The following is a 42,642-nucleotide window of genomic DNA, read 5'->3' as shown; positions in this document are numbered from 1 at the left end:
TGGAAATCACCTGCATCGTGGCGACCGAACCGTCGCCGAACCGCAGGGTCACTTCGGTGCCGCCGGGCAGCGCGCCGGTTCCGTTCGACGGCGCCGGCCCGGTGCGCAGCAGCCTGTCGAGTTCGACGATCCGCTCGTCGAGGCCGGCCAGTTCGTCGGCGCGCTGGATGGCATCGGCGGCATCCGCATGGTCACTGACGCTGCCGCGGTCGTTTCTGACTTCGATCTCCAGCCGATCGCGGCGTTCGCGCAACCGGTCCAACTCCGCGGTGATGCGCTCGCGCGCCCCCTCTGACAACCCCGTGGTTTCGACTTCCTCGCTCACCTTCGCACCTGTCTTTAGGGCGCAGCGGCGATTGCCACCCCGGAGCGCCTCGATTGTTTTTGGTTGTTCCGTCAATATATTCCCGCGCAGGCGTTCTGAGTGGTGCCATTGCGCGACCGGTTGGTGCGCTTCGATTGCGGGTATTGCCGACACCGTGCAGATGACTTCGCGCGTACTGGTCGTGGTGTCGGCGGCCGATCGGATTCCGCTGCGGGAAGGGCGCAGCGAGCCGACCGGCACGTATCTGGGCGAGTTGGTCGAGCCGACCGACGCGATGCTGGATGCGGGCTTTGAGTTGTCGTTCGCGACGCCCGGCGGACGCATCCCCACGATCGATGGAACGTCGTGCAGTCTGCTGTATTTCGGCCTGTCGCGAGCCAAGCGAGACGCGGCCCTGTCCAGCTATCGACGGCTGCTGGAACTCGGTCTGGCACAACCGACCAAACTCGAGGAGATCGCCCACGACCCGGATCGGTTGGCCAGTTTCGACGCCGTCTTTGTGCCGGGCGGGCATGCGCCGCTGGTCGATTTGCTGCACCGCGACGTGTTCGTCGATGAGTCTCTCAACGACGACTTCGGAGCTCTCGTGCGGTATTTCCATGACGCGCACCGGACCACCGGATTGATCTGTCATGCTCCCGCTGCCCTGGCTGCTGCACCCAGCATCGACGGCCGCTGGATCTACGACGGCTACCGGATGACATGCTTCAAGACCGGCGTCGACACGATGCTGTCGACCATCCCGCTGGCCCGCCGATTCCGTGGACATCTCATCGACGATCCGACTCAGCTGCTAACCTCTCGCGGCGCCAAGGTGGAGCAGACGGTGCTGCCGATGGGCAGCAAGGTTGTCGAGGACCGCGAGCTGATCACCGGTCAAGATCCTTACTCCGCGAAGGCGTTCGGCATGGCATTCGTCAACAAGGTCCGACGCGGCCGCTGACCTTCGGGATCACACGCGACGTCGGCCGCGTCCGCCACCGCGGCCACGGAACGCGTCTTTGACCTTTTCGCCGGCATCCTTCAAATCTGATCCGATCCGATCGCCGACACCGCGGTTTTCCAGGTTGCGGTCTCCAGTGGCGCGACCGAGAGTTTCCTTGGCTGCGCCCTTGACCTTCTGCAGTTTGTTTCTGGCCTTGTCGGTCAAACTCATAGCGACTCCTTTGTCCGCTTCCCGCATACCCGCGGTGAGCGGTCGCCAACCGGCGGCTACACCCAATACGGCACGCGTGCGCGATATTGGCGCATCGCAAACGCTGCCAGCACCCACCCGACCACCGTCAACACCAGCACCACTACCCAGTGCCGTAGTTCCTGGTGGGCGCCCAGCAGCGGGGCACGCACGATGTCCAAGTAGTGCAACAGCGGGTTGAGTTCGACGATTTTGCCCCACCGGCCGGCGCCCTGCTGTCGCAGCGTGTCGTCGTTCCAGATGATCGGTGTCATGAAGAACAGCAGCTGCACGACGGAGAACAGCAGCGGGCCGATGTCGCGGTAGCGGGTGGCCAGGATGCCGAAGCACAGCGACACCCACACGGCATTGAGCACGATGAGCAGCAGTGCCGGGATCACGGTCAGGTCGGCCCACGACCACGGTTTGGGGTAGATGATCGCGATGACGACGTAGATGACGATGTTGTGGGCGAACAGGATCACCTGCCGCCAGACCAACCGATAGACGTGCAAACTCAACGGCGCCGGCAACTGTTTGATCAGCCCCTCGTTGGCGACGAATACGTCGGCGCCTTCCATGATCGCGGCGTTGATCAGGTTCCAGATGATCAGCCCGAGCGTGACGTAGGGCAGGTGCACCGCCAGCTCGAGGTGAAACAGCTTGGAGTACAAGCCACCCATCGCGACGGCGGTCGTGCCGGTTGCGATCGTGATCCAGAACGGGCCGAGCACACTGCGGCGGTACCGCTGCTTGATGTCCTGCCACCCCAGATGCAGCCACAGCTCACGGCGCCGGAAACCGTCGGCCAGATCGCGCCAGGCGCGGGTGAAGGTCTTGGACTGCGCCGCAGCGTCGATGATGGTCACGCTGGCCCCCCGGGTCGACCGAATTGTTCGCGACGGCCCAAGCGCCGCAACCTAAACCACTCCGCCAGGCCAGCCGGGTCGCGGCGAGAAACCAGGAAGTACCAGCCGAACCGCAGCCACTCCTGGGGAAGCAGCCGACGCAGCCCGGGCTGCGAGAGCAGGTAACCGCGGTTGCGATACGTGAAATACCGCTTCGCGGCGTCGTCGGGGTACTGGGTGTGCATCCGGCCGCCCAGGATCGGCTTGAACTCGGCGGATCCGCCGGGATGCAGATAGGACGTCGTCAGGCAGGTCCCGAACGGCAGCCCGGAACGCACCAGCCGACGGTGCATTTCGACCTCGTCGCCGCGGATGAACAACCGCAGGTCCGGTACACCGATCGCATCGAAGGTCGAGGCGGCAAACAGCGCACCATTGAACAGCGACGCGATCCCCGGCAGCAGATCTTGCTGGGAGTCGGTGCGCAGTTCGCTGACCCGCCTGCGCCACACCAAGCCGCGCCGCAGCGGAAACGCCAGCCGCTGCGGATCGTCGGCGTTGCACACCATCGGCGACACCTCGGCCAGGCCGTGCTGCTGAGCGCAGGCCAGCAGGGTGGCCAGAACCTCGCTGTCGGCCGGGTGGCCGTCGTCGTCGGCCAACCAGACCCAGTCGGCACCCAAAGCGAGCGCCTGCAGAATGCCCAGCGCGAAACCGCCTGCGCCACCGAGGTTTCGGCGCGCCCCGAGATACGTCGTGGGGATCGGCTGGCCGGTGACCAGCTCCCGGACCCGGTCCTCGTTTCCGTTGTCGACCACAATCAGGTGTTCGGGCAGCCGACTCTGGGTGGTCAACACGTCCAGCGACTTGGTCAGCTCATCGGGCCGCCGATGCGTGACGACGACGGCACATACTGTGCTGCTCACCCCGACACCTCGCCGGCCGCGGTCTCCGCCAACACCTCGCGCACATGCCGGGCGGCATCCTCACCCTCATACGCCCGCACGACGTCCTCGATGCCGCCTGTGAGCCGCACACTGCCGTGGTCAATCCACATCGCGGTCTTACACAGCCGGGCCAGAAACTCGTTGGAATGGCTGGCGAAAACCAGGATCCCGGACCGCTCCACCAGCCGCTGCAGCCGGGTCTGGGCCTTCTTCAAGAACTCGGCGTCCACCGCGCCGATGCCCTCGTCGAGCAGCAGGATCTCCGGGTCGATGCTGGTGACCACCCCCATCGCCAGCCGCACCCGCATCCCGGTGGAATAGGTGCGCAACGGCATCGACAGGTAATCGCCGAGTTCACCGAACTCGGCGATCTCGTCGACCTTGGCCAGCATCTGACGCCGGGTCTGGCCGAGGAAGAGGCCGCGGATGATGATGTTCTCATAGCCCGAGATCTCCGGATCCATGCCGACGCCGAGATCGAAGACCGGTGCCACCCGGCCGGTCACCGAAGCCGAACCCCGTGTCGGCTCGTAGATCCCGGAAAGCAGGCGCAGCAGAGTCGATTTCCCGGCTCCGTTGTGGCCGACCAGACCGACCCGATCCCCCAGGTTCAGCGACATCGTGATGTCGCGCAGCGCCTCCACAACGACCACGTTGGACGCGTTACGTCCGATCGTTCCGCCGGCCTTACCGAGGAATGCCTTTTTCAGCGAGCGCGACTTGGCGTCGAAGATGGGAAACTCCACCCACGCATCGCGGGTCTCGATCTGCGGTGTGCTCACCAGCGTCTGCTTACAGGTATTGCCCGGTGCCCGGGCCGTGCCCGCTGCGCCCCATCCCGGGCGGCAGGGCGCCCTGGCGCATCTGTTCGAGCTGGGCGCGGGCAGCCATCTGCTGGGCGAATAGCGCGGTCTGGATTCCGTGGAAGAGGCCTTCCAGCCACCCGACCAATTGGGCCTGGGCGATGCGCAACTCGGCGTCCGAGGGGGTTTCGTTGCTGAACGGCAACGTCAACCGGTCGAGTTCGTCGCGCAGCTCGGGCGCCAGCCCCTCTTCGAGCTCGCGGATGCTGGTGGCGTGGATCTCACGGAGCCGGTTGCGGCTGGCCTCGTCGAGCGGGGCGGCGCGGACCTCCTCGAGCAGCTGCTTGATCATGGTGCCGATCCGCATGACCTTGGCGGGCTGCTCGACGAGGTCGGTCAGCGACCGGTCATCGGAGTCGTCGTCGTCCCCGCCGGCGATCAGCCGCGGGTCGATGCCGCCGATGATCTCGACGTTGTCGTCGTCGTTTTGGGTACTCAATCCCGTCACCATCCTCACGTTTTTGGAGTCGTAGGGGCGCCGCGCCACTCGAAAATCCGGGCTTCGCCGTTGTCATAGATCTTCACCCACGACTTGGACTTCTCGAGTGACACTAGCCCGTCGGGCATCGCAAACCCCCTGACGACCGGCTTGCTGGTCAGCACGTAGCGGATATCGAGTACCCGAACTGCCTCGGCTACTCGCGGATCGGTGTCAGCGTCGTCGGCATAGGCCCAGAAGATGAAGCGGTTATAGCCGGGACCCTGTTGCACCGGATAGTCGTAATGCGTCCACAGCGGATGCAGGCTGGCCACCGCATACATCCACGCCGTGCCGTCGGTGTTGCCGTTTCCGATCAGCGTGTTGCGGGCGCCGGGCAGCCGCGCCAGGTAGGCCATCGCCTCGAGGTCTCGCCGGTCGACCATCACCGAGTCGTACTTGTCGCCGAACAAGAACCGGTGCCGGGGAAAGTAGTGCCACGCGCTGATCAGTGTGACGGCCAACAGCGCTACTGCCCCGACGGTGCCCAGAGCCGGGGCCGACAGCCGCCGCCCACCCAGCCGTCTGACCACTCCCATCAATAACGCAACTAATGCCAGCAGCCCGATCCCGGCCATCGGGGTCAGCAGCAGCGTCGTCGCCGCCGCGATCCGGCGCGGATCTTTGTAGAAGAACTCGCCGAACAAACCGGCGACCGCTCCCACCGGGCCGCCTAATGGGGTGCCCGCGTCGACGTTCACCACGATCAGCAGGAGCCACACCGCCAGCGGCCACCAGATCAGCTTGACCAGCAGCACCAGCCCGCCGATGGCCGCCAAGGCGGTCAGCCCGTACTGCACCGGGAAATCGTTGAGGTGCCGCGAGTGCTGGAAGACCGCGTCGAACAACCCTCGCTTTTTGCTCAGGTAGGTGAGGAAAGAGTGCCCGGCGATGATGTCTTCCTGCTTTTTCACCACGAGGAACTGCGGCAACATCACCAGCCCGGTGGGCACCGCGACGGCGACCAGCGTCCAGACGTCCGCGAGGCGGCCGCGCACCGGGTGACGCAGCGCCTCCAGCAGCCACCACCCCGCCAGCAACAGGACGGCGATGATGCCGCCGGTGATGTGCACCGAAAACACCCCGACCAGCGCCAACGCCGCCACCGGGATCCGGTCGCGATGCCGCAACGTGGAAGTGACCAGCGCAAAAGCGGGTACCGCCAGTCCGTAGGCCGTCAGGTTGGGCATCGCGGCCGTGTCGAATTCGATGTAGGGGACCGCGGTGAACGACGCCGAGAGCGCCGCGGCGGCGGCCGCCGCCCAGGCGGTGCGTCCCACGGTGGTGTGCGCCCGCACCACCCGCCAGGTCAGCAGCGCCGCGCTGACCGGGAACAGCCAAATGGCTGCCGCCAGTGAGCTCAGCGTGTAGCCGGTGGTGGGCGCGGCGCCGGTCAACTGGCAGTCCACCGCGACCAGCGCATGAAACGCCGACGGGTAGTACAGCACGTCGCGGGTGTCGACATTGCGCAGCTCACCCATGTGAGTGGAGGACGCCTGGCCGGTGTCGAGGATCAAGCGGACAGTGTTGGCGTGCCAGACCGCGTCCCAGGTGCTGGGGATCGATTGCCAGTGCGGGATGCCGCGCAGCGCCGCGTACCAAATCAGCAGCGCTCCCAGCAGCACCCCGGCAGCCACCGTCAGCGCCGGCCGGCTGGTGACCGCCCGCGATTCGCCCGCAACGTCGCGGTAGCGGGCCAACCCCACCCGCAAACCCGCCGTCAGTACCGTCACGATGACCAGCGCGGCTAAAGCTGTCCATGCGTTCCAAGGGATTCCAACCGCGCCGAACGGAATGATGGCCAGTGCAACGACGCCGTAGGTCAGCGCCGGGCCAACCGCCACGGCAATGGGCCAAGTTAGCTGAGCGCTGCGGGCGACGATTGCCCCCGGCACGATCAGCAAAAACAGTGCGATCAGCGTTCCGAACGTCAGCGCCACTGGACTAGTATGGCTGGCCGGGCGACCTGGCTCGGGACGGCGGGGACGCATCCGGGTGCCCCGCTACCGTCATGGTTTGCGGAATTTGCGGGATTCTTAAGGTGGCTGGCATGGCATACGACGTCGCCCGGGTGCGCGGACTACACCCGTCGCTGGGAGACGGGTGGGTGCACTTCGACGCGCCGGCGGGGATGCTGATCCCCGACTCGGTGGCCACCACGGTGTCGACCGCGTTCCGCGGGTCGTTCCCCAGCGCTGCCGGCCCGCATCCGTCGGCGCAGCGCAGCGCCGCCGTGCTGGAGGCCGCGCGGGTGGCGGTGGCCGACCTGGTGGGCGCCGACCCGCGCGCGGTGGTGCTGGGTGCCGACCGCGCGGTATTGCTGGCCTCCCTGGCCGATGCGTCATCCTCCCGGGCCGGCCTGGGCTACGAGGTGATCGTCAGCCGCCTGGACGACGAAGCGAATATCGCCCCGTGGCTGCGCGCAGCAAACCGATTCGGCGCCAAGGTGAAGTGGGCCGAGGTCGACATCGAGACCGGTGAGCTGCCGACGTGGCAATGGGAGAGCCTGATCGGCAAATCGACGCGCTTGGTCGCCGTGACGTCGGCGTCGGGAACCTTGGGGACCGTCACCGACCTTCGCGCGGCAACCAAATTGATCCACGACGTCGGCGGACTGGTGGTAGTCGACCACTCCGCGGCAGCCCCCTACCGGCTGATCGACATCGACGAGATTGACGCCGACGTGGTGGCAGTGAACGCGGTCGGCTGGGGCGGTCCGCCGATCGGCGCGTTGGTGTTTCGCGATCCCACGCTGATCAATTCGTTCGGTTCGGTGTCGACGAACCCGCACGCGACCGGCCCGGCTCGGCTGGAAGTCGGCGTGCACCAGTTCGGGCTGTTGGCCGGATTCGTCGCCAGCATCGAGTATCTCGCGTCGCTCGACGAGTCGGCCCGAGGAAGCAGACGTGAAAGACTCGCTGTGTCAATGGAATCCGCTGCTTCATACATGAGTCGGATGTTCGATTACCTGATGGCGTCGCTGCGGTCGCTGCCCTTGGTGATGGTGATCGGCCGACCCGAGGCGCGGATACCTGTCGTCAGTTTCGCCGTCCAGGAGGTCCCAGCCGAACGTGTGGTGCAACGGTTGGCGGACAACGGGATTCTGGCGATCTCCAATGCCAGCTCGCGGGTACTCGACGTGATCGGAGTCAACGACGTCGGCGGCGCGGTCACGGTGGGCCTGGCGCATTACTCGACGATGGCGGAGGTCGACCAGCTGGTCCGCGCGCTGGCCTCCCTTGGGTAATTCGGTCAATTCACCGCGACCGTAACGTCAGCGCGAAAAAAACCTGCTCAGATTCGCAGTAGCGTTACGCTCGCGGCCGGCTAGTCGAGCGTCAGCACGATTTTTCCGGTCACCCCGCCTGAGGTAAGCATCCGATGGGCCTCGGCGGCCTGCTGAATCGGCATGCGAGCACCGATGACCGGGCGGACGCGGCCGTCGGCAAACATCGGCCAGACCGACTTCGCCACCGCGTCGACGACGGCGCTCTTGCCGCTGGGCCCAGCCACCGGCCTGCCCCGCAACGCCGTTCCGATGACCCGGGCCCGTTTGACGATCAACTTGCCGATGTTGAGCTCGCCCTTGACGCCGCCCTGCATACCTATGATGACCAGCTGCCCGTCGGCGGCCAGCGCGTCGATGTTGCGGTCCAGATAAGCCGCCCCCATGATGTCGAGGATCACGTCGGCGCCCGCGCCGTCACTGGCCTCTTTCACGCGCGCGACGAAGTCCTCGTCGTGGTAGGCGATGGTGATTTCGGCGCCCAGTTCGCGGCAAAGTTTCAGCTTGGCCGGCGACCCCGCCGTGACCGCTACCCGGGCGCCCAGCGCGCGGGCGATTTGGATGGCGTGGCTGCCCACACCACTGGCGCCGCCGTGGATCAGGATTAGCTGGCCGTCGGACAACCCGGCCGTCAGCACCAGGTTCGACCACACCGTGCATGCGACTTCGGGCAACCCGGCGGCGTCATGCAGGTCGATACCCGCAGGGATCGGCAGAACCTGGCCAGCGGGAACAGCGACATACTCGGCGTACCCGCCGCCGGCCAGCAAAGCGCACACTTCTTGCCCAGCCGACCATGCGGTGACCTCGTCGCCGACCTCGACGACCACACCGGACACCTCCATGCCCAGCAGTTCGCTGGCGCCCGGCGGCGGCGGGTAGCGGCCGGCGGCCTGCAGCACATCGGCGCGGTTGACCCCGGCCGCGCTGACCTTGATCAGCACCTCCCCGCGGCCCGGCTTTGCGTCGGGCACGTGCTGCCAGGAGAGTTGATCAGCCGATTCAGCGACGATGGCGTGCATTCCCGACACGCTACTACCTGCGAATTCCGGCTGTTCCAAAGACGATGCGTCGCATAGCATGACGTAATGGGCGGCCTCATCGCCGGCCGGACTGCCAGTGAGATGCCCGGGCTGGATATCGCCGAACAGAAGTCGTGGCAGAACTTCTTGGATTCTGCGCTGCGGTTGTATGCGACGCTCAATCGGCGACTAGTCGACGTCCATCAGCTATCCCTGATCGACGTCCGGGTGTTGGACATGCTCTGTAACGCACCCGGCGGCTCAATGCGGATGGGTGATCTGGCCGAGGCGCTACCGGCGTTGCCGAGCCGCCTGACCCGGCAGATCGGTCGCCTCGAGCTGCAAGGGCTGGTGCGGCGCGAGGCCAGCCGCGACGACCGGCGCGGCGTGGTGGCCACCATCACCGACAACGGCCGGGCGGTGGCGGCGCAGGCCATGGTGACCTATGCCCAAGATGTGCGCACCTATTTCCTCGGCCCGTTGACGCGCTCGCAGATCGCCGCGACGGGAGAGAACTGCCGCCGGATCGCTGCTGCGCTGAAGCTGTCGGGCGATCGGACCTGACCTCCCGCTACCCTTATCGGCGGTGGCGTGGCAGAGCGGCCTAATGCACTCGCCTTGAAAGCGAGAGACGGCTAAAACCGTCCGGGGGTTCAAATCCCTCCGCCACCGCATTTTGCGATGTCTCAAGACGCTCGCTCACTCGTCGGTCTCCTTCGGCCGGCCGCCACCGACCAAGTAGCCCGATTTCGGTGTCGCACTGAAGGGATCAAACCAACTTCGGAGGCGCGCCAGCTCACCGGCAAACGCTATCGCGGCGATCGAACCGCTCCTGGTATTGGCGAACGCGCGGTCGCCGACCGCTCGGGCGGCCGCGTCGATGGGGTCGCCCTCGACATCGATATCGGCCTTCATCCTCGCGTGTAGGGCGGCCGTTCTCACGGAGTCGCCTCCATCACCACTCATGAACCCGCTGTGCGCGAGCACTGCAACCGAACTGGCGGGGCCGCTGGCGCTGAGACGCAGGTCGCTCGGCTCGTTCAGCTCCGCGACACTGCGCAGCACGCCGACCGTTTGAGCGGCGACGCGGTTCGGGTCCTCGCGCGAGACTTGGACGGCGGCGCCATCCTCGTCGCTCCACCCCAGGGCGCCGACACTGAACCAGAGCCGACCGGCAGCATCGCACCGGAACTCCACCAGCGGAGGCATCACGGCAGACTTTCGTGAAATGGTGAAGACGTCGCGGCGATGCAACATCCCGGCGATGTACGCCGCAACAAAGGTCTGGAACGAACGCCACTGATCGTCTGAGGTGAACTCACTCATGACAAAACTTCCCGTCTCGTCGGCCCCCGGCCACGGGAGCGCTCTTGCCGGCACCGGTCGATGCTGGCCGCTTCTTCATCCGAGCCACCCACGAGCGTGGGGTTGGCGCGCCATCCAGTCGGAGCTTGTCGACGGCGTCTCGTGAAGCTGACTTCATCCTATGCGGCGGTACTGACAACTCTTCGGTAATCAACCGAAAGGTCGACACTCCCGCATACGGCGACGGGTAATGCGGGTACTGCAGGCCCGCCTATGCCGCAGTGCCCGTCACCCGTGGGATCTCAGCGGCGATGCGGTCCATCAGCGCGGTATAGCGCTTGGGCGCGGAATCCCTGCCGGGTTTGCCGCTGCTGACCAGCCCGGCGGCCAGCCCGCGCTCGGGGTCGGCCCAGATCGCGACGTTGACCAAACCCAAGTGACCGAAAGCCCGCGGTGCGTGGAGCCCGAAGGGACCGAACCTGTTGGAACCCAACATGAATCCGGTGCCCCAGCGCAGTGGCTTCAACCCGGTGGCGAAATCGGGGCGTAGCCGCCGACATTCACGCACCGCACCACGCATCGTCTCGGGCTGCAGTACCCGCACCCCGTCGAGTTCACCGTCGCGGCGCCAGATCTCGGCGAACCGCGACAGCTCGAACGCATTGGACACGGTATTCGACGACGGGACGACCGTCGTCAAGAACAGCGGGGTGTTAGTGAGCGGGATGATCTGGTGAACCGTACCGCCGATCGCCTTGCGGAAAGCCACCGCGATCGGAGCGGGTAATTGCCTGCCGGTCGCGTGGCTGGGCGCAACCAGCGGGAGATCGCGTTGTGCTACACCGAAATTGGTCCACCGGAAGCCCAATGGGTCAAGAATTTCGGCGGCCAGAATCTCACGGATGTCCTTACCGGTAGCGGCATAGACGATTTCGCGCATCAGCGGACCCCACGTCAGCGCGTGGTAGATGTGTACCCGGCCCGGCCGGTAGAGCGGCCGCAGCTTGCCGAGTTGTTCCTGCGCGTACTCGTGATCGTCTGCCCGGTTGAGATCCGGCCGCGGTCCGGTCGGAAAGGGAACTCCCGCACTGTGCGTCAACACGTGCCGGATCGTCGTGCGGTCCTTGCCGTGGCTGGTGTAGCTGGGAATGTATTCACACACCCGGTCGTCGAGCGAGAACTGCCCGCGCTCGGCCAGCATGTGCACCACAGTCGCGGTGATCGCCTTGGCCGACGAGTACACGCAGAACGGGGTGTCGGTGCGGACCGGGACCTTGTCGGCGTCGGGCGGGTCGCTCGGCGCATTGCCCCAGCCGTGCCCGATCGCCCGGTTGAGCACGACGCGGCCGTTGTGCCGCAAGCACAACTGGATGGCCGGGTGCATGCCCGCCTCATACCAGTACCGGGCCGCCGCCCATATGCGCTCGACGGCTTTTGGGTCGATTCCGGAATGGTCTTCCTCACCCACGGCGGTGACGGCGTCGAGGTCGGCCGGCACCCGGATGCTGCCGTCAGAATTGCCCATCCAAGCGAGGGTACGTGGCGTAGCTCAGTGCAGCGTCGGGGCGTATCGCAGCACCGCACCCACGCCGTCGGCGGGGGCGATGCGTTCGTCGGTGCGCACCAGCGACGCCCCGATCGACACCGCGAGCAGCGGCAGCGCTTCGTCGGCCCGCACCGTCCGGGCCGGCGCAGCGCCCTGCTCGGAGAGCACGTCGGCGTTCGGCGCCACGGCGGTGAGCTCCTCGTCGGCGACCACGGTCGCGTCGCCGATGTCGCCGATGATCAACGTTTCCACCGCACCCTGGCGCAGGGCCGAACACACCGGCCCGAGCCCCTCGGCAGCCAACCCGGATTGCCGGCCGATCTCGGCGGTGAATCGCTGCGCGGCGTCGTCGAGGACGGTCAACCGGCGCTTGAGCAGCTCCTGCTCGATGGCCTGCTGCACCTCGTCGAAGTCATGCCCGCTGTGCCGGGCACCGACCTGCAGCGGCACGGCCAGCGCGCTCACCCGCGCAGCCAGCGCCGCCAGCAGATCCGAGCGAGACCGAACCTCGCCGACCACGAAGACGGCGTCGGCCGACGCGTCGTCGACCAGTTCGGTGATCCGGTCGGCGACGGCCCGGACGTTCTTGCGGCCGGCTTCGTCGGTGCGCAGTTGCGGATCGCCGTAGCCGGCGGTTTCAGCCCCAGACGCCTTGTGCACCGGATGGCCGCCGCCGTCGACGGTCTCCGAGCTCAGCGTGCCGTCGACGTGCACGGTGATGTCGGCGCCGGTGTGGTCCACCGCGACGAGTAGGTAATTGGCGTCCTCGAAGCCCTGCTCGACGATCGGCACGAGGTAGGGCAGCTCGGAAACCCGGACGACCTCGGCAGCGGTCGGGCGCAGGAGATGTTCGTTGAGCACGACGCCGTCGGCGCCGGCGATCACCGCGCGGCCGCTACGCCCGACCGGCGCACGCAGGTCCATCACGGCGCGTTCGATCTCTGCGGTCAGCGATTCGTCGATGCCCTGTTCGACGAGCTGGTCGCGCAGTCCTCGCCACTTGAGCTCAAGCTGGGTGGCGGCGTCCTCGGTGTCGTGCGAGTCCTCGAAATACACCGACGCGAACGGGCCGCGGGTGGTCAGCAGCTGGCGGAAGCGTTCGGAATCCATGCCCGAGTGGGTTGCCCGCCGACTGGGCGGACAAACGCCACCTCAGGCGCGGTCGCCTTCGGTGTCGTCGAAAAACCGCCAGTCGCCGTCGATGTTGACCTCCATCCGCCAGCCGAGTTCGGTGTTATCGGCCTTAGCGTCGACGAACCACGCGTGCGCGTCGTCGGCGCTGGCGATGTCCTTGGTCGCAACGACGTCGCCCTGCGGGTTGAGCACTCGATAGGTAGACATAGCGGGAGGGTTCCCACCCCTGGCTGCGCCGAACCGTCCTACTCTCCGGTGAACTGCGGCGCGCGCTTGGCGAACGTCGCCGAGATTCCCTCGGTCAGGTCCTTAGACGGCAAGAACGCCGCGTTCCATGCGGCCACATAGCGCAGGTTCGCCGATACCGTCGAAATGCGTTGCTGGTCAAGGACATCCTTGATGCCGTGCACGGTCAGCGGCGGATTGCCGGCGATCTCGGCGGCGGTGGCGTGCGCGGCGGACAGCGTGGCGTCGGCATCGGCAAATACGTCGTTGACCAACCCGATCTTCTCGGCACGCGCGGCGTCGATGTCCTTGCCCGTCAGCGCCAGTTCCCGCAAGTACCCGTCGTTCAAGATCAGCGGCAGCCGGGCGAGACTGCCGACGTCGGCGACCATCGCCAGTTTCACTTCGCGGACGGAGAACTTGGCGTCTGCGCTGGCATAGCGGATATCCACCGCCGAGATCAGGTCGACGCCGCCACCGATGCACCAGCCGTGCACGGATGCGATCGTGGGGGTTCGGCAGTCGGCGACGGCGCTGATCGTGTGCTGCATGCGCAGCACCTCGGCGTGAAAGTCGGCCCGCGGGCGCGCCGATGCGCCTTCGGACAGCACCGAGGCCAACGTCCCGCCCATTGCCTTGACGTCCAGGCCGTAGCTGAAGTTGGCGCCCGACCCGGTCAGCACGATGGCGCGTACCTCACGGTCGGCGTCCAGCGCGGCGAACACCTCAGGTAGCTCCGACCAGAACGCCGGCCCCATCGCGTTGCCTTTGCCCGGGCCGATCAGCGTGACCTGCGCGACGTGGTCTTTGGTCTCGACAGTGACGGATTCGTACGGCTCACCCATGGCCAGACCGTACCGTGGTGTCCATGTCTTCCGACCTGCGGCCCGGGCCCGACTCACCGCCCACCGACGAACTGGCCAGCGCAGAAGCCACGCTGGGTGTCCTTCAACAGGTGCTGCATCCGATCGCCGACGACGACCTGTCCAAGCCGACGCCGTGCTCGGAGTACGACGTGGCGCAGTTGACCGACCATCTGCTGAACTCCATCACCGTGATCGGCGGTGCGGTGGGCGGAGAATTTCCCGACCGCGACGCCGGTGACTCGGTGGAGCGGCAGATCGTCGGCGCGGCGCGGCCAGCGCTGGATGCCTGGCACCGCCGAGGCTTGGACGGCACGGTGACAATCGGCCCGAACGAGCTACCGGCCGCGGTCGCCGCCGGCATCCTGTCGCTGGAATTCCTGGTCCACGCTTGGGATTACGCGACGGCGACCGGACGCGACGTGGACGTCGCGGAATCGGTGGCCGAATACGTCCTGGAGATGGCGCGCCGGAACATCACGCCGGAGGCCCGCTCGGCGGTGGGGTTCGACGATCCCGTCGACGTCGCTGACAACGCATCGGCATTGGACCGTCTAATCGCCTTCACCGGCCGCGATCCCCGCCGAGAGTGAAGCCAGGTTCACGCTCGTCGCCGAGCGTGAACCTGGCTTCACGTTCGAGCAGTGCGTTTACACCCGCTCGAGGTAGAAGTAGAAGTAGCGGCCGTTATCGACGACGCCCTTGCCGTTCATGATGCCCATCACCGCGTCGTCGTCGATCCTCTTGAAGTGATCGTGCACGGGTTGGCCGTCGTAGACCATGGTGGCGGTGACCTCGCCGCGGAACTCCTCCAGCCACAGGCTCGCCTCGCCCTTGCCCATCTTGACATTGGAGAACTTGTTGCCGTCGTCGTCGAGGCATACCAGCGGCTGCACGTCGGTGGCCGAGTTGAACGACTTGCCGAACCACCGGGCCTTCTCCAGCTGACCGTTCATCCGATGGCCGGTGACGAACTCGCCGCCCTTCCACTCGCCCAGCATGCCGTCGATGGTCGCCGGCGGCAGGCTCGCCCAGTAGTTGTCAAGCTCGGCGTCCTCAATAGCGCCGGTGCGCTCCTTGAAGTCGGTGAACTTCTTGCGCGCCAACTCGTCACTCATGAACTACTCCTCTCGTGCCAAGACTCCGCGAACCGCAGCAGCGCGTCGTTCTCCTCCGGCGCACCGATCGTGATCCGCACCCCGTCATTGCCGAATGGCCGCAGCACGATCTTGGCGTCAGCGGCCTGCGCCACGAAATCCGGCGTGCGCTCGCCCAGCGGCAGCCACACGAAGTTGGCCTGCGACGGCGGCAGGGTAAAGCCGGCATCGCGCAGTGCGCCAGAAACCCGCTCCCGTTCGGCCACCACCGCGTCGGTGCGGGCCAGCAACTCGTCGGCGGAGTCCAGCGACGCGATCGCCGCCGCCTGCGACACATTGGTCAGCGTGAACGGCACCACCACTTTGTCCAGGGCGGTGATCACCTCGGGGTCGCCGACCGCATAGCCCACCCGCAGGCCAGCCAGCCCGTAGGCCTTCGAAAACGTCCGCAACGCAACGACATTGGGATAGGACCGGACCAACCCTAGACTGTCAGGCAACATCCCGTCGCGAATGTATTCGACGTAGGCCTCGTCGATGGCGATCAAGATGTCTGCGGGCACCGCCTCGACGAACCGGGCCAGTGCCTCCGGGTCGACAACCGTGGACGTCGGGTTGTTCGGATTGCAGACGAAGATCAGCCGGGTGCGGTCGGTGACAGCGGCGAGCATCGCGTACAGGTCGTAGGTCTCGTCGAGCAATGGGACCTCGACGGGAACCGCGCCGGCCACCCGAACCTGCAGCGGATACATGCCGAAACTGCGCCAGCCGTAGAGCACCTCGTCGCCGACCGAGGCGGTGGCCTGGACGAGCCGTTGGCACAGGGCCACCGAGCCGCAGCCAACGGCGATGTGCTCCGGGCTGAAGCCGCAGTCCAGATGCTGCGCCAGCCGCAGCCGCAGCTCGACGTTGTGGTTGTCGGGATAGCGGTTGACGTCGTCGACGGCCTGCGCGATGGCCGCTCGCACACTGGGCAGCGGCCCGTGCACCGTTTCGTTGCTGGCCAGCTTGATGGTGCCGGGGACCGTCTTGCCCTCGACGTAGGCCGTCAGCTCGGCCAGGTCAGGGCGCAGGCGGGCGGGCATTTCGACAGCTTATGCAACGGCTGTGTACGCTGTGCTCCGCGGCGGTTCCGGGACGCAGTGCAGCGTCCGGTACCCTCAGGAATCCAAGGAGGCGTGCCAGAGCGGCCGAATGGGACTCACTGCTAATGAGTTGTCCTCTTACCGGGGACCGGAGGTTCAAATCCTCTCGCCTCCGCCAACGAGGTGATCGCGAGCGCGGCGTAGGCCGGGCGAAGCGTTCGCCGCAAAGGTACGACGACAAGTGAACACGGGCGCCCGTAGCTCAACGGATAGAGCATCTGACTACGGATCAGAAGGTTGGGAGTTCGAATCTCTTCGGGCGCGCTCAATTCCCTGTATTACCTCGGATGATGGTGACATTCCTGCTTCGGCTGATGCTTGACAGTTACTTCGGCTGATCCTTGACACTCCCTGATGAGGGAGGGGCACCGCCAGCCGAACATGGACCACCGATGACCTGGTTGCTCTGCTGGCCCGCCTTACCCATGTGAAACTTCTCCGGTGCCGGATTGGACCTACCAACCGCTCAGCCCGATCGCCAACGCGGTTCTGGGTGAGCGCCGCACTCAGACACTCGCGTTGCGATTCTTGGCGTTTCTGGTCACCCGCGCCGGTGGGCGTCGTTGGATCCCGTGGGTGTTTGACCATCCGCCCGTGCCGCCACGGTTCATCGGGCGGCTCGGCGCATCGGTGCCGCTATCGGTGGCACGGGAAGCCGTCGCCGTCCTACCCGTGCAGGGGGCAAGCGTCATTGAAATAGGGCCGGTGACCGCCGACGATGTCAAAACGGTGCGCGTCGCAACGGCCGATCGACGATGCCCCGTCATCGCGATGACATCCGTCCCCGAGGTGGCCGACGCCGTCGCGCCCTATGTCGACGCGGTGACCGATGGCTCCGACCCGCACCTGATCCATCTCGACACACCGCGGGTCAGCGTCGCGCTCGATGCCCTAAGCGACGCGTCAGCGACCGTGCTGGCTCGCCCCGGTGTGCTGGTCGCCGCCGGGCCCGGTTGGTTTCAGCGCGTTATCGAAGCGTCCATCCCGACGTCTGCACCGCCGGGATGGCGCGACGTCCCGGCCAACCCGCGCCGGTGGCCAGGATGGTTGTGGGGCGTCATCGTCGGTGTCGGAATGATCGCCGCGGGTCTGGGTGCGGCCGCGATCGCGCTCGGCCCGGTGCTGTTGTGGTATGACCGTGCCTATCTCAGCCGATCGGTAGCGGATCTGCACGACATCAATCATCACTTGATCGGGTTTTTGCAGCATGACCGGCTCACCATGGCGGGCAACATGATTGGAATCGGTGTTCTCTACCTCGGACTGGCTTGGGGCGGCCTCAGACAGGGCTACCGCTGGGCGCGCAACGCATTCCTCATCTCGGGTCTGATCACGTTCCTCACCCTTTTCTACTTCCTGGTCACCGGTTTCGTCGAACCAATGCACACGCTGGTTGTCGTTGCCTTATTCCCGATGTTCGTGCTGGCGGTCTGGCACCCACCTGCGGATGCGCACTGGCCGCCGATCGTCGACGGTCCTGAGATGCAACGGCGGCGGGCGTTGTGGGGACAACTCATCATGATCGGCGTCGGTGCAGGGTTAACCGTTGCCGGGATAGTGATTTCGACGGTTGGTCTGACAACCGTGTTCGTACCAACCGATCTCGAATTCTTGGCCACCAGTTCAGCGGACCTGCAGGCGCGCAACGAATCTCTGCTGCCCTTCATCGCCCATGATCGCGCGGGATTCGGCGGGGCGCTGATCGGGGCGGGGCTAGCAGTGCTGCTGATAAGTCTTTGGGGATGGCGCCGCGGCCAACGCTGGGTGTGGTGGTCGCTGCTGCTTGGCTGCTTCTTCGGCACTGCGCCCGCCTTGACGATCCACGTCGCCATTGGCTACACCCATTTCGAGCACCTGCTCCCCGTGTACGTCCTGGTGCTCGCGGTCATCTGCTCGCTCATGCTGTCCAGGCCCTACCTCACTGCACCGGTCGGCCACCGTTAACCGTCTCGGCATTGGGTGCCGACACCCACGGATCAGAAGGTTCGCAGTTCGAATCCCTTCGAAACGCGCTCAGCTGCCCAATAGTTCCAGCATCGCGTGACTCGCGACCTTTGCCCCGAATGGAATCGCCGCCAGGTCGACGACGTAGTTCGGGCTGTGCGGCGAATAGGGAAACATCTTGCCGGCCGTCCACGCCTCAGCGCACACCTGCGAATCGGCGACGCCGACCAGCAGGTAGCTCAACGGAACATCGGTGTGCGGGCCCTTGAGCAGGTGGCAGTCCTCTGAACCGGGCAGCGGCGGAAAGTCCGTCACAACGTTTTCCGGGCCAATCACCCCGCTCAGCGTCGTGGCGATGCGGCCGCAGAGTCGTTCGTCGTTGACCAGCGGGGTGGATCCGCCCTTCATCGTGATCACCGGCAGCTGGTCTTCGGGCATCCCGTAGGTGCGGGCGATGCCTTCGCTGACCGCCCGCACCCCGCTGATCAGCTGCTCGCGCACGTGCGGGCTGAACCACCGCAGGTTCACCTTCACCAGCGCCTGGTCTGGGATGACGTTGCTGGCCGAACCGGCCTGCACGGAACCCACCGTCAGCACCGCGGTTTCCTGCGGCGCGATCGTCCGGCTGACGATCGTCTGGAACTCGACGATGGCCAAGGCGGCCATCAGCACCGGATCCTTGGTCAACTGCGGCATCGACCCGTGACCGCCGACCCCTTTGAACACAATGTCGAGCTGATCGGTGCCGGCCATCTTGGTGCCACCGGAGGCAACCACCATGCCGACCGGGCCGGGCGCGGTGTGCATGCCGACCAAGAAGTCCGGCTTGGGCACGGTGTCATACAGGCCGTCGTCGACCATGGCCTGCGCGCCGGCGATCAACTCTTCGGCCGGTTGGGCGACCAACACTGCGGTGCCGCTCCAGGCATCTGTCGTCTTCGCCAACACACCGGCCATCCCGAGCATCCAGGTGACGTGTGCGTCGTGGCCACACACATGCCCGACGGGTGACTCGCTGCCGTCGTCGCGCCTGACCCGCACCGTGCTCGCATAGTCCAGGCCGGTGGCTTCCTCGACCGTCAGGGCATCCATGTCGGCGCGATACATCACGGTGGGTCCCGATCCGTTGCGCAATACCGCCGTAACGCCGGTTCCGCCGATCCCGGTAGTCACGGCGAAACCCAGCACAGTCAGCGTGTGCGCGACGATCCCGGCGGTGCGGGTCTCCATGAACCCCAACTCGGGGTTGCGGTGAATGTCTTTGAACACCTCGACCAGCCGCGCCGTCTCATCATCGACATACGGGTCGACGAACTCGTAGGGCACCGGTCAGCTCCCCTCCGAGGCGTCCGACACCGCATGGACGCGCTGCTCGGCGGGCAATCGGAAAGTCATCTCGACCGTCGTTCCCGACGGTGTGCAATCCAGCTCGAGCCAGTCGCTCACCGATCGGATCAGCACTAGTCCCCGTCCGCGGTTACCCGGGTCGGCCGCTGCGGGTTTCCACGAGCCCGAGTCGGTTATCCGGATCTGTAACTCCGCTCCGTCAGAGCCGGCATCTACCCGCACCTTGCCCGGCTGCTGGCCCCGGTAGCCGTGCTCGATGCTGTTCGCGCAGGCCTCGTTGACGGCCAAGACGACATCGGCGACGAGATCCTCGGGGACCGCAGAGTCCCGCATCCACGCCGTGAGCCGATGCCGGATGTCGGCCAATTCATCTGCAATCGCGTCACTTTCGATGACTAGCGGAGCATACGGGTGTCGATAGACCACGATCGCTACATCGTCGTCATACCCGCCGGGCGGCGCCATCGCGGCCAGCGCGGCATCGGCGACGGCATCGACCGTCAGGTTCATCCCATCTACGACGACGTCGGCGACGCGGGCGATTCCGTCGTCGATCGATGCGTCCCGGCGCTCCACCAAACCGTCGGTATACAGCATCAACGTCGATCCGGGGTAGAGCACCGTGGCCGCTTGGCGGCGAGAACTATTGCTGTGCACGGCAATCGGTACCGACTGGGCATCCGACAGCAACGTCGGCTCGGACTCTGGTGCTACCAATAGCGCCGGCAGATGCCCGGCACTGCTGTACCGCAACTCGCCTGATTCGGTATCGAGGATGCCGACAAACACCGTGGTGCAGAAGGCGTCCGGGATGAACTCGGCGGCTGAGTCGAGTTGTTCGAGCACCGTGGCTGGTTCGGTGTTGGTCAGCAGCAGAGCACGCGCAGAGCTGCGAAGCTGCCCCATCACCGCGGCCGCAGACAAGCCGCGGCCCACGCAGTCGCCGACGATGATGCCGATTCGCTTCTCGCCCACCGGCAGCACCTCATACCAGTCGCCGCCGATCTCCAGTGGCAGGACAGCAGGTTCATAGCGCACCGCGAAACCTGTCGGGGGATCCATGGTCGGCAGCATGACTCGCTGCAGCGTCAGCGACGTCTCACGGGCGCTCTCGAACTGGCGGACATGCTGGACCGCCAGGCTGAGGTGCCCGACCAGCACCGTGACCAGCAGCCGATCCTCCGCACTGACCCGCCGGGGTTCGCGAAGCTCCAACCACATTGCCACGTCGCCACTTCCGGAGAGCACCGCGACTATCCCGCGTGACTTGCCGGGAGTGTCGGCCCATTCGATTGGCTGCACGGTGAGCGGCAACTGGTGGCGCGCTTGCTGAAACGTCTCCTGCAGCAAGGGATCCAGCTCGTGCCAGGATGTCGCGGCGGCCTCGCCTGCCACCTGGACAGTCGGGTCTCCCCCGTCGGTGGACCAGGTGACGGCCACCACCCGGGTTACGTCGATAGCCGCCCGGCACTCGTCGAGGGTGATCGCGAGTACTTCGCTCACACTTTTTGCAACACCCACGGCGGTGGCCAGGCGCAGCACCGCGCTTTCCCGCGCGGCGAACGCGCGCTCCGCGGTGATGTCGCGAATCGTTCCGACGTACACCACCCCATCGACACCTTGTCCCGCGACCCTGCTGATGTTCACCGCGACCCACACCAGCCGGCCGTCGCGGTGCCGGATCGGCGTCTCGTACTGGACTTGACTTTCGGTGCCGAGCCGCGACTGTTGCACCCGCGCCGCCCTTTTGTCGACCAACCACGGATGCGGCCACTCATACGGGGTGTCGTAGGAGGCGTAGCCGGTGATCTTGGCAAACGCCTCGTTGACTTCGATGACGGCGCCATTATCGTCGGCAACGAAGAAACCCTCCTGCAGCGAATTGACCAGAGCGGTGCGGAATTCGTCGCGGTCGGCGAGGTCTTCGGCGCGGGCTCGCTGCTCCTCGTAACGCCTTGTGCCGTCGAGGAATCCGCGGGTCGCTACGTCCAGCGGTGCGAAGGTCTGCAACAAGAACTCCAGAGCCGCCGATCTGTCGGCAGCGGATTCGCTCGCGAGTTCGTCGTTGACCAGCCGGAAGTGGTTCTCGATGATCTCGAGCATGCTGATGCTTTCCTGCAAGGCACGACGCCCGAGCTCCTCAGCGACGGCGAGACTCGACTCGGTCCTCATCGCCAGGTAAGACCGCAACGCGGCGGCGTACCGGACGTGGAAGTCGTAGGCGCGGGTCATCCGGATGCGCCTCGATGTCGTGCAGTGAGCACCAACGCATCGTCGTTGCCCTTGCTGTGTCGGCTCAGGATCTGTTCGGCGATCGCGAATGCGGGTGCGGCGAAATCGATATCGTCGAGATGGTCATCGGTAATCCCGTCACTGGCGATGACGAGCAGGTCACCGGGACGGATCGCGGCGTCCTGGGGTTTGAGGATTTCGGGCAGCCGGTAGCCGACGATGCCGCCGACCAGCCGCGCCGACGACCGTACCTCGACACCGCCCGGCTTTTTCGCGACGAGGTTGGCACTGACGTTACCGATGCCGATCCAACTTAGCGTGTTGGACGGAAAATCGATCTGCGCCAATGTCATTGCCGCGCCTCTGGTGTCAGCCATCGCGCGGTGGCAGCGCCGGACCAGGGCCTCGAGCGGCTCGGCGCAGGCGCCGCGCAGGACTTCGACCCCGCACAGCGCTGCTCTTGCCGCTTCAGCGCCGTGACCGAGGCCGTCCACGACGCCCATCAACGCCCCGGTTCCGTTGACGTCGACGGCGATCGGACGATCGCCGCAAACGTACTCGCCCGGTCGTGGCCGAGCTTTTGCCGCCCACTCGAACGGTCCGAGCCAGCCGCGGTCAGCCATTGGGCGGTATCCACTTCCACATCTCGATGGTGGTGCCCTCGCCGGGAGTGGATTCCACGATCAGCCGGTCCATCAGGCGGCGCGCGCCGGGCAGGCCCATGCCCAGCCCACGGCCCGTCGAATACCCGTCCTCGAGCGCCCTTTCGATGTTGGCGATGCCGGGGCCGTCGTCTTCGGCGCGCACTACCAACGCCTTTCGGCCCTCCCGGTCGGCCACCATGACCCGAACCGCACCGCGGCCGGCGTAGCTGGTGATATTGCGTGCGATTTCGGAGATCGCCGTGGCGATCATGGTCACGTCGGTCAACGAGAAGCCCAGCTCGCGGGCCAGATGATGGCCCGCCTGCCGCGCGGAGACGATGTCGTCCGGATTATCGATGCCGACTAGCACGTCATCCAGCACCGTCGGGTCCGATCGGTTTGCGCAGGCCCAGTTGCCGATTCAGCAGCGCGAGGCCTTCTTCCAAATCCAGCGCGGTGTACATGTCGTCGAACACCAGCCCGAGCTGGACCATGGCGAAAGCCACCTCAGGCTGCAGGCCCACAATCACTGTGTCCGCACCGCGCAACCGGGTCATGTGCGCGATGGTGCGCAGCGACCGGGCGGCGAACGAGTCCATCACGTCAATGGCGGTGACGTCGACGATGATGCCCTGTGCGCGGAACCGGCTCACGCGTTCCATCAGGTCTTCGCGGAGCCGTTCGGTGTCGGAGTCGGTCAGGGCGGCCTGTACCGAAGCGATAAGGATTGCGCCCTGTTTCAGGATGGGTACCGGCATGGGCGCTCTCAATTGCTCTTAATTGCTGCGCTCACCCGCTTTGCTCGCCGGTGCGGGTGACTTCGTAACCCAGCAGCCGTTCGGCTTCTTCGATGCCGCCTTGCAGGTCACCGACGGCGTTCATCTTCGAAAGGTCCAGCCCGATGGTCACCAGGGTCAGCGCGATCTCCGACGACAGCCCAGTGATGATCACGCTGGCACCCATCAGCCCGGACGCGTCGACCGTCTGCACCAAGTGGTTGGCCACCGTGGAGTCGATGGTGGGAACACCGGTGACATCGATGACCACGACCTTGGCCCGGTTGGCTCGAATCGCGCGCAGCAACTGCTCGGTGACCTGACGGGCGCGCTGGCTGTCGAGGATGCCGATGATCGGCAGAATCAGCAGCTGTTCACGCACTTGCAGCACCGGCGTGGACAGCTCGCGGATGGCCTCCTGCTGTTGCCGGATGATGCGCTCGCGCTCCTGGACGAAACTCACCGCGACGGTATTGGCGATCCGGTTGGCGGCCGGCTCATAGGCGTCGAGCACCCGGTTGAGCAGGTCGAAGTCCGACTGGTACTTCTCGAACAGCGAGCGGGCGAGAACGTCGCGCAGCAGCAGCACGATGCCGACGACCTCGTGCGTTTCCACGCCACGCGGAATGATCCGTTCGGAGAGATCGCGCGCGTAGTCCTGCAGCGCTTCGACGCTTCCGGTCTCGAGCACTTCCACGTAGTTGTCGTAGACCGCGGTGGCTTCGGAGAAGATCTCCTCGGGGGTCATTGCCGTGAGCAATTCCGCCTCGGTAATGCGCTGCGCCCACTCCTCGCGTAGGCCGGTGCGGTTCTGGCGCAGATGCTGAACCAGTTGCGGCAGCAAACCCTCGCTGGAGACCCCTACTGTCTGCGTGACGGCATTGGTTCCTGCAAAACCTAGCGACGGATCCGACATCGAACCTCCCGCTCTCGGCGATACCCGACGGCAGCCCGCACAATGTTGGGGCAAGAGTAACTTAGTCTCCGCGGGGCAGCCGGTGAAGTACTATTTCAAGCAGATTGCGACGGCGGGTCATGGGTCGGCACCGTCCCCGCCACGAGCGATACCACGCCACACCAAAGGATGGCCGTTGTCTGCTCCAGTCCCGATTACCACCTCTATTGGGCACCGTAACGGTGTCACGGTGGTCAGCATTGGCGGTGAAATCGATTTGAGCACCGCCGCCGCATTCGAGGCAGCGATCGCCGGGGCACTTGCCGAGGATCCGACGGTGCTCGTCATCGAACTGTCCGCCGTGCAATTCCTGGCGTCGGCCGGTCTTCGGATTCTGGTAGCCACTCAGGAGAAGGTCAGCAAATCAGCTCAAGTGGCGGTGGTGTCGAACAACGCCGCGACGAATCGGCCGATTCAGCTGACCGGTCTAGACAAGGTCTTCTCGATGTACCCGACGCTGGATGACGCGTTGACGGCGGTAAAACTGACGGCCGATTAGACGGGCGCGCGCTCAGCTACGGCGAGCGCAGCACCCGACGGGCGATCGCGTACTTGTGCACCTCGGTCGGGCCGTCGTAGAGCCGGAAGGCCCGCATGTCGGAAAAGATCATGCCGACCGGTGTCTCGTCAGAGATGCCGATGCCGCCGAGGATCTGTACGCAGCGGTCGGCGACCTTGAACAGCTCCTCGGATACGTAGGCCTTCACCATCGAGCTTTCGTGTCTGCCCTTGCTGCCGCTGTCCAGCGTCCAGCAGGCCCACCAGATCGCCAGCCGGCATTGCTGCAAGGCGATCTCGTTGTCGGCGATCATGAAACTCACCCCTTGGTGCTCGCCGAGCGGCTTGCCGAACGCGGTGCGGGTGCGGGCATGCTGCACTGCGATCGACTGTGCGCGGGTGGCAGCGCCCAGCCATCGCATGCAATGCGTCAACCGGGCCGGGGCCAGCCGCAGTTGCGCATACCGAAGCGCCTGGCCCACCTCCCCGAGCACCGCCGATGCCGGTAACCGCAGATCGGCGAAGCGCACCACGCCGTGGCCCTCGACGTAGTTGCGGTCCATTGTCGACATCACCCGTTCGAGCTCGATGCCGGGCGTCTGCCCGTCGCACAAGAACAGCGTCGGCCCGTCGGGACCGTAGGGGTTCGGTGCCACCCGCGCCATGATGATCCAGGTGCGTGCGCCCTGCGCCCCGGTGATCAGCCACTTGAGCCCGTTGATGACGTAGTCGGTGCCGTCGAACTCCGCGGTGGTGGCCAGTTGGTCGGGGTCGGAGCCGGCGCCGTCGGGTTCGGTCATCGCGAACACCGACCGCTGCCGGCCATCGATGACCGGTATCAGGAACTGCTCGGCCTGCTGCTGGGTGGCGACCTTGCCGAGCAGGTACATGTTGCCCTCGTCGGGGGCGGCGCAGTTGAGCGCCACTGGGCCCAGCGTCGACCAACCGGCCGCTTCGAACAGCACCGCCTGCTCGCGGTGCGACGGCTCGCGTCCGCCGAAACGCTTGGGCGCCTGGAAGGTCAGCAGACCAGCCGCGCGGGCCAGTTCGACCAACTCAGCGCGCAGTTCGTCGTTGGGACCGTGTTGGGTGAGGCGGGGATCGGATTCGTACGGGACGATCTGCTCGGCGACAAAGGACCGGATCTCAGCGCTCAGCGCGGCCAGGTCAGCCGGGATTTCGAAGTCAATCACTCACCAGCTCCAGGGCCTGCTCGAACAGCTTCACCGTCGCCGCGTGGAGTTGGTCGCCGACCTCCCGCGGTGCCATGCCCGCGCAGGCCCGCGCCAGCGTGCCCTCGATCACGATGCCGAGCTTGAAGCAGGCCAGCACGGTGTACCAGGTGATCTGCGACAGGTCGCGGGTGGTGTTGGCCGCGTAGCGCTCGATCAGGTCCTCGGCGCTGGCCAATCCGCCCACCTCGGTGAGGCTGTGCGCGAACACGCTGGATCCGTCGGATTGGCGCCAGGTGGCCAGCAGCCAGCCCAAATCCAGCAGCGGGTCACCGATCGTGCACATCTCCCAGTCGACGATGGCTACGACGTCCGGGCCGGTCCGGGAGAACATCACGTTGGCCGCGTGGTAGTCACCGTGCAGGATGCCCGGTTTCCACTGCGACGGCCGGTGTTCGTCGAGCCACTTCGCGACGTCGTCGACGCCGGGAATATCGGGGCCGGGGTAGTTCTCGAATGCGCTGTAGGACTCCAGTTCCGAAAGCCACCGCGGCACTTGGCGTTCCAGGAAACCGTCCGGTTTCCCGAAATCGGCCAGGCCGACCTTTACGTGGTCGATTGCGCCGAGCCTGGCCAGTGCGTCAGCCATCGACAGCCCCATCCCGAACCGCACGCTGGGATCGCCGGCATGCAGTGACGGCAGTTCTTCGCCGGCGTTGAACCCGTCGATCGGCTCCATCAGATAGAAGACGGCGTCGCCGAGCACGCTGGTGTCATCGCAGGTGGCGATCAGCCGCGGGTGGGGCACATCGGAACCGGCCAACGCGGCCAACACCCGGGTTTCCCGCAAAATCACGGTATTACTGCGCGGACGCAGGTGTTGGGGACCCCGCCGCAGCACATATGACCGTCCGGACCGGGTGAACCGCAGCATGATGTTCTGCGTCCCGCCGCTGAGCTCGGAAATATCTTCCAGCGGCCCCTCACCCAGCCCCTGCTTCGACATCCATTCCGCTACCGCTTCGTGGTCCACGTCGCTGAAGCTACCGCGAGACGAGTTGAGGCCGTAACAGGGGCTGAATCTGCGAGGATGGCGACATGACGCCACCAGTGATGCAGCGTTGGACCGAAATCGTCGAGGCCGGCCGGTTCGACGAAATCGACGAATTGCTGGCTGATGATGCAGTCTTCTACTCGCCGGCGGTTTTTAGCCCTCAGAAGGGCCGCGCTAATACCGTCGCGTACCTGACTGCGGCAGGAAAATTGTTCGCAAACAGCGACTTTCGCCATGTCGAGCAGTGGTACAGTGACAGCTCGGCGATCTTGGAATTCGCGGCGAATATCGACGGGGTCTACGTCAACGGCATCGATATGGTGCACTGGAATGACGACGAGAAGATCGTCTCGGTCAAAGTCATGATTCGGCCATTCAAGGCGCTGCAGGCGGTCATCCCGAGGATGGCCGAGCTGCTCGGTTACGGGTGAGGGTGTGATCCTGCGGTCGCATCCAAATGCGTCGATGCAGGCAGGTGAGCAGTCACAGCCGGATGGGAAGGGCGCGTTGAGGATACGGCGACGCTGCTGTTTTCTGCTCAACCGAGCATCGCCGGTCTCGGCGATTTGCACCCAGGTTTTGAAAACCGGCCCGTAGGGTAAGTAGTTCGACAAGTGTGCATTGTGAGGACACAACGGAGGTCGCAATGCGGTATAGCGGAGCTATCAGCACGCTTGTGCTGGTATGGCTGATCATCGGCGTCATTGCTGCTTGGCAGCGTGACTACTTCAAAGGCGGTGACACGAGTTGTGCCTCTGCGGGGACCATCGCCGTCACCGTAATTGCCGGACCGCTGAACTACGCCGGCATTAACCCGAAAGTGGCGGACTGTCATCTGCCGCAGCCCAGTTCGATGCCCGCAATCGACATCGAACACCTCGTTGAAATGGAGATGTCATGATCGTCCTCGGAATTATTCTGTTGATCCTCGGATTCGTGTTCGGCATCCACTTGTTATGGGTGCTTGGAATCATCTTGCTGGTAATCGGAGCGATCTTCTGGATCTTGGGCAGCGTCGGCCGGCCGGTCGGCGGTCGCCGCTACTGGTATTAGCCGCACCGCCGGGCTCACAGCCCGCGCATAGGCTTGCCACAGTAACGGCTCATGCCTGCGCGCATACTTAGGTGTTGTGAGCCAGCCCCCGGCACCCGTCGAGCGTGTCGTGATGCGTCGCGCCGACGGCAACCCGATCCATGTGCTGGTGGTCGACGACGAGACCGTGCTGGCCGAAATGGTGTCGATGGCGCTGCGCTACGAAGGCTGGAACATCGCCACCGCCGGCGACGGTGCCTCGGCACTTGCCGCGGCCCGCGCCCAACGTCCAGACGTCGTCGTCCTCGACATCATGTTGCCGGACATGAGCGGGCTCGACGTGTTACGCAAACTGCGCGAACACCATCCCCACCTTCCGGTGCTGCTGCTCACCGCCAAGGACGCGGTGGAAGACCGCATCGCCGGGCTGACTGCCGGCGGCGACGACTACGTCACCAAACCGTTCAGCTTGGAAGAGGTGGTGCTGAGACTGCGCGCGCTGCTGCGTCGCACCGGGGTGACGACCGTCGACAGCGGCGCCCAGCTGGTCGTCGGCGACTTGGTGCTCGATGAAGACAGCCACGAGGTGACCCGCGCCGGCGAACCGATCTCGTTGACGTCCACCGAGTTCGAGTTGCTGCGGTTCATGATGCGCAACGCCAAGCGGGTGTTGAGCAAAGCGCAGATTCTGGACCGGGTGTGGAGTTACGACTTCGGCGGCCGGTCCAACATCGTCGAGCTCTACATTTCCTACCTGCGTAAGAAGGTCGACAACGGGCGCGAGCCCATGATCCACACGCTGCGTGGCGCGGGCTATGTCCTCAAGCCGGCCGGCTAGCGCTCGTCGAACCTGGTCCCTTCGGGTTCGGTTGTTGGTGGGCCAGGTCATCGTGTTGGCCATCGCGTGCGTCGGGATCGGTGCGGTGACCGAACTGGCCCTGCATCAATATCTGGTAGGCCAGGTCGACCAAGAACTACACAAAGTCGCGCACCGCTCGGCAGACATCTACGGTGCCCCACCACCGCCGCCGCTGCCGCCGCCGTGGCGGCACGACCACCGCCCGATCCACCGCCCTGGGCCGGGCCCGCTGTTCCTCGACGCGCCGGGGCAGCCGGTCGGCATCGTGGCGGCAGTGCTCGACGGCGACACAACGGTCGACGCCGGCTATCTCACCGGCCAGGGTGAGCGGGGAAACTTGACCGACACCGCCAAGATGCAGCTGCGCGATGTCGCTACCAGCCGCCGACCGGTGACTCGTGATCTCGACGGCCTGGGCCGCTACCGGGTCGTCGCCGCGCACGCTCGGCGCGGTGGCAACGTCATCATCACCGGCCTGCCTCTGACAAACGTCGACAACACGCTGCTGCGGGTGCTGCTGATCTTCGGGGTCGTCACCGTGGTTGCGGTCGCCGCCGCAACCACCGCCGGCGTGCTGATCATCCGCCGTGCCCTGGCGCCGCTGAGCCGCGTTGCACAAACCGCCGGGCAAGTGGTCAACCTGCCGCTGGACCGCGGTGAGGTGGCGCTGCCGGTGCGGGTGCCCGAACCAGATGCCAACCCCCACACCGAAGTCGGACGGCTGGGGTTAGCGGTGAACCGGATGCTCGACCATATTGCCACCGCGCTCTCGACCCGGCAGGCCAGCGAAACACGTGTGCGCCAGTTCGTCGCCGACGCAAGCCATGAGCTGCGCACCCCGCTGGCAGCGATCCGCGGCTATGCCGAACTGGCGCAACGCATGCGGCCAAGCGACGGTGACAACGACGCGGTGGCGCACGCCTTGAGCCGGGTGGAATCCGAGACGGAGCGGATGACGTGCTTGGTGGAGGACCTTTTGCTGTTGGCGCGCCTGGACTCTGGCCGACCGCTGGAGCGCGAGCGGGTGGATTTGTCCCGGCTGGCGGTCGACGCCGTCAGCGATGCGCACGTCGCCAGCCCCGATCATCAGTGGAAGCTCGACCTGCCCGCCGAGCCGGTGATCGTCAGCGGCGACGCCGCGCGGCTGCAGCAGGTCCTGGGCAACCTGCTCACGAACGCGCGCGTGCACACCGGGCCGGGCACCGTGGTGACGACCCAGTTGGCCGCCGAGCCCGGGCACGCCGTGCTCAAGGTCATCGACAACGGGCCGGGCATCCCCGAGCAGCTGCAGTCCGAGGTGTTCGAGCGGTTCGCTCGCGGCGACACCTCGCGGTCGCGCAAGGGCGGCAGTACCGGGCTCGGCCTGGCGATCGTATCTGCGGTGATCCGGGCCCACGACGGCACGATCGCCGTGCAAAGCGCGCCCGGCCACACCGAATTCACTGTGCGCCTTCCGTTCACAGCTGACGCATAGCAAGCGCCAATTGGCGCCCCACATCCGGCTCACAAGATCGTCGTATGACGGTCACAACGACACCCGACATAGCCGGCTTCGCCTCGCGCGCCAATGCCGCCCTGCTCGCAGCTCAACGCGGCACGCCGGTGCTCGACGTGGTGGTTCCGGTGTACAACGAGGAAGCCGACCTTGCTGATTCGGTCCGCGGTCTGCACCGCTATCTATCCGAGGAGTTGCCGTTTACGTTCCGGATCACGATCGCCGACAACGCCAGTGCGGACGCCACCCCGGTCATCGCCGAATCACTGGCTGACCAGTTCACCGAAGTGCGGACGGTCCGGCTGGAGCAGCGGGGCCGCGGGCGCGCCCTGCATGCGGTGTGGTCGCAATCCGATGCCCAAGTGCTGGTGTACATGGATGTCGATTTGTCGACGGACCTGGCTGCTCTGGCGCCGCTTGTGGCGCCATTGATTTCCGGGCATTCCGATCTGGCTATCGGGACCCGGCTCGGCCGGGGCTCGCGGGTGGTGCGTGGCATGAAGCGCGAATTGATCTCGCGCTGTTACAACTTGATCTTGCGGTCGACGCTGGCGGCGCGGTTCAGCGATGCCCAGTGCGGGTTCAAGGCGATCCGGTCAGATGTCGCGCGGCACCTGCTGCCGCATGTGGCCGATACCGGTTGGTTCTTCGATACCGAGTTGCTGGTGCTCGCCGAACGCAGCGGACTGCGCATCCATGAGGTGCCGGTGGACTGGGTCGACGATCCCGACAGTCGCGTCGACATCCTCTCCACCGCGCTGGCCGACCTCAAAGGTATCGCCAGGCTGCTCAAAGGCTTTGCCGGCGGGCAGATTCCGGTTCAGGCGATCGGCGCGCAATTCGGCAGCCGGGCGGGTGCACGGCGATCACTGTTGGGTCAAAGCGTGCACTTCGCCACCATCGGGCTTTGCAGCACGCTGGCCTACTTGGTGTTGTTTGTGCTGCTGCGTCATCTGGGCCCGCAGCCCGCGAACCTGATCGCGCTACTGGTAACGGCGGTGGGTAACACCGCCGCGAACCGCCGGTTCACGTTCGGGGTGCGCGGTCGCGCCGGGGTAGCCAGGCATCAAGCCCAGGGGCTGGTGGTGTTCGGCATCGGACTTTTGCTGACCAGCGGTTCACTCGCGGTCTTGCACGGCGTGGCCGACCCGCCCCGGCTGGTCGAGCTCGCCGTATTGGTGCTTGCCAATCTGGCGGCGACCGCGGTGCGGTTCGTACTGTTGCGCGGCTGGGTCTTTCGTCCACGGCGTACAGCCGCGCACACCGCAAAGGCCGGGGAATGACACTCGTGACAGAGGCTGCGCCACAGTCTACTTCGGTGCCAATCAGTCCGGCTGCGCAGCCAGGGTGGGCGCGGCCGGCGCTCTGGGCGCTGTTGGCCGCGACGGCCGCTCTGTATCTGTGGGACTTGGGCAGCGCGGGGTACGCCAACGAGTTCTACGCCGCCGCCGTGCAAGCCGGCACGCAAAGCTGGAAGGCGCTGCTGTTCGGGTCACTGGATCCCGGCAACGCGATCACCGTCGACAAGCCCCCCGCGGCGATGTGGGTGATGGGACTGTCCGGCCGGTTGTTCGGCTTCAACAGCTGGTCGATGCTGGCACCTGAGGCGTTGATGGGGGTCGCTTCGGTGGCGTTGTTGTACGGCGCGGTGCGCCGAACCAGCGGTGTGGGCGCCGGACTGCTCGCCGGAGCCACGCTGGCCCTGACACCAGTGGCGGCCTTGATGTTTCGGTTCAACAACCCCGACGCGCTGCTGGTCCTGCTGCTGGTTGCCGCCGGGTACTGTATCGTGCGCGCCCTCGAGGGGTCACCGAACCGGTGGGTCGCGCTGGCCGGTGTCGCGCTCGGTTTCGCATTCTTGACGAAGCTGCTGCAAGCGCTGCTGGTGGCCCCGGCATTGGCATTAGTGGTCTTGGTGGCCGTATGCGGCAGCCCGTGGTCGCGGCTTCGCGCGGTGCTCATCGGTGCGCTCAGCATGACCGCTACAAGTGGCTGGTTCCTCGCTCTGGTTGGTCTGTGGCCCAAGGATTCTCGACCCTACATCGGCGGTTCCACCGACAACAGCCTGCTGCAGTTGGCCCTCGGCTATAACGGCGTGGGCCGAGTCCTCGGCGGCGACGGCAACCCGGTGGGCGGCCACGGCGGTGGCGGTCCTGGCGGGTCACCGATGTTCGGCGGTGCCGCAGGAGCTACTCGGATGTTTGGGCAGTCGATGGGCACCGAGATTTCCTGGCTGCTGCCCGCGGCGCTCATCGGGTGGGCCGCCGCCCTGTGGTTGGTCCGGAACACACCGCGAACCGATCGGACCCGTGCGGGCCTGTTGCTCTGGGGCGGGTGGCTGCTGGTCACCGGCGGCGTGTTCAGCGTCATGCGCGGCATCATGCACCCCTACTACACGGTGGCGCTGGCCCCCGCCGTCGCGGCGGTGGCGAGTATCGCTGTGCGAGAACTGTGGCAGCGCAGGCGGTCTGCGGCGGCCCGGGCCACGCTAGCTGTCATGGCGGCGGCTACTGGCGGTTGGAATTTCGTTTTGCTCAACCGCACTCCGGAGTGGATGTCCTGGCTGCGCTGGCTGGTGCTGGTCGGTTCGGTCGTGGTGGCGTCGGTGTTGGTGGTCGGCGGCCGGCACCTCCGGCGCTACACGACGACGCTGGCGGCGGCCGGGCTGCTGTTCGGCCTGGCGAGCACCGCCGCCTATACCCTCGAGACGATCCTGGCGCACCACAGCGGCGGCGTGCCCGTCTCGGGCCCTGCGCGGCCTGACCGGGACTTCGGCCCGCCCGGATCCCGACATGGCCGCCAATCGCATCCGGACGACACCGCGCTGAACGCGATGCTGGCTGCCACTGACAACCGCTGGGCCGCGGCAACTGTCGGTTCACACGCCGGGGGTCGTCTTGAACTGAGGACCGGCGCGTCGGTGATGGCGATCGGTGGCTTCAGCGGCGCCGATAACTCGCCCACGCTCACCCAGTTTCAGCAATATGTCGGCTCCCACCAGGTCCGGTACTTCATCGAAGATGACAACACCCCCGGCCCTGGCGGGCCGCGTCGGCACCGTGACGCCTCCAGCGCCGCCGCGCAGATCACGGCCTGGGTGAAATCCCATTACGCCCCGCAGAAGGTCGGCGGCAGCACGGTTTACGACCTTGCCCACTGAATAGCGTGACACGCACCCGCAGAAGGTTTCGGCGGCGCCGAAGCGCCGCCGAAAATTTTGGTCTGCCAATTGAGTTAGGAACAGGTCACATCGATCTCAAAGGGCTTGTTCACCGGCTGCATCGGGTTGGCCATATCGACTCCGGTCGCCGTCCCGCTGATCTTGTAGGTGTTGCCGTCCTTGCTGGCCGTCGCATTGCCCTGCCCAGTGCCGGATGTATAGCCCAGGGTTACGCCGTTGACATTGCCCAGACCCACCGACTTCACCTCGGGTGGGTTGGCGTCAGTGAGAACCGCAGCGATACCGGTCGCTTGCCCGCCGATGGCGATGTTGACGTTGCCGCCCGCGGTGCTGCACACCGTCGTGCCTTGAACGTTCTGGTCCTTGCCGTCAATCGTGACCTTCGCGGTCGAGGCACCAGCCGAACTCTGCGCCGACGCGCTGGATCCCTTTGACGAGGATTCGGTACTGCCCGTCGTCGACTTGTTACTCGAACAGCCTGAGAGGCCTACAATTACGATCGCCGACGCTGCTGCAGCGATTGTCACTGACCGGTTCACCTGCACTCCTTTGTCATTGTGAAAGACCCGTCAACAGCTGGCGGACCGTTCTGGCAGTATGCGGGGTGAATCGACCACAATAGTGAAATTGGCAAAAATTGGATTCTCGGAGAATTGTCTGAGAACTCGCTGAATGCGGAGTAATCCTGCGGGCGGGACGAATCAGTGGCAGCGTCGTATCCGTGGAACAGAAACCTCCGACCGCAGCCATCGAATCTGCGCACCACCAACGACGGCTACCGCTTGATGACACAAGGGATTTCGACGACGCCGACCGGGGATTCATTGCGGCGTTGACGCCCTGTGTTGTCAGGGCCGCCGACGGCCGCATTGTGTGGGACAACGATGCCTATTCCTTTCTCATCGGCGATGCACCGCCATCGGTGCACCCCAGTCTGTGGCGGCAGTCCACGCTGACCGCCAAACAGGGTCTCTACGAGGTGGTCCCGGGTATCTACCAGGTTCGCGGTTTGGACATCTCCAATATCAGCTTTGTCGAGGGCGATTCCGGTGTCATCGTCATCGACCCGCTGGTGTGCACTGAAGTCGCAGCCGCGGCATTGACGTTGTACCGCACCCACCGTGGTGACCGCCGCGTGGTCGCGGTGATCTACACCCACAGTCACGTGGACCACTTTGGCGGGGTGTTAGGCGTCACCTCGCAGGCGGAGGTGGATGACGGGAAGGTCGCGGTGCTGGCGCCGGCAGGGTTCACCGAGCACGCCGTGCAGGAAAACGTCTACGCCGGAACGGCAATGCTGCGGCGAGCCACGTACATGTACGGCACACCGTTGGCCCGCGGGCCGCAGGGCCATGTGGGTTGTGGGCTCGGGCAGGGGCCGTCCACCGGGGAGGTCGCTCTGATCCTCCCGACGATCGATATCCAGTCCACCGGCGAGTCGCATGTCATCGACGGCGTGCAGATCGAATTCCAAATGGCGCCGGGTACCGAAGCCCCCGCCGAGATGCATTTTTACTTTCCTCGATTCGGCGCCTTATGCATGGCCGAGAACGCGACCCATAATTTGCACAACTTGCTGACATTGCGCGGCGCACTGGTCCGTGATCCGCACGCCTGGGCGGGATATCTCACCGAGGCGATCGACGCCTTCGCAGACCGCACGGATGTCGTGTTCGCGTCGCACCATTGGCCAACCTGGGGACGCGATCGGATTCTGGAGTTTATGTCGCTGCAGCGGGACCTGTATGCGTATCTGCATGACCAGACACTGCGGCTGCTCAACCAGGGCCACACCGGTACTGAGATCGCGGAGATGCTCGAATTGCCACCGGCGCTGCAGAATGCGTGGCATACCCACGGCTACTACGGATCGGTCAGCCACAACGTGAAGGCGATATACCAGCGTTACATGGGCTGGTTCGACGGCAATCCCGGCCGGCTGTGGCCCCATCCACCCGAGGCGCTGGCCGCCCGTTACGTCGACGCGATAGGCGGCGTCGGCCCGGTGGTGGAGCTGGCACAGCAGGCCTACGCTGACGGTGATTTCCGGTGGGCTGCAACGTTGCTCGACCACGCGGTGTTCGCCGATGGCACACATGCCGCCGCGCGAACGCTTTACGCTGACACCCTCGAGCAGCTGGCTTACGGCGCCGAGAACGCGACCTGGCGGAATTTCTTTCTGTGCGGTGCCGCCGAGCTGCGGGATGGCAATTTCGGCACGGTCGGCCAAGTCAGCTCGCCGGCCGTGCTTGCCCAGCTTTCTCCGGAGCAGATCTTCGACGTGTTCGCGATCAGCGTCAACGGACCCCGAGCGTGGCAGCTCGATGTCGCGCTGGATGTCTCGTTTGCCGACGTGGGGGCTAACTATCGGGTGACACTGCGCAACGGTGTGCTGGTGCACCGCAAGATTTCCGCCGATGCCGTAACAGCTGACGTGACGGTGCGGCTGGACACCAAGGCGCGGTTACTGGCGGTCACCGCAGGCGATTTCACCTCGCCTGGCCTCGAGGTCTCCGGAGACCAGCAGGTCCTGCAGGCCTTCCTGGGGGTCCTCGATCGGCCCGACCCCGCATTTAACATCGTCACCCCATAGCATCGACGTCGATCACCACCTTGCCGATCGCCTTGCGGTCAGCGACATGCCGTAACGCCGCCGGCGTATCGGCCAACGCGAAGCGCGCACCGATGTAAGGCCGGACCCGGCCGTCGGCGAACAGCTGCTCGAGTTCCCGCATGTCGCGCTGCGCCTCGTTGGGGTGATCGGCACTGAACGTGCGAATCTCCATGCCACGGATCGTGATTCCCTTGAGCAGAACGAGGTTCAGCGGGATGGCGGGAATCGCTCCGGCGGCATAGCCGAGCGTGACGAACACCCCGCCGCGGGCCAGACCGCGCAGCGCCGGCTCGGAATACGCTCCGCCAACCGGGTCGATGACCACCCGGGCGCCACCCCCGGTGATGTCGCGGATCCGGGTTTTCACGTCCTCGTCGTCGTAGTCGATTGTCGCCTCGGCGCCGCGTTGTCGGCACAGGTCGAGCTTTTCCGGCGTCGACGCCGCGGCCAACACGCGGGCGTCCAGGGCGACTGCCAAGTCGAGGGCCGCCGAGCCGACACCGCCCGCGGCGCCGAGCACGACGACCCAATCTCCGTCCGTGACAGCGGCAACCGAGCGTAGCGCGTGGTACGCGGTGCGGTAGGTGACGCCGAATGCCGCGGCGGCGGCGTAGTCGGCACCGTCAGGTATCGGCGACACCGACTCGGCTCGAAGCAGGGCCTGCTCGGCGAAGGCACCCACAAACGTCGTACCGACCACCCGGTCGCCGGGGGCCAAGCTGACACCGTCACCAACGGCGAGCACGACGCCGGCCAGCTCACTGCCGGGCGTGAACGGCACGGGAATCTGGACCTGGTATTTACCGCCGATCAGCAGCACATCTGGAAAGTTAACCGCCGCCGCCCGCACCGCCACCACCAACTCGCCTGGTCCCGGCGTCGGGTCGGGAAGCTCCTCGAGCGCCAGATCTTCCGGCTGACCGTATCGCCGGCAGAGCACCGCCCGCATCAGACGCCCAACCCACGCAGACAAAACCGCACCAAATGCGCCACATCGTCGGCGTCCGGCCGCTCGGCCGAATCCAGGTAGCGGCGCATGGTTGTCGCGGTGCAGTAGAACACGGCGTCGGCATCGCGCTGAACGTCTCTGCTGCCCAACGCCGCAACGGGTTCGGTCAGCAGGTCACGCATCGGACGCATGATCTCCTCGGTCGCATTGCTGCCGGCCGACATCTGCCCAGCGGCAGCCCGGCTCATGCTGATCAGATGCGGGTCGGCGACCTGGGCGAGCGCACCTTCGATCCAGCGTGCGATCTTGCCGTCCGGGGTGGGCGCCTTGGCCATCTGATGCTGAAGGTAGGAGACCACGATGGCTACGCCGCGTTCCATGACCGCCAGGATGAGATCGTCCTTACCGGCGAAGTATCGGTAGAACGCCTTGTTCGACGACCCGGCCTCAGCCACGATGTCGCTGACCCGCGGTGGCTCGGGCGCCGCGTGTTCCATCACTCGCACGGCCGCCGCCAGAATCCGTTCCACCTCCTCGGTGGCCTCACGCTGTCGATCATCGAGCGCACGCCCGACGGCCGCGGCGACTCGGCTGCTCATCTCGAATCAGGCAGTGCCGGAACACGATCGATGAGATCGCCGTACTTAGTGCGGGCGGCTTCGGCCCGCTTGTCCAGCATTTCGCTGGGCCATTCCGCATCTTCGGCGTCGTAGTTCTTCAGCAGCATCCGGGCCAGGTTGACCTTGTGCGCTTCGGTGGGGCCGTCGGCCAAACCGAGTGCCACCCCGCCGAGCAGCACCGTGGTCAACGGCAGCTGATCAGTCAAGCCGAGCGCCCCGTGCACCTGGATCGCGCGCAACCCGATCGATTTCAGCACTTGCGAGGCCAGGATCTTGCACACCCCGATCTCGGTGCGAGCCGCATGCTCGCCGGCCGTGTCGATCAGCCAGGCGGCGTGCAGCACCGTGAGCCGAAACGGTATCAGCTCGGCGAAGGAGTCGGCGATAAACGCTTGCACCAGCTGCTTGTCGGCCAGTGAACTACCTTGGGTGAAGCGGCTTTTCGCGCGACGCGCCATCATGTCGATGGCGCGTTGGGCCACTCCGATCGAGCGCATCGCGTGGTGCAGGCGGCCACCGGCCAGCCTGGTCTGCAGAATCAGGAAGCCTTGGCCGGGCTCGCCGAGCAAGGCCTCCGACGGCACCCGCACGTCGTCGTAGCGCACCAGCGAATGCCCTGGCTCATGCGGCAGCGCGCCGGTCAGATGGTGGGTTGCTTCGACAACGAGACCGGGTGTGCCCGCGGGGATCAAGAACGTCGACGCGCCGCGATGCACCGGGACGTCGGGGTCGCTGATCGCCACCACGATGAAGAACGAGGCCACTGAAGCGTTGGAGGAGAAGTACTTCCGTCCGGTGATCACCCAATCGTCGCCGTCGCGGACGGCGCGGGTGGTGAAGACTCGCGGGTCGGCACCGCCCTGCGGCTCGGTCATCGAAAAGCAAGAGAAGATCTCGCCCGACAGCAAGCCGGCAAGGTAGCGGTCCTTCTGCTCCTGGGTGCCGAACCGCGCCAGAATTTCGGCGTTGCCGGTGTCGGGTGCTTGGGTTCCGAACACGATCGGCGCCCACGGGCTGCGGCCCAGGATCTCGTTGATCAGGGTCAGCTTGACCGCCCCGAAGCCCTGTCCGCCGAGCTCGGGCCCCAGGTGCGGTGCCCACAGCCCTTGGTCGCGCACCTGCTGTTTGAGCGGGTCGACGATACGGCGACGCTCGTCGCTCAGCGGCAGGAACTCGCAGCCCGGAAAAAGGACCTCGAGCGGTTCGACCTCCTCGCGGACGAACTCGCGGATCCAGTCGAGCTTCCTCTCGAACTCCGGCTCAGTGGAGAAATCCCATGCCATGTCGAACCTCCTCGATTCAGCGGCGCCGATCGCGCTACGGGATCCCGCCATCGGCCCGCAGAATCGAGCCGGTGGTGAAGCTGGACGCGTCGGAGGCCAGAAATAGTGCGGCCCCGACGATTTCGGCCGGGTTGCCGGCGCGCTGCAGCGACAGGTGCTCGAAGGGGTTGGTCGTCGCCTGCTCCAAATTCCACGCCTTGCTGACGTCGGTCAAAAACGGGCCTGCCATCAATGTGTTGACTCGTACCGCCGGCCCGAACGCTTTGGCCAGCGCCTCGGTCATCGCATTGAGGCCGGCCTTGGCGGCCGCGTACGGGATGATGTCGGGAGTCGGGCGCAGTGAGCCGGCGGTGCTGATGTTGATGATCGAACCGCGGCCGGCGGCCACCATCCGTTCGCCCACCAACGCCGAGAGCCGGAATGGGCCCTTGAGGTTGAGGTTGACCACCGCGTCGAACAGCTTCTCGGTGACGTCGGTGAGCTTGTCGTAGACCGGCGACATGCCGGCGTTGTTGACCAATGTGTCGACCTTGCCGAACCGGTCGTAGACGGCATCGACAAGGCCGTCGAGTTGATCCCATCGTCCGATGTGGACTTGGTAGGGCATTGCCGCGCGACCGGTTTCGTTTTCGATGGCCGCCGCGGTGGCCGTGCAGTTGTCGAAGTTGCGGCTGGCAATCACGACGTCAGCACCGCAGCGCGCGGCGCCGAATGCCATCTCACGCCCCAAGCCCCGACTCCCACCGGTGACCAAGACCACCTGACCGGATAAATCGAAAAGCTGGTCGGCGTAACCCATGTCACCCCTTCGTCGAGAGCGAGCGGGACAGCTCTGCGGCGGTGGCGATCAACTGCGGGACCATCGCGCCCATCGCGGCACCCACCTTCGGATCGACTTTGTCAGATTTCACCGAGGCAGCGTAGGTCTTTTCCAGCACGATGCCGAGCTTCCAGTTGGCCAACACCAGGTAGTAGTCGATGTTCTGCGTCGAGAGTCCGCTGACATTCTCGTAATGCTGGAGCAATTCACTGCGAGTGGGCATGCCGGCCATGTCGACGTAGAACCCGTCGGAGCGCGGATGTTCGCCGTCATAACCCAGCAGGCACCAGGCCAGATCCAGCAGCGGGTCGCCGACCGTAGTCATTTCCCAATCGACAATGGCGGCCAGGCGAGCCGGGGTGCCGTGGGCGAACATCACGTTGGCAAATTGGTAGTCGCCGTGCATGATTCCGGGCGTGTACTGGGCTGGCCGGTGGCGACGCAACCAGTCAGCAGCCTCGTGTAGGCCGGGAAGGTCACGCACCCGATAGGCGTCGAGAAACGCCAGCCACCGGTCCACCTGCCGTTCATGGAATCCGTCCGGACGACCGAAGCCGTCCAGCCCCTGCGCCCGCCAATCCACCCGGCCGAGTTTCGCGGCGCCGTCGACGAGTTCAAATGCCAGGCCGCGTCGCGCCGACAAGTCGGTATCGAACGGCGCCGGCCATCCGCCGTCCATCGGGCTCCACCCGTCGATCGCGCGCATGACGTAAAAGGGCATGCCGAGCTGATCGCCGGCATCGTCGGCGGCGATCAGCTCGGCATGTGGCACATCGGTGCCGGACAGCGCCCGCACCAGCCGGATCTCACGCAGCAGGCCGTCGATCCGGGCAGCGTCGGCTCGGGGTCCGGGCATGCGCAGCACCATGCGCTCTTCCCCACGCGCGACCAGATAGAGCGTGTTTTGGGAGCCACCAGACAACCGCTCCAGCACCGGCTTCTCGCCGCTGCCCGGCGCGCCCTTCGCGTCCAACCAACGGCCCAGAACGTCAACGTCTGGCTGCTCGCCGCCACTGACCTGCATCACCGGTACACCTCACTCTCTGCTTGGAGAATAGCATTCTCCGGCTGGCTGCCGGTTGCCGCAGGCGACATGCAAGGCTGGGACGATGCAATTACTGCTGGTCCGGCATGCCTTGCCACTTCGTAGTGAGCCGGGCCAGGGCTCCGACCCAGACTTGTCTGATGACGGCGTGGCGCAGGCCGCACGCCTGCCCGAGGCGTTGGCGAGGTTTCCGATCTCGCGCATCGTCAGCAGCCCGCAGCGTCGCGCCATTCAAACCGCCGACCCCGTCGCGGCGGCCCGCGCCTTGACCGTCGAGGTCGACGAACGATTCGCCGAGTACGACCGCGACCTGCCCGTCTACATCCCCATCGAACAAATCCGCGAGGAGAATCCGCAGGAGTGGGCCCGGATGGCGCAGGGGCACCTACCCAGCTCGGTCGACGAGGACGGTTTTCGTGCTCGGGTCCGTGCCGCCGTCGACGACGTGGTTTCCGCCAGCGACCCGGACGACACCGTGGCGGTGTTCAGTCACGGCGGCGTGATCAACGTACTGCTACACGAGATCCTGGGCACCCAGCGGCTGTTGTCGTTTCCGATCGACTACGCGTCGGTGACCCGACTGCTGTTCTCCCGGTCGGGACAGGCCACCGTCGCTGGGGTCAACGGCACCGAGCACGTGTGGGATCTGTTGCCCCGCAACCAACGGCTGTAGGCCGGTCAGCGTCTGCTGGCGTGCTTCTTTGCCGCGCGCCGCAACTGGTAGATCCGCGCCGTACCGGCCAGCACCGTAATCAGACCGCCGCACACTGCGGCTAACAGGATGGCGACGCCCAGCGGCAGACTCCAGTGCCAGCCGAGGAATTGAAATTGTGCTGATTCGGTGTTCTGGGTGATGAAGATCAGCAGCACGATGAGAATCAAGAACCCGACGGTCAACGCGCTCCAGATGGCGCCGGCGCGGGTGAACATCACCGGCGAATCCGGCCGTTCGGTCGCGGCCTCAGGCTGCGCTGCAGGCACCGGATGTGGCTGATCGGGCGATACGGACGGATCGCTGCTCATATTGCCATCTTGCCCTTTCGGGTCCCGAACAAAACCACATCCGGAAAACCCGTCGATGAGCAGCGATCAACGCGGCGTGGCGTTATCGCCGGCTCGAGCAAGTTGACCAGGCTGCAAAACCTGGCCGGCCGTCGCCTACGGTGTACCGGTGAGCCCAGCCCCATCGGATACGACGCCGAGCCCTTGGCCGGCGATCTTGACATGGCGCTCCCCCGATTGCGCTCGGATGGAGTCGGCGCGAGTGCAGTTGTCCGGCAACCGGATCAAGGCCAACGGCCGCATCGTGGCTGCCGCCGCCGACAGCCACCCCGGGTTCAGCGCCTACTACGACCTGCAGACCGACGAGACCGGCGCCACCAAACGGTTCGGGTTGACCGTGACATTGGCCGAGCGGGAACGCCAGCTCTCCGTCGCCCGCGACGAGGAGAACATGTGGCTGGTGACCGACCAGCGTGGTGAGTCCCGTGCCGCATTCGACGGCGCCCTGGACATCGACGTGGTCTTCAGCCCGTTTTTCAACACGCTGCCAATCCGCCGCCGTGGCTTACAAGAGCGGCCCGACTCGGTGACGGTGCCCGTCATCTATGTGAGCTTGCCCGAGATGTCGCTCACGTCGGCCGTCGTCAGTTACAGCAGTGCCGGCACCGCAAGCCCAGACAGCGTCAAAGTGCACTCGCCGGTGTCGGACGTCACCGTCACCATCGACTCCGACGGCTTCATCGTGGACTATCCAGGCTTGGCAGAGCGGATCTGATCACCCCGCCCGCCGCCGAGCAGTTCCATGAACCGGTCGACGGCCGGCAACACTTGATCAGCGTTGGCTTCACACATGGCCCGCACC

46 protein-coding genes, 3 tRNA genes and 1 riboswitch are annotated in these 42,642 nt (G+C 65.7%); of the genes, 19 read left to right on the top strand and 30 right to left on the bottom strand.

Features of this window, described 5'->3' with window-relative positions; all coding sequences use genetic code 11:
- On the bottom strand, positions 1-325 hold a 325-nt coding region (locus A5707_RS17830), incomplete at its 3' end, for a nucleoside diphosphate kinase regulator (protein ID WP_065015768.1).
- A gap of 160 nt (positions 326-485) precedes the next feature.
- Here A5707_RS17830 and A5707_RS17825 point away from each other — a divergent pair.
- Positions 486-1,268, top strand: coding sequence for a type 1 glutamine amidotransferase domain-containing protein (locus A5707_RS17825; protein ID WP_065015777.1), 783 nt, complete (start codon positions 486-488; stop codon positions 1,266-1,268).
- A gap of 9 nt (positions 1,269-1,277) precedes the next feature.
- On the opposite strand, the gene A5707_RS17820 is transcribed toward A5707_RS17825, so the two are convergent.
- The 6 genes from A5707_RS17820 to A5707_RS17795 are packed head-to-tail and all read right to left on the bottom strand — an operon-like array spanning position 1,278 to position 6,575.
- A complete protein-coding gene (locus A5707_RS17820; protein ID WP_065015767.1) occupies positions 1,278-1,481 on the bottom strand; it encodes a CsbD family protein in 204 nt (67 codons plus the stop codon).
- Between the two features lie 56 nt (positions 1,482-1,537).
- Positions 1,538-2,368: an ABC transporter permease gene (locus A5707_RS17815; RefSeq protein ID WP_065015766.1), complete on the bottom strand. Its 831-nt coding sequence runs from the start codon at positions 2,366-2,368 to the stop codon at positions 1,538-1,540.
- Positions 2,365-3,273, bottom strand: coding sequence for a glycosyltransferase (locus tag A5707_RS17810; RefSeq protein ID WP_065015765.1), 909 nt, complete (start codon positions 3,271-3,273; stop codon positions 2,365-2,367). The genes A5707_RS17815 and A5707_RS17810 overlap by 4 nt, the downstream gene beginning before the upstream one ends.
- Entirely contained in the window at positions 3,270-4,076 is an 807-nt protein-coding gene (locus A5707_RS17805; protein ID WP_065015764.1) for an ABC transporter ATP-binding protein, read from the bottom strand. Before A5707_RS17805 ends, A5707_RS17810 begins: the two co-directional genes overlap by 4 nt.
- 10 nt (positions 4,077-4,086) lie before the next feature.
- On the bottom strand, positions 4,087-4,608 hold the full coding sequence (locus tag A5707_RS17800; RefSeq protein WP_156658098.1) for a bacterial proteasome activator family protein: 522 nt from the start codon (positions 4,606-4,608) through the stop codon (positions 4,087-4,089).
- A 2-nt stretch (positions 4,609-4,610) separates the two neighbouring features.
- Positions 4,611-6,575 (bottom strand): DUF6541 family protein, encoded by a 1,965-nt coding sequence (locus A5707_RS17795; RefSeq protein WP_065015763.1) that lies wholly within the window; start codon positions 6,573-6,575, stop codon positions 4,611-4,613.
- Positions 6,576-6,685: 110 nt separating this feature from the next.
- On the opposite strand from A5707_RS17795, the gene A5707_RS17790 reads away from it, so the two are divergent.
- Positions 6,686-7,882 (top strand): cysteine desulfurase-like protein, encoded by a 1,197-nt coding sequence (locus A5707_RS17790; protein ID WP_065015775.1) that lies wholly within the window; start codon positions 6,686-6,688, stop codon positions 7,880-7,882.
- Positions 7,883-7,962: 80 nt separating this feature from the next.
- On the opposite strand, the gene A5707_RS17785 is transcribed toward A5707_RS17790, so the two are convergent.
- Complete coding sequence (locus tag A5707_RS17785; protein ID WP_197495360.1) at positions 7,963-8,943, bottom strand: NAD(P)H-quinone oxidoreductase; 981 nt, start codon at positions 8,941-8,943, stop codon at positions 7,963-7,965.
- A gap of 66 nt (positions 8,944-9,009) precedes the next feature.
- On the opposite strand from A5707_RS17785, the gene A5707_RS17780 reads away from it, so the two are divergent.
- Positions 9,010-9,507, top strand: a complete 498-nt coding sequence (locus tag A5707_RS17780) for a MarR family winged helix-turn-helix transcriptional regulator (RefSeq protein ID WP_065015761.1) — start codon at positions 9,010-9,012, stop codon at positions 9,505-9,507.
- 21 nt (positions 9,508-9,528) lie between these two features.
- A tRNA-Ser gene (locus tag A5707_RS17775) sits at positions 9,529-9,615 on the top strand.
- A gap of 27 nt (positions 9,616-9,642) precedes the next feature.
- Here the strand turns inward: A5707_RS17775 and A5707_RS17770 are convergent.
- The 5 genes from A5707_RS17770 to A5707_RS17750 form a co-directional block, all read right to left on the bottom strand.
- Positions 9,643-10,269 (bottom strand): hypothetical protein, encoded by a 627-nt coding sequence (locus A5707_RS17770; protein ID WP_065015760.1) that lies wholly within the window; start codon positions 10,267-10,269, stop codon positions 9,643-9,645.
- A gap of 35 nt (positions 10,270-10,304) precedes the next feature.
- Positions 10,305-10,416: riboswitch (SAM riboswitch) on the bottom strand.
- A 103-nt stretch (positions 10,417-10,519) separates the two neighbouring features.
- Positions 10,520-11,773, bottom strand: coding sequence for a lipase LipE (gene lipE, locus A5707_RS17765; RefSeq protein WP_065015759.1), 1,254 nt, complete (start codon positions 11,771-11,773; stop codon positions 10,520-10,522).
- A 24-nt stretch (positions 11,774-11,797) separates the two neighbouring features.
- Positions 11,798-12,904, bottom strand: a complete 1,107-nt coding sequence (locus tag A5707_RS17760; RefSeq protein ID WP_065015758.1) for a hypothetical protein — start codon at positions 12,902-12,904, stop codon at positions 11,798-11,800.
- A gap of 42 nt (positions 12,905-12,946) precedes the next feature.
- On the bottom strand, positions 12,947-13,135 hold the full coding sequence (locus A5707_RS17755) for a hypothetical protein (RefSeq protein WP_065015757.1): 189 nt from the start codon (positions 13,133-13,135) through the stop codon (positions 12,947-12,949).
- A gap of 38 nt (positions 13,136-13,173) precedes the next feature.
- Positions 13,174-13,998, bottom strand: a complete 825-nt coding sequence (locus A5707_RS17750) for a crotonase/enoyl-CoA hydratase family protein (RefSeq protein ID WP_065015756.1) — start codon at positions 13,996-13,998, stop codon at positions 13,174-13,176.
- Positions 13,999-14,021: 23 nt separating this feature from the next.
- On the opposite strand from A5707_RS17750, the gene A5707_RS17745 reads away from it, so the two are divergent.
- The gene (locus A5707_RS17745; RefSeq protein WP_065015774.1) at positions 14,022-14,609 is read left to right on the top strand and encodes a TIGR03086 family metal-binding protein; all 588 of its coding nucleotides are present in this window, start codon (positions 14,022-14,024) and stop codon (positions 14,607-14,609) included.
- A gap of 57 nt (positions 14,610-14,666) precedes the next feature.
- On the opposite strand, the gene A5707_RS17740 is transcribed toward A5707_RS17745, so the two are convergent.
- Together A5707_RS17740 and hisC are read right to left on the bottom strand one after the other, a co-directional pair.
- Positions 14,667-15,134: a DUF4334 domain-containing protein gene (locus tag A5707_RS17740; RefSeq protein ID WP_065015755.1), complete on the bottom strand. Its 468-nt coding sequence runs from the start codon at positions 15,132-15,134 to the stop codon at positions 14,667-14,669.
- Entirely contained in the window at positions 15,131-16,198 is a 1,068-nt protein-coding gene (hisC, locus tag A5707_RS17735) for a histidinol-phosphate transaminase (RefSeq protein WP_065015754.1), read from the bottom strand. The genes A5707_RS17740 and hisC overlap by 4 nt, the downstream gene beginning before the upstream one ends.
- A gap of 87 nt (positions 16,199-16,285) precedes the next feature.
- On the opposite strand from hisC, the gene A5707_RS17730 reads away from it, so the two are divergent.
- The 3 genes from A5707_RS17730 (at position 16,286) to A5707_RS17720 (ending at position 18,202) form a co-directional block, all read left to right on the top strand.
- A tRNA-Ser gene (locus tag A5707_RS17730) sits at positions 16,286-16,376 on the top strand.
- Positions 16,377-16,449: 73 nt separating this feature from the next.
- Positions 16,450-16,522 (top strand) — tRNA-Arg (locus tag A5707_RS17725).
- Between the two features lie 177 nt (positions 16,523-16,699).
- Complete coding sequence (locus A5707_RS17720; protein WP_065015753.1) at positions 16,700-18,202, top strand: hypothetical protein; 1,503 nt, start codon at positions 16,700-16,702, stop codon at positions 18,200-18,202.
- A 69-nt stretch (positions 18,203-18,271) separates the two neighbouring features.
- Here A5707_RS17720 and A5707_RS17715 read toward each other — a convergent pair whose 3' ends face one another.
- From A5707_RS17715 to A5707_RS17690, 6 genes are read right to left on the bottom strand one after another with little or no spacing between them, the layout of a single operon-like run.
- Positions 18,272-19,528 carry an amidohydrolase gene (locus A5707_RS17715; protein ID WP_065015752.1) on the bottom strand — a complete coding sequence of 419 codons (1,257 nt, stop codon included), beginning with the start codon at positions 19,526-19,528 and terminating at the stop codon, positions 18,272-18,274.
- 3 nt (positions 19,529-19,531) lie between these two features.
- Positions 19,532-21,781, bottom strand: a complete 2,250-nt coding sequence (locus tag A5707_RS17710) for a SpoIIE family protein phosphatase (protein ID WP_065015751.1) — start codon at positions 21,779-21,781, stop codon at positions 19,532-19,534.
- Complete coding sequence (locus tag A5707_RS17705) at positions 21,778-22,404, bottom strand: SpoIIE family protein phosphatase (protein WP_065015750.1); 627 nt, start codon at positions 22,402-22,404, stop codon at positions 21,778-21,780. The genes A5707_RS17710 and A5707_RS17705 overlap by 4 nt, the downstream gene beginning before the upstream one ends.
- Positions 22,397-22,807 carry an anti-sigma regulatory factor gene (locus A5707_RS17700; RefSeq protein WP_065015749.1) on the bottom strand — a complete coding sequence of 137 codons (411 nt, stop codon included), beginning with the start codon at positions 22,805-22,807 and terminating at the stop codon, positions 22,397-22,399. The genes A5707_RS17705 and A5707_RS17700 overlap by 8 nt, the downstream gene beginning before the upstream one ends.
- The gene (locus tag A5707_RS17695) at positions 22,797-23,183 is read right to left on the bottom strand and encodes an STAS domain-containing protein (RefSeq protein ID WP_065015748.1); all 387 of its coding nucleotides are present in this window, start codon (positions 23,181-23,183) and stop codon (positions 22,797-22,799) included. The genes A5707_RS17700 and A5707_RS17695 overlap by 11 nt, the downstream gene beginning before the upstream one ends.
- Before the next feature lie 31 nt (positions 23,184-23,214).
- Positions 23,215-24,117, bottom strand: coding sequence for an STAS domain-containing protein (locus A5707_RS17690; RefSeq protein ID WP_065015747.1), 903 nt, complete (start codon positions 24,115-24,117; stop codon positions 23,215-23,217).
- A 175-nt stretch (positions 24,118-24,292) separates the two neighbouring features.
- On the opposite strand from A5707_RS17690, the gene A5707_RS17685 reads away from it, so the two are divergent.
- Positions 24,293-24,655: an STAS domain-containing protein gene (locus A5707_RS17685; protein ID WP_082969532.1), complete on the top strand. Its 363-nt coding sequence runs from the start codon at positions 24,293-24,295 to the stop codon at positions 24,653-24,655.
- 16 nt (positions 24,656-24,671) lie between these two features.
- On the opposite strand, the gene A5707_RS17680 is transcribed toward A5707_RS17685, so the two are convergent.
- Positions 24,672-25,847 (bottom strand): acyl-CoA dehydrogenase family protein, encoded by a 1,176-nt coding sequence (locus A5707_RS17680; protein WP_065015746.1) that lies wholly within the window; start codon positions 25,845-25,847, stop codon positions 24,672-24,674.
- The gene (locus tag A5707_RS17675; RefSeq protein WP_065015772.1) at positions 25,840-26,832 is read right to left on the bottom strand and encodes a phosphotransferase family protein; all 993 of its coding nucleotides are present in this window, start codon (positions 26,830-26,832) and stop codon (positions 25,840-25,842) included. Before A5707_RS17675 ends, A5707_RS17680 begins: the two co-directional genes overlap by 8 nt.
- Positions 26,833-26,924: 92 nt before the next feature.
- Between A5707_RS17675 and A5707_RS17670 the strand changes: the two genes are divergently transcribed.
- From A5707_RS17670 to A5707_RS17645, 7 genes are all read left to right on the top strand, one after another.
- The gene (locus A5707_RS17670; protein ID WP_065015745.1) at positions 26,925-27,311 is read left to right on the top strand and encodes a nuclear transport factor 2 family protein; all 387 of its coding nucleotides are present in this window, start codon (positions 26,925-26,927) and stop codon (positions 27,309-27,311) included.
- Positions 27,312-27,526: 215 nt separating this feature from the next.
- Positions 27,527-27,781, top strand: coding sequence for a hypothetical protein (locus A5707_RS17665; RefSeq protein ID WP_065015744.1), 255 nt, complete (start codon positions 27,527-27,529; stop codon positions 27,779-27,781).
- On the top strand, positions 27,778-27,933 hold the full coding sequence (locus tag A5707_RS24210; protein ID WP_197495359.1) for a DUF6131 family protein: 156 nt from the start codon (positions 27,778-27,780) through the stop codon (positions 27,931-27,933). Before A5707_RS17665 ends, A5707_RS24210 begins: the two co-directional genes overlap by 4 nt.
- A gap of 112 nt (positions 27,934-28,045) precedes the next feature.
- Complete coding sequence (locus tag A5707_RS17660) at positions 28,046-28,750, top strand: response regulator transcription factor (RefSeq protein WP_065015770.1); 705 nt, start codon at positions 28,046-28,048, stop codon at positions 28,748-28,750.
- Positions 28,728-30,245, top strand: coding sequence for a sensor histidine kinase (locus A5707_RS17655; protein WP_065015771.1), 1,518 nt, complete (start codon positions 28,728-28,730; stop codon positions 30,243-30,245). Before A5707_RS17660 ends, A5707_RS17655 begins: the two co-directional genes overlap by 23 nt.
- A 44-nt stretch (positions 30,246-30,289) precedes the next feature.
- Positions 30,290-31,549: a bifunctional glycosyltransferase family 2/GtrA family protein gene (locus A5707_RS17650; RefSeq protein ID WP_065015743.1), complete on the top strand. Its 1,260-nt coding sequence runs from the start codon at positions 30,290-30,292 to the stop codon at positions 31,547-31,549.
- Positions 31,546-33,426: an ArnT family glycosyltransferase gene (locus tag A5707_RS17645; protein ID WP_065015742.1), complete on the top strand. Its 1,881-nt coding sequence runs from the start codon at positions 31,546-31,548 to the stop codon at positions 33,424-33,426. The genes A5707_RS17650 and A5707_RS17645 overlap by 4 nt, the downstream gene beginning before the upstream one ends.
- Before the next feature lie 74 nt (positions 33,427-33,500).
- Here A5707_RS17645 and A5707_RS17640 read toward each other — a convergent pair whose 3' ends face one another.
- Positions 33,501-33,986, bottom strand: coding sequence for a lipoprotein LpqH (locus A5707_RS17640; RefSeq protein WP_065015769.1), 486 nt, complete (start codon positions 33,984-33,986; stop codon positions 33,501-33,503).
- A gap of 182 nt (positions 33,987-34,168) precedes the next feature.
- Between A5707_RS17640 and A5707_RS17635 the strand changes: the two genes are divergently transcribed.
- Entirely contained in the window at positions 34,169-36,040 is a 1,872-nt protein-coding gene (locus A5707_RS17635; RefSeq protein ID WP_065015741.1) for an alkyl/aryl-sulfatase, read from the top strand.
- On the opposite strand, the gene A5707_RS17630 is transcribed toward A5707_RS17635, so the two are convergent.
- From A5707_RS17630 to A5707_RS17610, 5 genes are read right to left on the bottom strand one after another with little or no spacing between them, the layout of a single operon-like run.
- The gene (locus A5707_RS17630; RefSeq protein WP_065015740.1) at positions 36,030-37,010 is read right to left on the bottom strand and encodes an NADPH:quinone oxidoreductase family protein; all 981 of its coding nucleotides are present in this window, start codon (positions 37,008-37,010) and stop codon (positions 36,030-36,032) included. The two genes, A5707_RS17635 and A5707_RS17630, sit on opposite strands and share 11 nt — an antisense overlap.
- Entirely contained in the window at positions 37,010-37,609 is a 600-nt protein-coding gene (locus tag A5707_RS17625) for a TetR/AcrR family transcriptional regulator (RefSeq protein WP_065015739.1), read from the bottom strand. Before A5707_RS17625 ends, A5707_RS17630 begins: the two co-directional genes overlap by 1 nt.
- Positions 37,606-38,913 carry an acyl-CoA dehydrogenase family protein gene (locus A5707_RS17620; RefSeq protein ID WP_065015738.1) on the bottom strand — a complete coding sequence of 436 codons (1,308 nt, stop codon included), beginning with the start codon at positions 38,911-38,913 and terminating at the stop codon, positions 37,606-37,608. The genes A5707_RS17625 and A5707_RS17620 overlap by 4 nt, the downstream gene beginning before the upstream one ends.
- A 34-nt stretch (positions 38,914-38,947) precedes the next feature.
- Positions 38,948-39,712: an SDR family NAD(P)-dependent oxidoreductase gene (locus tag A5707_RS17615; RefSeq protein ID WP_065015737.1), complete on the bottom strand. Its 765-nt coding sequence runs from the start codon at positions 39,710-39,712 to the stop codon at positions 38,948-38,950.
- 1 nt (position 39,713) lies between these two features.
- Positions 39,714-40,757 (bottom strand): phosphotransferase family protein, encoded by a 1,044-nt coding sequence (locus tag A5707_RS17610; RefSeq protein ID WP_065015736.1) that lies wholly within the window; start codon positions 40,755-40,757, stop codon positions 39,714-39,716.
- A gap of 85 nt (positions 40,758-40,842) precedes the next feature.
- Here A5707_RS17610 and A5707_RS17605 point away from each other — a divergent pair, with 85 nt between their 5' ends.
- Entirely contained in the window at positions 40,843-41,451 is a 609-nt protein-coding gene (locus tag A5707_RS17605; protein ID WP_065015735.1) for a histidine phosphatase family protein, read from the top strand.
- Positions 41,452-41,456: 5 nt separating this feature from the next.
- Here the strand turns inward: A5707_RS17605 and A5707_RS17600 are convergent, their stop codons facing one another.
- Positions 41,457-41,801, bottom strand: a complete 345-nt coding sequence (locus tag A5707_RS17600) for a LapA family protein (RefSeq protein WP_065015734.1) — start codon at positions 41,799-41,801, stop codon at positions 41,457-41,459.
- A gap of 148 nt (positions 41,802-41,949) precedes the next feature.
- On the opposite strand from A5707_RS17600, the gene A5707_RS17595 reads away from it, so the two are divergent.
- Positions 41,950-42,555: a putative glycolipid-binding domain-containing protein gene (locus tag A5707_RS17595; protein ID WP_065015733.1), complete on the top strand. Its 606-nt coding sequence runs from the start codon at positions 41,950-41,952 to the stop codon at positions 42,553-42,555.
- The last annotated feature ends 87 nt before the right edge of the window (positions 42,556-42,642 follow it).

Origin of the sequence: Mycobacterium kyorinense, assembly GCF_001672775.1 — a bacterium.
In the GTDB taxonomy this organism is placed as follows: Bacteria; Actinomycetota; Actinomycetes; order Mycobacteriales; family Mycobacteriaceae; genus Mycobacterium; species Mycobacterium kyorinense_A.
This window is presented reverse-complemented; position numbering and strand designations above follow the sequence as displayed.

What these genes read in the sequence shown, in the direction of transcription:
- A5707_RS17750 (WP_065015756.1), bottom strand. Translation starts at nt 13,998, where the DNA reads ATGGGTGAGCCGTACGAATCCGTCACTGTCGAGACCAAAGACCACGTC.
- A5707_RS17695 (WP_065015748.1), bottom strand. Translation starts at nt 23,183, where the DNA reads ATGCCGGTACCCATCCTGAAACAGGGCGCAATCCTTATCGCTTCGGTA.
- A5707_RS17825 (WP_065015777.1), top strand. Translation starts at nt 486, where the DNA reads ATGACTTCGCGCGTACTGGTCGTGGTGTCGGCGGCCGATCGGATTCCG.
- lipE (WP_065015759.1), bottom strand. Translation starts at nt 11,773, where the DNA reads ATGGGCAATTCTGACGGCAGCATCCGGGTGCCGGCCGACCTCGACGCC.
- A5707_RS17745 (WP_065015774.1), top strand. Translation starts at nt 14,022, where the DNA reads ATGTCTTCCGACCTGCGGCCCGGGCCCGACTCACCGCCCACCGACGAA.
- A5707_RS17650 (WP_065015743.1), top strand. Translation starts at nt 30,290, where the DNA reads ATGACGGTCACAACGACACCCGACATAGCCGGCTTCGCCTCGCGCGCC.
- A5707_RS17615 (WP_065015737.1), bottom strand. Translation starts at nt 39,712, where the DNA reads ATGGGTTACGCCGACCAGCTTTTCGATTTATCCGGTCAGGTGGTCTTG.
- A5707_RS17705 (WP_065015750.1), bottom strand. Translation starts at nt 22,404, where the DNA reads ATGGCTGACCGCGGCTGGCTCGGACCGTTCGAGTGGGCGGCAAAAGCT.
- A5707_RS17665 (WP_065015744.1), top strand. Translation starts at nt 27,527, where the DNA reads ATGCGGTATAGCGGAGCTATCAGCACGCTTGTGCTGGTATGGCTGATC.
- A5707_RS17620 (WP_065015738.1), bottom strand. Translation starts at nt 38,913, where the DNA reads ATGGCATGGGATTTCTCCACTGAGCCGGAGTTCGAGAGGAAGCTCGAC.
- A5707_RS17820 (WP_065015767.1), bottom strand. Translation starts at nt 1,481, where the DNA reads ATGAGTTTGACCGACAAGGCCAGAAACAAACTGCAGAAGGTCAAGGGC.
- hisC (WP_065015754.1), bottom strand. Translation starts at nt 16,198, where the DNA reads ATGCCCGCCCGCCTGCGCCCTGACCTGGCCGAGCTGACGGCCTACGTC.
- A5707_RS17755 (WP_065015757.1), bottom strand. Translation starts at nt 13,135, where the DNA reads ATGTCTACCTATCGAGTGCTCAACCCGCAGGGCGACGTCGTTGCGACC.
- A5707_RS17785 (WP_197495360.1), bottom strand. Translation starts at nt 8,943, where the DNA reads ATGCACGCCATCGTCGCTGAATCGGCTGATCAACTCTCCTGGCAGCAC.
- A5707_RS17630 (WP_065015740.1), bottom strand. Translation starts at nt 37,010, where the DNA reads ATGCGGGCGGTGCTCTGCCGGCGATACGGTCAGCCGGAAGATCTGGCG.
- A5707_RS17690 (WP_065015747.1), bottom strand. Translation starts at nt 24,117, where the DNA reads ATGTCGGATCCGTCGCTAGGTTTTGCAGGAACCAATGCCGTCACGCAG.
- A5707_RS17760 (WP_065015758.1), bottom strand. Translation starts at nt 12,904, where the DNA reads ATGGATTCCGAACGCTTCCGCCAGCTGCTGACCACCCGCGGCCCGTTC.
- A5707_RS17610 (WP_065015736.1), bottom strand. Translation starts at nt 40,757, where the DNA reads ATGCAGGTCAGTGGCGGCGAGCAGCCAGACGTTGACGTTCTGGGCCGT.
- A5707_RS17645 (WP_065015742.1), top strand. Translation starts at nt 31,546, where the DNA reads ATGACACTCGTGACAGAGGCTGCGCCACAGTCTACTTCGGTGCCAATC.
- A5707_RS17710 (WP_065015751.1), bottom strand. Translation starts at nt 21,781, where the DNA reads ATGACCCGCGCCTACGACTTCCACGTCCGGTACGCCGCCGCGTTGCGG.
- A5707_RS17770 (WP_065015760.1), bottom strand. Translation starts at nt 10,269, where the DNA reads ATGAGTGAGTTCACCTCAGACGATCAGTGGCGTTCGTTCCAGACCTTT.
- A5707_RS17790 (WP_065015775.1), top strand. Translation starts at nt 6,686, where the DNA reads ATGGCATACGACGTCGCCCGGGTGCGCGGACTACACCCGTCGCTGGGA.
- A5707_RS17660 (WP_065015770.1), top strand. Translation starts at nt 28,046, where the DNA reads ATGCGTCGCGCCGACGGCAACCCGATCCATGTGCTGGTGGTCGACGAC.
- A5707_RS17600 (WP_065015734.1), bottom strand. Translation starts at nt 41,801, where the DNA reads ATGAGCAGCGATCCGTCCGTATCGCCCGATCAGCCACATCCGGTGCCT.
- A5707_RS17780 (WP_065015761.1), top strand. Translation starts at nt 9,010, where the DNA reads ATGGGCGGCCTCATCGCCGGCCGGACTGCCAGTGAGATGCCCGGGCTG.
- A5707_RS17800 (WP_156658098.1), bottom strand. Translation starts at nt 4,608, where the DNA reads ATGGTGACGGGATTGAGTACCCAAAACGACGACGACAACGTCGAGATC.
- A5707_RS17625 (WP_065015739.1), bottom strand. Translation starts at nt 37,609, where the DNA reads ATGAGCAGCCGAGTCGCCGCGGCCGTCGGGCGTGCGCTCGATGATCGA.
- A5707_RS17675 (WP_065015772.1), bottom strand. Translation starts at nt 26,832, where the DNA reads ATGTCGAAGCAGGGGCTGGGTGAGGGGCCGCTGGAAGATATTTCCGAG.
- A5707_RS17605 (WP_065015735.1), top strand. Translation starts at nt 40,843, where the DNA reads ATGCAATTACTGCTGGTCCGGCATGCCTTGCCACTTCGTAGTGAGCCG.
- A5707_RS17655 (WP_065015771.1), top strand. Translation starts at nt 28,728, where the DNA reads ATGTCCTCAAGCCGGCCGGCTAGCGCTCGTCGAACCTGGTCCCTTCGG.
- A5707_RS17670 (WP_065015745.1), top strand. Translation starts at nt 26,925, where the DNA reads ATGACGCCACCAGTGATGCAGCGTTGGACCGAAATCGTCGAGGCCGGC.
- A5707_RS24210 (WP_197495359.1), top strand. Translation starts at nt 27,778, where the DNA reads ATGATCGTCCTCGGAATTATTCTGTTGATCCTCGGATTCGTGTTCGGC.
- A5707_RS17740 (WP_065015755.1), bottom strand. Translation starts at nt 15,134, where the DNA reads ATGAGTGACGAGTTGGCGCGCAAGAAGTTCACCGACTTCAAGGAGCGC.